We start from the raw sequence: 57671 nt of genomic DNA on the forward strand, positions 1-57671 counted from the left end.
TCACCACTTCACCCCTGGCTTCCCGTTCAGAGATCGCGGTGTCGAAGCCATCATAAACCTCTTTGGAGAGGAGACCTTTCAACGTCTTCCGATCGCCATCCGCGAAGGCCATGACAATCATCTCATATGCCATACGGACGCCATTCAGGAAGTCGCGCGGACGAAAGGAAGGATCAACCCTCAGCAGTTCCCTGAGCGCAGTGTTGAGCGGGGTATCCGGTTTGGCGACGGCATCGATATCGGCATAACGCTGCTCATCAACCTCGGAATTGCGGCCCGGCAAGGTCACGACCTTGCTGTCGTCGCCGTTCGAATTCTTCGCAGCATCACGGGAGCTATAGGGATCGAGTGGCGGCTTCTCGTTTCCTGTCCGCCGGCCGAGCACACTGCGCAGTTGCAGGAAGATCAGAACAGCGGCGACAAGGAAAAAGAGTGTTATAAAGTCGTTAGAGCCCATCTTAACCCGCAATTGCCGTTTAAATGTTTGTTGCACCTTCTCATATAGTCCGCATCCACCAATCATTCAAATAGCGAAGACGTCAGCGCAAAATACTGCAGGACCATTAAGAACTGGGAACAACATGCGTTTCTTTCTCGTGCCGCTCTTTCTTATCGTTTGGCCTCTGGCAGAAATCGCCGGCTTTGTGCTCGTGGGGCGTGCGCTCGGCCTATGGGCGACGCTCGGCCTGGTGATCGGCACAGCGGTACTTGGCGCGTTCCTGCTCCGCAGGCAGGGCATGCATATTCTAAGAGAGATTTCCACGGAAGGCCGGGAAGGCCGGGTGCCCGGCCGGACCCTCATCGACGGCGCGATGATCGTGATTGCCGGCATCCTGCTCCTCCTGCCAGGCTTCATCACCGACATTATCGGTCTGGCGCTCTTCATCCCATTCGTGCGCGGGGGCCTCTGGTCATTGATCGGCCGCCGCATCGTGGTGGTCCGCACGTCCAGCAGCACGCGCTACCGTTACGACGGCGACCGGTCCTCCCCGGGCGGTAAGAAATCAGGCCCGGTAGTCGATCTCGACGAGCAGGATTTCCATCGCAATTCGAATCCCTCCTCGCCCTGGGCCGGACCAAAAAACGAGGAACATTGAACAGGCCAGTTGGTTTGCCGGGGATTGGCAAGCCCAACAACGTTCCCATTTAGCCTTGAAACCCTCTAACCCGAAATGTTAGAGGGCCTCAACGCTCCAACGCCTCGAGGAAATCCCATGGCAGACGAAAACAACCAGGCAGCAACGCCGTCCATCAATATCCTGGCACAATACACCAAGGATCTCTCCTTCGAGAACCCCGGCGCACCCCGATCGCTCCAGGCACGCGACAAAGCCCCGAGCATCAACATCAATGTCAATGTCAACGCCAACCCGCTTTCCGAGGTCGATTTCGACGTCGTGCTGACACTGGAGGCCAAGGCCCAGGAAGACGAGAAAGTCGTCTTCGCGACGGAACTGGTCTATGGCGGCGTTTTCCGCATCAGCGGTTTCCCGCAGGAACACATGCTGCCGCTGCTGTTCATCGAATGCCCGCGGCTGCTTTTCCCCTTCGCACGCCAGATCATCGCCGACGTGACGCGTAACGGCGGTTTCCCGCCCTTGATGATCGATCCAATCGATTTCGCGCAGATGTTCACGCAGCGCATGGCCGAAGAACAGGCCCGCGCCAAGGTGCAATCGCTGAACAGCTAAACCTGATCCGTTGCAATAAAAAAGGCCGGGTCCCTGACTCGGCCTTTTTTCATTTCACTCGACAATCTGATATTTCAGCCAAAGCGCCTTCTCCTTGAGCGTTGCGACCATGGCGCCATGGGCTTCGATCTCCGCTGCTGTGATGCGGGCGGCCAAAGTCCGTGGGCGGCCGGCAACGGTCACGACCACTTCCTCGACTTCGATTACCGTCGTCGGCCTTTCCGCATCAGACAGGCCAAGCGCTGCCTGGCGGCCACCGGTCATTTCGATATAGACTTCCGCCAGGAGCTCGGAGTCGAGAAGCGCCCCGTGTTTGGTGCGGTGCGCATTGTCTATGCCGTACCGGCGGCAGAGCGCATCAAGCGAATTCGGCCCCATCGGATGTTTGCGGCGGGCCATGGCGAGCGTATCGACGACCCGGTCCATCATGACTGGCGGAAGCCCAAGCCGGTCGAACTCCGCGTTGATGAAACCCATGTCGAAGGTGGCGTTATGGGCGATCCATTTGGCACCGTCAAAAAATTCGATGATCTGATGAGCCACGTCGGCAAAACTTGGCTTATCCTTCAGGAACTCGTCAGTAATGCCATGTACGGCAAGCGCATCCGGATGGACCTTGCGGTCGCCGGGATTGATATAAAGATGCAGCGTTCTTCCGGTCGGAAAATTATTGATGAGCTCAATGCCTCCGATCTCAATCACCCGGTCGAATTTCGTTTCGAGGCCCGTGGTTTCCGTATCGAAAATGATCTCGCGCATGTCATTGGTCCGTTTCCTTGGCGCTCACCTTTGCCGCTTTCAAAGTGGCTATGATCTCGCGCACCCTTTGTCTTGCCGCGTCCAGCCCGAAGCCGGTATCGACCAGGAAATCGGCTTTCTTCCGCTTCTCCGCGTCCGGCATCTGGCGGGAGAGAATCATCGCCAATTTTTCCTCGGTCATGCCGGGACGCGCAAGCACCCTTTCGCGCTGTATCTGTGGATCGCAGGTGACGACGACGATGACATCCACACGATCCTCTCCCTTCACTTCGAAGAGCAACGGTATGTCGAGCAGCACAAGATCAGTGCCGGCTTGTCGATGACGTTCCAGGAATTCAATTTCGCGACTCCGAACCAACGGGTGAACGATCGATTCAAGGAGCGGGAATTTTTCCGGTGCGGCTGCAAGCTGGCGCGATAGCTCCTGACGGTCGATGACGCCATCCCTGACCGTGCCCGGAAAGGCCTGACCGATCGGTTTCACCGCATCGGTGCGGTAGAGATCATGGACCACGGCATCCGAATCATTCACCGGCACGCCCTCTTCCGCGAACATTTTTGCGGTCGTGGATTTTCCCATACCGATGGAGCCGGTGAGCCCGATGACGATCATCAATGTCTTTCCATGTCGGCGATGACGAGATCGCGAAGGGCCTCGTCGACCAATGGCCGACGCCCGAACCATTTTTCAAAACCAGGCACGGCCTGATGAAGCAGCATGCCAAGGCCATCGACGATCGCAAAACCCTGGTTTTCCGCCTGAGCGAGCAAGGGGGTTTTCAGCGGGACGTAAACGATATCGGTGACGACTGCATCGTCCCTCAGCGACGAGAAATCAACTTGCGGCGCCTCGCCGCCATCCATGCCTAGGGATGTCGTGTTGACGAACAAGCCAGCACCGGACATCACCTCGCTCAGCGCTTCCAGAGAGTGGGCATGCACTTTCGGGCCAAAGCGATCGGCAAGCTCCTGGGCGCGTGGAACGGTCCGGTTGACCACGTGAATTTCGCCAATACCGCGATTGCGGACAGCCTGAATGACAGCACGGCTTGCACCGCCAGCGCCGAGGATCACGGCACGGCCGATCTTATCCCAACCGGGATGACGGTCATCGAGATTGGCCGTGAAGCCATAGCCATCGGTATTCGTCGCGTTGAGCAGACCATTTTCCATCCAGAGCGTGTTCGAGGCGCCGAGTTCCTCTGCCAAAGCATCCGGTCGGTCTGCCAGTCTGAAAGCCAGTTCCTTGTGCGGAATAGTGACATTGCCGCCGCGATATCCCGAACTGCCATCCTTCAAGGCCTGAATGAATGCCAGAAAGTCCTCTTCTGAGACAGCTTCGGCTTTGTAAGTACCGGTGATGTCGAACTGCTTCAGCCAATAATTGTGGATCAGCGGCGAACGTGAATGCTTTACGGGCCAGCCGGTAACGAAGGCGTTAACCAAGAGTGTTTCACGTGAATCAGCCATCGATCGCTCCAAGTTCGCGCAGCTTGTCCAGGAGCGGCAACATGGGTAAGCCCAGGATGGTAAAATAGTCTCCGTCGATCTTCGAGAAGAGCTGGATGCCTTCGCCTTCAAGTTGATAGGCGCCGACGCTGCCGAAGACCTTTTCTCCAACGCGCATCAGATATCGATCGACAAAAGCATCGCTCAATGTCCGCACGGTCAGGTCGGCATGGGCGACATGTTCCCAGACGACATCGTTATCGCGGGCAAATGCAATGGCGCTATTCAGCCGATGGGTCTTGCCGGCAAGCGACATCAGGTTCTCCTTCGCCTCCCCGAGGGATTTCGGCTTGTGATAGACCCGGTTGCCGAGAGACATGGTCTGGTCCGATCCAATCACCAGCGCACCGGGGAAATGCTGACTCACATCCAGCGCCTTGGCCTTGGCGAGCGCCAGCGCCACCTGATCAGGGGATGCCCCTTCCAGGCCTGCTTCCATCTCCCGTTCATCGATTTCGGCGGCACGACTTTCAAATGTCAGGCCAGCATTTTCCATCAGCATCCGGCGAAAGGGGCTGGCGGAGGCAAGCACAAGGGGAACTGTCACGAGGAATCTCCCAGAAGCGGCAGGCGTTTCCGCTTAACGCAGCTTCGGGCGCAGCGCAACGATTGCGGCTGCCGTCTCCTCGATCGACCGACGCGTCACGTCTATGACTGGCCAATTGTGCCTGGCGCACAGAGCGCGGGCATATTTCAGCTCCTCGTTGATCGTTGCACGGTCGGTATAATGCCGGTGATCGAAGCCATGTGTCGCCCCAAGCTCCCGGTTTTCGCGGACCTGGCTGATGCGATCCGTTGTCGCGACGAGGCCGACGATGAGTGGATGAGTAGCTCGATAAAGGCTTTCCGGCAGGTCGGCACCAGGTACGATCGGGATATTGGCTGTCTTGATACCCCGGTTGGCAAGATAGATGCTGGTCGGTGTCTTTGACGTGCGGCTGATACCGACCAGCACGACATCCGCCTCGTCATAGTCCTCCGGCATCTGCCCGTCGTCATGATCCATGGTGAAGTTGAGCGCTTCGATACGCTTGAAATAGTCGGCATTCAGGGCGTGTTGCGCGCCCACCCGCCGGCGGGACGGTGCGCCGAGATAGGCTTGAAACGTGGCCATGATCGGCTCAAGAACATTCACGCTTGGCAGACCCATTTCACGGCAGCGCTGGTCGATGAATCCCGCCAGTTCCTGATCGACAATCGTGTAAAGGACGATGCCCGGTTCCCGATCGATGTCTTCCAACACCGCCAAAAGCTGCTTGCGGTTCCGGATCAGTGGATAGACATGCTCGATCGCAAACGACGACTGGAATTGAACCGAAGCAGCCCTGCCAGCGGAGATAAGAGTCTCGCCCGTCGAGTCAGATATCAGATGCAGATGGAAGAAGTTTTTTCTGTTCTCCACGCTAATCTTTACCCTTTGTTGACAACTCGGGAGAGACGATCCGCATCTGCCTGCCGGTCGCCCGTCGCCTGGAAAACTGCCTCGTTTTCCACATCTGCAGGTTTCGTGGACGCCAATCAAGCGAACTTGTGGGCTTTGGGGATAAAGACCTCCAAGCGGCTTTCCATCCCCAGTTTATCCACAGATGGCAACGAGGCCACACCGCGCCTATCCTTCTGGAATCTCGTCAAAAAATTGATTTCTCCCTTGAATTACAAGATTTCTCGCAGGTTCTGTTCCATCCTGATGGCGAGAGTGGCGGATCGCCGCGTCGGCTGTGATTTGACTTTAATCCTTGCTACCCACCGACTCTAAGAAATAGAAAACAAAATTAAATTCTTTTCTTTGATTTAGGGAGAACCCATTGACCGGCGAAACCCGTAAGATCGTCGCGGTGCTTGAAGGCAGGACGGTCAAGCCGCCACCGATCTGGCTGATGAGGCAGGCAGGACGCTATCTTCCGGAATACAGGGAAACGCGGTCGAAGGCCGGGAGCTTTCTCGATCTCTGTTACACCCCGGACCTGGCTGTCGAAGTGACCTTGCAGCCGATCCGGCGCTATGGCTTTGATGCGGCGATCCTCTTTTCCGACATCCTGGTTATTCCGGATGCTCTGAAGCGAAATGTTCGTTTCGTGCAGGGAGAAGGTCCACAGATGGACCCGATCGACGTTTCCGCCATCGAAAGATTGAAGAGCGACGGCGTTCTCGACCACCTGGCACCGGTGATCGAGACGGTGCGTCGATTGAGAAAGGAACTGCCGGAAGAAACCGCCCTGCTCGGCTTTTGCGGCGCGCCCTGGACGGTGGCTACCTATATGATCGCCGGCCACGGCACCCAGGACCAGGCTCCCGCCCGGCTGTTTGCCTACCGGTACCCCGACGCTTTCGAAAAACTTCTCTCTTTCCTGGCCGAGGTATCGGCAGAATATCTGATCGCTCAGATCGATGCGGGTGCGGACGCTGTGCAGATCTTCGATTCCTGGGCGGGGGTTCTCGGAGAGCGAGAGTTCCAAGCTTACGCTGCAGGGCCGGTTGCGCGTATGATCGAGATCGTTCGCAAGGAACGCCCGCAAGCCAAGATCATAGCCTTTGCCAAAGGTGCTGGTTTCAACCTGAAGACCTATCGTCAGAGGACTAAGGCGGATGCGATCGGTCTCGACTGGTCGGTGCCGCTTTCTTTCGCAGCCGAGCTGCAGAAAGACGGGCCGATTCAGGGCAATCTCGATCCGATGCGGGTGGTCGCCGGCGGAAAGCCGCTTGAGGAAGGTATCGATGCGATTCTGGACAAACTCGGAAACGGACCGCTGATCTTCAATCTCGGGCACGGCATCACACCAGAGGCCAATCCCGATCATGTGACGGCGCTGATGAGGCGCGTACGGGGAGCAAGGGTATGAATGCGTCCGAGCTGCAGAGCGGCCGGGCGGCCGGGCGGCGATCGGCAGTTCGCGCATTCGTCGCGCTTGTCGTCTTCATCGCGATCCTGGCTGCGGTCTACCTGGTGCGGCCGGATGATTTTGTCCTCTATATCAAGGCTTTCCATGTAATCGCAGTGATCTCCTGGATGGCCGGCCTTCTCTATATGCCGCGGCTTTTCATCTATCACAGCGATGCGGAACCGGGCTCAGCCCATTCGGAAACATTCAAAATGATGGAACAGCGGCTCCTGAAGATCATCATGAACCCGGCGATGATGATCACATGGGTTCTGGGCCTTTTCCTGGCCTGGGATGTTTATGGATTCCGCGGCGGTTGGCTGCATGCGAAGATCGGGCTGGTGATCCTTCTTACCCTCGTGCATGTGCTGTTTGGTCGCGCCGTCCGGAATTTCGCGGTCGACGGTCACCGTAAATCACCGCGCTATTGGCGGATGATGAACGAATTGCCAACAGTGCTGATGATCGGAATTGTCATCCTCGTGATCGTAAAACCGTTTTGATGTTCTTTTTCTCAGCAAGAATTTCTGCTTGCCCCTTGCGGCATTCCACGCGAGTCGCTATTTTCGCCCCATCTCATCTCGTGGCATGCGTGTAATTTCCCATCGTCCCTGGATCATCTTCCGCGGGAGCGAAGTTCACCGACACGCCTATATTCTCCCTAAAATTCTCACACTACGGTCCCCTCTTCATGGCTGAAATGAAGCTTCAAGAACTCAAGAGCAAATCTCCTACCGATTTGCTGACCTTTGCCGAATCCCTGGAGGTCGAGAACGCCAGCACGATGCGCAAGCAGGAGCTGATGTTCGCGATCCTCAAAGTTCTGGCGAGCCAGGACATCGAGATCATCGGCGAAGGTGTAGTCGAGGTCTTGCAGGACGGATTCGGCTTCCTGCGTTCGGCGAACGCCAATTATCTGCCTGGCCCGGACGATATCTATATCTCTCCCTCGCAGATCCGACGGTTTTCTTTGAAGACCGGCGATACGGTCGAAGGTCCGATCCGCGGGCCGAAGGAAGGCGAGCGTTATTTCGCGCTCCTGAAGGTCAATACAATCAACTTTGATGATCCGGAAAAGATCCGGCACAAGGTACATTTTGACAATCTGACCCCGCTTTATCCGAATGAGCGGTTCAAGATGGAACTCGATGTTCCAACCTCGAAGGACCTCTCGGCTCGCGTCATCGATCTTGTTGCGCCGCTTGGTAAAGGCCAACGTGGCCTTATTGTCGCGCCACCGCGTACGGGTAAGACAGTCCTTCTGCAGAATATTGCCCATTCCATCACGGCGAATCACCCGGAATGCTACCTCATCGTTCTCCTGATCGATGAACGCCCGGAGGAAGTGACCGACATGCAGCGCTCCGTGCGCGGCGAGGTGGTTTCCTCCACTTTCGACGAGCCGGCCGTTCGTCACGTACAGGTCGCCGAGATGGTGATCGAGAAAGCCAAACGCCTTGTCGAGCACGGCCGCGACGTTGTCATCCTGCTCGATTCGATCACCCGCCTCGGCCGTGCCTACAACACGGTCGTGCCGTCGTCCGGTAAGGTTCTGACGGGCGGCGTGGACGCCAACGCGCTACAGCGGCCGAAGCGGTTCTTCGGCGCCGCCCGTAACATCGAGGAAGGCGGTTCGCTGACCATCATCGCCACGGCGCTTATCGACACCGGCAGCCGCATGGACGAAGTCATCTTCGAAGAGTTCAAGGGCACCGGCAACTCGGAAATCGTGCTCGACCGCAAGGTCGCCGACAAGCGCATATTCCCGGCCATGGACATTCTGAAATCCGGTACGCGCAAGGAGGATCTGCTTGTGCCGCGCCAGGACCTCCAGAAGATTTTCGTGCTTCGCCGTATCCTTGCGCCAATGGGTACGACCGATGCCATCGAGTTCCTGATCGACAAGCTGAAGCAGACCAAGAACAATGGCGACTTCTTCGACTCGATGAACACTTGATCCTTAGCCGGATTCCCGAATTCTCAAAGCGCCCGGTTGAAACCGGGCGCTTTGAGTTTCTGGACCTGTTTGATAAAGCATCCGGATGAACCGAACCGAGGACACGATCTTTGCACTCTCCAGCGGCACCCTGCCGGCGGGCGTCGCGGTTGTGCGGTTGAGCGGTCCCAAGGCGTTCGATGCCGCGACGGCTCTGGCAGGCGATCTCCCGATTGCACGGAAGGCCGGCCTCAGAGCGATTCGGAGCCGCAACGGATCGGTTATCGACCAGGCGCTGCTTGTCTGTTTTCCGGGACCGGCTTCCTTTACCGGCGAGGATTGTGTGGAACTCCATCTGCATGGGAGCCGTGCGGTGGTATCCGCTGTCTACGAAGAGCTTTCAGCCCTTCCGAGCCTCCGTTTTGCCGAGGCCGGCGAGTTCTCACGCCGCGCGTTTGAGAATGGTAAGCTCGATTTGGTCGAGGTCGAGGGTCTCGCGGACCTCATCTCTGCTGAAACGGAGATGCAGCGGCGGCTTGCCGTCGAGCAGAGTTTTGGCGGCCAGTCCGTCCTCTATCGGAGCTGGGCGGATCGCCTGACGCGCGCACGTGCAATGATAGAGGCGGAGCTGGACTTTGCCGACGAGGATGATGTCCCGGGCTCGGTATCCGATCGTGTGTGGTTAGATATGGGCGATCTCTACGCCGAGATCGAGCAGCATCTTGGGTCCGCGAAGGCAGGTGAAATCGTCCGCGATGGATACAAAGTGGTGATCGCCGGGCCACCTAATGCAGGAAAATCAAGTCTACTCAATGCCTTAGCGAAACGAGACGTCGCGATTGTCACGGAAATTGCAGGGACGACAAGAGATATCCTCCATGTAGATATCGATCTGGAAGGCTATCTAGTCCGCTTCTTCGATACGGCTGGTCTTCGCGAGACAGGAGATCTTGTTGAACAGGAAGGCGTGCGGAGGGCGCGGATCGCAATCGAACAGGCAGACATGATCCTTGAGCTGGAGGAAATCGATTCGGTTTCGAAACATGACGCGAAACTACCCTCAACAAATCTGCTTCGGCTGGGTACAAAGCTCGACAAGCATGGCGTTTCGCCGAATTACGACCTTTGCATCTCCAGCAGGACGGGTGAAGGCTTGGAGCAATTGCGCGGGCGTATTCTGGAGGAGTTGCGCAAGGTTTGGACGGGTTCACTCGTTCCCAATCGACAACGGCAGGTCCAGTATTTGAAAGAGGCTTCCCAATCGGTCGCAGAAGCGCTAAATGGCCGGGAACTGGACATTCGAGCTGAAAGCCTTCGGGCGGCTGCATCGTCGCTCGGCAGGATCACCGGCCATGTGGATGTCGAACAGCTTCTGGATGTCATTTTTTCGCAATTCTGTATTGGCAAATGATTCACGTGAAACGTAGCGGCGACGCGGTTTCATGGAGAGATGAAAATGGACACGGTTTTCGACGTGATTGTGATCGGGGGCGGGCATGCGGGCTGTGAGGCGGCCAGTGCCGCCGCTCGCATGGGTGCGAGAACCGCGCTGATCACCCACAAAAAAGAGACGATCGGTGTCATGTCCTGCAATCCCGCTATCGGCGGTCTCGGCAAAGGGCATCTGGTCCGTGAAGTGGATGCCTTGGATGGGTTGATGGGACGGGTTGCTGACGAGGCGGGGATTCAGTTTCGGCTTCTCAACAGGAAGAAGGGACCTGCGGTCCGAGGGCCAAGGACGCAAGCGGACCGGAAACTCTATCGCCTGGCAATGCAGCGCGAGCTTTTCAGCCACCCGAATCTGACCGTGATCGAAGGGGATGCGTTTGACATCGATATTCAGAACGGTCGCGTCGCCGCGGTCGAGCTGAAGGATGGGCGTCGATTCGGATGCGGAACGGTTGTGCTGACGACTGGCACCTTTCTTCGCGGCTTGATTCACATCGGCGACCGAAAAACACCGGCAGGTCGTGTTGGGGAAGAACCCTCGCTTGGTTTGTCGGCCACCTTGTCTCGCCTCGGCCTCAAGCTTGGACGGTTAAAGACCGGTACGCCGGCACGGCTGGATGGAAGAACGATAAACTGGGCCGGCATTGGGCGGCAGGAAGCGGACGAGAATCCGGTTCCGTTTTCCTTCATGACGGATGGGATCATGACCCCGCAGATAGCATGTGGGGTTACGCGCACGACGGATGCGACCCATAAGATCATCTCGGACAATATCCATCGGTCGGCCATGTATTCCGGCCAGATCGAGGGCGTCGGGCCGCGCTATTGCCCATCCATTGAAGATAAGATCGTTCGGTTTGGCGAGCGGGACGGCCACCAGGTCTTTCTAGAGCCGGAGGGCCTGGATGATTGGACGGTTTATCCGAACGGTATCTCCACCTCGCTGCCGGCGGAAGTACAGGAGGCCTTCATACGAACCATTCCCGGACTGGAGGAGGTCTCTATTCTACAACCCGGTTATGCGATCGAATATGATCATGTGGATCCGCGGGAACTGAAGGCTTCTCTGGAAGTGAAAAAGATGTCGGGGCTTTTCCTTGCCGGCCAGATCAACGGCACGACAGGGTATGAGGAAGCAGCAGCTCAGGGCCTGGTGGCAGGCCTTAATGCAGCACGCTCAGCGGCTGGTAGGGAGCCCCATCATTTCAGCCGGGCAGACTCCTATATCGGCGTCATGATCGATGATCTGACATCGCGTGGTGTGACTGAGCCCTACCGCATGTTTACGTCGCGGGCCGAATATCGCCTCTCGCTTCGCGCGGACAATGCCGATGTCAGGCTTACGGAAAAGGGCGTTGAACTGGGATGCGTCGGCATTGCGCGCAAGAAGAAATTCAGAGCTTATCAAGAGTTGCTGAACAGCGGGCGTCAACTTCTCCGCTCCTTGAACCTGACACCTAAGGAAGCCAGCCAGCATGGTCTGAAGATGAATCAGGATGGGCAGCGCCGGACCGCGTATGAAATCCTCGCCTATCCGGATCAGTCACTCACATCACTTGTCACCATCTGGCCCAAACTCGGCGAGCTTTCACCCAAGGTGGGAGAAGCTTTGGAGATCGAGGCTTCCTATGCTGTTTATATGAACCGGCAGGCAGCCGACATTCATGCGACGCACCGGGACGAAGCACGTATCATCCCTCAAGGCTTTGATTTTTCAGCACTTCCTGGCCTTTCCAACGAGCTTAAACAGAAACTGGCGGTCGCTAATCCCGTTAATTTAGCCCAGGTTTCGAAGGTCGACGGCATGACGCCGGCGGCCCTTGCCCTCATCTTGGCGCTTCTCCGTCGGGAAGAAGCAGCAGCCAATCGCGTTAAACGAGTCTCCTGATGCTGTTGAACGGCAGGAGTGTTTCACGTGAAACGCAGGAAAGGCTGGAGCATTTTGCTCTGCTTTTCCAAAAATGGGCGAAGACGATCAATCTCGTAGCCCCCTCGACTCTGGATGAGTTCTGGAACCGCCATATTTCCGATAGCGCACAGATCTTCCAGCTCTCACCGGAGCCCCTCCGGTGGATCGACCTGGGATCGGGTGGGGGATTCCCGGGGATTGTTACAGCAATATTTTTGGCCGAGTTGCAGGATGGCTGGGTTCATCTTGTGGAAAGCAACCAAAAGAAGGCTGCCTTTCTTCGGGTTGCCTTGGCAGAAACGCATGCGCGTGGATCAGTCCACCCTGTGCGAATAGAAACGGCTCCGCGAATCATTCCGGAATGCGATCGAATCTCCGCACGGGCCCTGGCGGAGCTCGATCTCCTTCTTTTATATTCCGCCGATTGGATGATTGGGAAGAAAGCAAGGGCTTTTTTTCATAAAGGCCGGGATTATGCGGCGGAAGTCGCGAAAGCACGTGGTCGTTGGGCTTTCGATCTGGTAGAACATCGAAGTGTCGTCGAGGCGGACTCCATGATCCTCGAGATTGCCAACTTAAGGCGCAACGAACCCTAGATTTCAGGTGCGGCATGTTCGAAAAGAACCGGATTATCACCATAGCCAACCAGAAAGGTGGCGTCGGCAAGACGACAACAGCCATAAACCTAGCTACAGCGCTTGCTGCAATCGGCGAGCATGTGCTCATTGTCGATCTGGATCCGCAAGGAAATGCCAGTACGGGACTGGGTATCGAACGCAGGGATCGCAAACTATCTTCCTACGACTTGCTGATGGGTTACAACACGATTGCCGAGGCTGCTCTCGAAACGGCCGTCCCCAATCTGTCGATCGTTCCCTCGACCATGGATCTGCTGGGATTCGAGATGGAGATTTCTCAATCTCCCGATCGAGCATTCAAACTTCGCCGCGCCCTCAACACCGAAGAAGCGGCGGCTTATTCCTATATCCTCGTGGATTGCCCACCTTCGTTCAATCTGTTGACGATGAACGCGATGGCTGCTGCCCATTCGGTGCTTGTTCCGCTGCAATGCGAGTTTTTTGCGCTGGAGGGATTGAGTCAGCTTCTGGAAACTGTCGACCAGGTGCGTCGTACGGTTAATCCCTCCCTAGATATCCAGGGGATTGTGCTTACGATGTTCGACGCACGAAATAACCTTGCGCAGCAGGTTGTCAGTGATGTACGGACATATCTCGGCGAGAAGGTCTATCATACCCTTATCCCGCGTAATGTCCGCGTGTCGGAAGCGCCATCCTATGGCAAGCCGGCTATTCTGTATGATCTGAAATGCGCCGGCAGTCAGGCCTATCTTCAGTTGGCCTCGGAGGTGATTCAGCGGGAACGCAGGCGGAAGGCCGCTTGAAGGCTGTAGACTCACAGGTGAATGAGAGAATGAACGACGATCTTTCAAAGAGGCGCCTTGGCCGCGGGCTCGCGGCGCTGATCGGTGAAATGGATCAGCCGCTGCCGGTGGATAGCGCACCGCGCAGCGTCAATCCCGACCGGCTGGTTCCGATTGAGCATGTTTCTCGGAACCTGAAGAATCCGCGGCGGAATTTTGACGAGAGCGAGCTGCAGGACCTAGCGAGCTCGATACGTCAACATGGCATCGTGCAGCCGGTAGTCGTGAGGCCGACGGGGGGCGATCGATACGAGATTATTGCCGGCGAAAGACGCTGGCGCGCGGCTCAGCTTGCCGGATTGATTGAGATTCCGATCATCGTCCGGGATGTCGACGACCGGACTGCGCTAGAGCTTGCCATCGTCGAGAATGTCCAGCGGTCGGATCTCAATCCCCTCGAAGAGGCGATGGGGTATGATCAGCTCATTGCCGAGCATGGTTACACTCAGAACGATCTGGGGGAGATCATCGGCAAGAGCCGGAGCCATGTGGCGAACAGTCTGCGCCTTCTCAAGCTCCCTGAGCCGGTTCGTGAAATGCTCTCGGTAGGTAGTCTATCTGCCGGGCATGCACGTGCCCTAATCACCACGTCGGATCCGGTGACGCTTGCTCGTACGGTCGTCGCCAAAGGCATGTCCGTTCGTGATGCGGAGCGGCTGGCTCAGAACGATATCAAGGCGCAATCGGAGCCTGCATCCGTTTCGAAAGCGGAACAAAAGGATTCGGATACCCTGGCATTGGAGCGGACGCTCTCCGATTCTCTCGGGTTGGAGGTCAAGATCAACCATAAGAGCGGCGGCGGCCATGTCCGGATCAACTATCGGACGCTGGAGCAACTCGAAGAAATCTGCCGCCTTCTGGAGCGGCGATAATCCAAGAAATTCAGCGGCTTGACTGAATGGTAATAGCCATCAGCGCGTGGAAGGCGATGCTGGGCTCAAGGCTTTGTTTCTGGCGCGACGTGAGAACGGCAGCCTGAAGCCGTTCGGTTTCACGGGAAAGCGCTTGGGAATTCCAACTTCTCAGAGCTTTTTCGATGATCGGTTTACGCCTGAAGTGAATATGCCGGCCAAGCGTCATCATGACCTGAGCGACAGGCAGCTTCTTTTCTTCCATTTCGGCCTTCATCAAGTCCAGCATCTGAAACTGCTTCAGGCAGGATTGCAGAACAAGGAAAACCGGCGTCTTTGACGATAGCACTTTCTGGATGGCGCGGTGCAGGCCCGGAAGATCGCCGCTCAGGACGGCATCGACCGCCTCGTCGGAGGAAACACTGCTGGCATCTCCGATGATTTCTTCGATATGCCCTTCCTCGATCACACCCTGACCACGGCAATAGAGAGCGAGCTTGCGGATTTCATTACGAGATGCCGCCCGATCTCCGCCGAGCAGGTCCAGAAGTTTCTGGCGAGCAGCCGAACTGATCCGCAGGCCCTCGCTCGCCAGTTCGGTATCGATGAGGCCGTTGAGAGCCTTGATGTCGTCTGCATAGCAGGGGATAATGGCAATGGATTTGGCCGGCTCCGCGATTTTGCGCAGACCGCTGCCCTTCTTGAGATCGCCGGCTTCGACAATCAGAATATTGGCGGCTGCGGGACCGTCGGCAAGCACCTGCATCGCGTCCAAAAGCGGCTTTTCGTTGGCCGCGCCGCGCAGCCAGATGAGCTTGGAGCCGCCAAAAAGGCCGAGCGCGTTGACTTCGTCGAGCAACTTGCCGGGGTCGCCCTGAAGATCGGAAATATCGATCTTGAGCATGGCGAACGGATCATCCTGGGAGACGCCTGTTTTGCGGGCCAGCAATGCCGCCCTTTCGGAAACGAGGCCGCGATCCGGGCCGTAGATCACGAAAATCCTGTAGAGCTCGGCGCCCTTTTCGGCAAAGCGATCGAACTCGTGGGACTTTATTTCTGCCATGCCGTTTGCGGCTGAGGTTCGCGCGCCAGCACAATGGCGATCTCGGCGCGGATGAACTCAGCAAGCTCCCTTGCCGCGCGGTTTTCGGCATCCCGGATCGCGCGCAGCTTTGCGAAGCCTTGGCCGGAAACGTCGATGAGCGAAACGACTTCCCGTTTGCCGGATTTTAGCACCTGACCGTCGCTCACGCGGGTGAGTGTATAGACTCCCTCGACCTGGACGCGGCCGGGAAGCGGCACGCCAGTCGTGGATACATTGTCGTCGTCCTCGTCATCGATGATGCTGGAGGCCGTGCTCGTTGCTGCGAGCTTCACGTCATAGGCGGGGTGCTTGGATTCACCTGCTCCGCCGGAGGTCAAGAAGATCAGATGGTTGCGAATAACCTGGTCAATCCGGCTTTTAGGTTGCGAGAAGCTGACGGCAGCCAGACGTTCACCGGTACCGTGAGCCTCGGAATAAAGCGGGCGAACCTGGCAACCGGCAAGAACGGTAAGCATTGCAAGGCAGGACACGAGCCCAATGCGACGAAGAGAGCGGTCAAACGACAATGTTCACGATCCTCTGTGGGACGACGATGATCTTCTTCGGCGCCCGGCCATCAAGAGCCGCTTTCACCGCATCCAGCGTCAAAACCGCAGCCTCGACCGCACTTTGATCCGCGTCGCGCGCGATTGTCAATTCGGCCCGCTTCTTACCATTGATCTGGACCGGCAGTGTGACATCGTTCTCGATGACCAGTGCCTCGTCGTATTGCGGCCAGGCCGTTTCGGCAACCAGATCCTTATTACCGAGCACCGCCCAGCATTCCTCGGCAAGATGCGGCGTCATCGGCGCGACAAGCTGGATCAGGATTTCAGCAGCGTTGCGAACGGCGCCGCGATAAGCAGCATCACCTTCGCCGACTGCCACCTTGCCGAGCGGCGTGGCCAGCGTGTTCACGAGTTCATAGATGCGCGCGACAGCCTTGTTGAAGGAGAGCTTGTCGTAATCCCCCTGGACCGCCTTCAGCGTCTTGTGGGCGAGCTGGGAGATTGCCAGCGCATCACCCTCCCTGGCCGCAGCCGGATGGACCCCCGCCAGGCCTTCGGAGGCTTCGGAAATCAGTCTCCAGAGGCGTTGCGTGAAACGATGAGCACCTTCGACACCGGCCTCCGACCAGATGACGTCGCGATCCGGCGGCGAATCGGACAGCACGAAAAAGCGTGCCGTGTCGGCGCCGTAGGAGGCTATGATATCGTCCGGATCAACGACATTCTTCTTCGACTTCGACATCTTCTCGATCGAGCCGATCGTGACTTCCTCACCGGTCAACAGGAGGGTCGCGCGTCGTTTGCCATCGACTTCCTCGATGCGAATATCCGCCGGCGAAACCCACTCACCGTTCGGCCCCGAGCCGTGGCGGTAGGTTTCATGCACGACCATACCCTGGGTGAAGAGGCCTTTGAAGGGCTCCTTGACGTCCACATGGCCAGTTTCACGCATGGCGCGGGTAAAGAAGCGCGAATAGAGCAGGTGCAGGATCGCGTGTTCGATGCCGCCGATATATTGGTCGACCGGCAGCCAATGATTGGCCGCGGCCGCATCGGTCGGCCCGTTCTCCCAAGGGGCCGTGAAGCGCGTGAAATACCAGCTCGAATCGACAAAGGTGTCCATGGTATCCGTCTCGCGACGGGCGTCCTTGCCGCAATTCGGGCAGGCCACATGGCGCCATGTCGGATGTCGGTCGAGCGGGTTGCCCGGCTGATCGAAGGTGACATCATCCGGCAGCCTGACCGGCAGGTCCTTTTTCGGCACGGGCACGACGCCGCAGTCTTCGCAATGGATGACCGGGATAGGGCAGCCCCAATAGCGCTGGCGGGAAATACCCCAGTCGCGCAGGCGGAAATTCACCTTGCGTTCCGCCTGCGGCATGTTGCCCAGCAATGTATTGGACAGCTGATCGGCAACGATTCCGAAAGCTTCGTCAGTCGTCTTGCCGTCGAGGAAGCGGGAATTAATCATCACGCCGTCGTCGACATAGGCGGTATCGCCGATTGCAAAGGTTGCGGCATCGCCGTCCTTCGGCATGACGACCGGAACGACCGGCAGGCTGTATTTGCGAGCGAAATCGAGGTCGCGCTGATCGCCCGACGGGCAACCGAAGATTGCGCCGGTCCCATATTCCATCAGCACGAAATTCGCGACATAGACCGGCAGTTCCCAGGACGGATCGAGCGGATGCCTGACGCGGATGCCCGTGTCTATCCCCTTCTTCTCGGCCGTTTCCAGCGCGGCGAGCGACGTTCCATGCCGACGGCATTCTTCGGCGAAGGATTCGATGGCCGGATTCGTCGCGGCAACCGCCTTGGCAAGCGGATGGTCGGCGGCGATCGCCAGAAAGGAGGCGCCGAACAGCGTGTCGGGGCGGGTCGTATAGACGACCACCTCGCTCTCGCCGGCAGGAGCCGTGGACGAGACGATTTCCCAGCGGATGGTGAGACCTTCGGAGCGGCCGATCCAGTTCTTCTGCATCAGCCGAACCTTTTCCGGCCACTGGTCGAGCGTATCCAGCGCGTCGAGCAGGTCCTGACTGAAATCGGTGATCTTGAAGAACCACTGCACCAGCTCGCGCTGTTCCACCAGCGCGCCGGAGCGCCAGCCGCGGCCATCGATGACCTGTTCGTTGGCGAGCACAGTCTGGTCAACCGGGTCCCAGTTGACCTTGGACTGCTTGCGATAGACCAGCCCCTTCTCCATCATGTCCAGGAAGAGATGCTGCTGGCGGTGGTAATAATCGACATCGCAGGTCGCGAACTCGCGGGACCAGTCCAGCGACAGGCCCATGGCCTTCAGTTGCGCCTTCATCGACGCGATGTTCTGATAGGTCCAGGACTTCGGATGCACCTTGTTGTCGCGTGCGGCGTTTTCCGCCGGCATTCCGAAGGCGTCCCAGCCCATCGGATGCAGCACGTTGAAGCCGCGGGCGCGCTTGTAGCGGGCGACCACGTCGCCCATGGCGTAGTTGCGCACATGGCCCATGTGGATGCGGCCCGACGGATAGGGAAACATCTCAAGAACGTAATATTTCTCGCGCGGATCGTTGTTGTCGGTTTCGAAAACCTTGGCCTCGTTCCACTTCTGCTGCCAGCGTGGCTCGGCATCGCGCGGGTTGTAACGTTCAGTCGCCATTTCGATGATATTCCGGGAAAATAAGATCAAGAGTCGGGCGAGACCTTCATCATGAAACCCAGCAAGCGTCAAGTTTTCGGGGCCGGGAAGGGGGCAAGTTTCGGACGGAAGGCCTTGGCAGAGCCCTATATGAGAGTTAATCGCTCTCTTCGCAAGCAATACGGAAGGTCGGATCATGAGTGTCGAGGAACGGCTGCAGGATGTGAAAGCGCGGATCGAGAAGGCGGAGCGTCAGGCCAGGCGACCAGCCGGTTCGGTGACCCTCGTGGCCGTGTCCAAGACTTTCGATGTCGAGCATATCCGTCCGGTCATTGCCACAGGCCAGCGGGTGTTCGGTGAGAACCGGATCCAGGAAAGCCAGGGCAAATGGCCCGCCCTGAAGGCCGAGACGCGGGATATCGAGCTGCATCTGATCGGCCCGCTGCAATCCAACAAGGCCGCCGATGCTGTCGCATTGTTCGATGTGATCGAGACTGTCGACCGGGAAAAGATCGCCCGGGTACTCGCTGAGGAGATGAAAAAGCAGAATCGGACGCCCCGCCTCTATGTTCAGGTGAATACGGGGCTGGAGCCGCAAAAGGCTGGTATCGAGCCAAAAGAGACCTCGCGTTTCGTGGAGTTCTGCCGAAAAGAGCTCGGCCTTTCGATCGAAGGGCTGATGTGCATTCCGCCGGCGGAAGAGAATCCCGGGCCGCATTTCGCCCTCCTCGCCAGGCTCGCCCGGGAAAGTGGCGTCGAGAAGCTTTCGATGGGCATGTCCGGTGATTTTGAGACCGCCATCGAATTCGGAGCGACCAGCGTTCGGGTCGGCTCGGCGATCTTCGGCGCGCGAGAATAGATTTTTGTCAAGTCCCTAGCGCTTTCGTCGGGGTTTCCCCCACTCCTCCCGCACCCTAGATTGGCTGATCTAGGCTAGCTTATTGCGGGAGGTGCAGATGCAAAGCCGTTATCTCAAGGTCTACGAGGCTTGGCAGAAGGATCCGGAAAATTTCTGGCGCGAAGCTGCTGCTGCGATCGACTGGTTCAAAGAGCCGGAGGCGATCTTCGTCAAGGACCAGGGCGTCTATGGACGATGGTACCCCGGCGGCGAGACGAACACCTGTTATAACTGCCTCGACCGACACGTCGCTGCCGGCCAAGGTAAAGTCCCGGCCTTTATCTACGACAGTGCCATGACGGGCGCCAGGGAGACTTTCAGCTATGCCGAGGTGCTGTCGGAGGTCCAGGCGATCGCCGCCGTGCTGCGTAACCATGGCGTCGAAAAAGGCGACCGGGTCATCATCTACATGCCGATGATACCCGAAGCGGTATTTTCCATGCTGGCCTGCGCGCGGCTCGGAGCGATCCATTCGGTTGTGTTCGGCGGGTTCGCGGCCCATGAGCTGGCTGCTCGGCTCGACGATTCCAAGGCCAAGGTGGTGATCAGCGCAAGCTGCGGTCTGGAGCCCGGGCGGGTGGTGGCCTACAAGCCGCTTCTCGATCAGGCGGTGGATATGGCGAAAACAAAGCCCGACTATTGCCTGATCCTGCAGCGCGACCAGTTGCATGCGCCGCTGCGTTATGAACACGGCGACCGGGATTTCGCCGAGGCCATCGAGGCGGAAAAAGTCAACGGCACGCAAGTGCCCTGCGTACCGGTCAAGGCGACCGATCCGCTCTATATCCTCTACACGTCGGGAACCACCGGTCAGCCGAAGGGCGTTGTGCGCGACAATGGCGGACACATGGCGGCACTCCGCTGGAGCATGGAGAATATCTACGGCCTGAAGCCTGGCGATGTCTTCTGGACGGCCTCGGACATCGGTTGGGTGGTCGGCCATTCCTACATCGTCTACGGGCCGCTACTGGCGGGCACGACGAGCGTACTGTTCGAAGGAAAACCGGTCGGCACGCCCGATGCCGGCACATTCTGGCGCGTAATCAATGAGCATAGAGTGAAAGTCCTCTTCACGGCGCCGACGGCATTCCGCGCGATCCGCCGTGAAGATCCGGAAGGGGAGTATATCGCAAAGTACGACATTTCCAGCCTGCAGGCGCTGTTCCTTGCGGGGGAGCGCGCCGATCCGGAAACACTGAAATGGGCAGAACAGCAGCTCGGAATCCCTGTGATCGATCATTGGTGGCAGACGGAAACGGGCTGGGCGATTGCCGCAAACACGGCCGGTCTTGGCCTCATGCCGGTCAAGCACGGCTCGCCCACCCGACCGATGCCGGGTTATGCGCTCGACGTTCTGGACGATGCCGGACATCCGGTGCCGCCCGGCACGCTCGGCAATATCGCCGTCAAGCTTCCTTTGCCGCCTGGCTGCCTCGTCAGCTTCTGGGAGGCCGATGATCGCTTCCGCAAGGCGTGCCTGGAAGAGTTTCCGGGCTACTACAAGACTGCCGATGCAGGCATGATCGACCAGGATGGCTATGTCTTCGTCATGGCCCGGACCGACGATGTCATCAACTGCGCCGGGCACAGGCTTTCGACGGGTTCGATGGAAGAGGTCTGCGCCATGCATCCGGATGTCGCCGAGTGTGCCGTTATCGGCGTTGCCGACCAGCTGAAGGGACAGGTGCCCTGCGGTTTCGTGGTATTGAAGCACAACATCACGCGCGACCATGCGATGATCAAAAAAGAGGTCGTGGAACTGGTTCGGAACGAAATAGGCCCGGTTGCGGCCTTCAAGACGGTGATGGTCGTTGACCGGTTGCCCAAGACGCGATCCGGCAAGATCCTGCGCGGCACGATGCAGAAAATCGCCGACGGGATGCCGTGGAAAATGCCGGCAACGATCGACGATCCGGCGATCCTCGCCGAGATCACCGCGATCCTGAAGGCAAACGGCTATGCGCATGAGGGAGGCGGCCTGAAACAGACCGCCTGAGATCCGAATCGACAAGCCCCGGAAGCGTTCCGGGGCTTGTCGTGTCTGTCGCCGGGAATTTGACAGTCCGCTCAGAAGCGATCGTCTTCTTCATCCTCTTCGCGGCGGTTGGATTTCAGCGAACTAAGCTTTGCGAAAACCGCATCCGCATCGATTTCCTTTTCTTCCTCGCGCTCACTGCGATAACCGAAGTCGAGATTCTCGGTTTCGGACGCAGGCTGCAAAGATGCACCGAGTTCGGCGGCGGTCGGCCCTTGGAAGCCTTTTCCACTTCCAGGTCGAGATCAATCTGGCTGCAGAGGCCGAGGGTGACCGGATCCATCGGTGCCAGGTTGGCCGAGTTCCAGTGGGTGCGCTCACGGATCTGTTCGATGGTCGACTTGGTGGTACCGACGAGGCGGGAAATCTGGGCATCCTTGAGTTCCGGGTGATTGCGGACCAGCCAGAGGATTGCGTTCGGACGATCCTGGCGTTTGGAGACCGGCGTATAGCGCGGGCCACGGCGCTTCGATTCCGGCACGCGTACCTTGGGCTCGGAAAGCTTCAGCTTGTAGTTCACATCCGCCTCTCCCCGGGCGATCTCGTCGCGGGAAAGCTGCCCGGTGGCGATCGGATCGAGGCCCTTGATGCCCTGCGCCGCTTCGCCATCGGCAATTGCTTTCACTTCGAGCGGGTGCAGCTTGCAGAACTGGGCGATCTGGTCGAAGGAAAGGGCCGTGTTGTCGACCAGCCAGACCGCAGTCGCTTTCGGCATAAGCAATTGTTGAGCCATAGGTATAGTTCCTCTGTCCGTCCGCGCCGGTGTCGCGGGCCGTGGGTATCAACCACAATTTCCGGGAATTCATGTGGCTCTATAACCGGAATGGGTCAGAATTGCAAATCTCAAACAAAATGACCATTCGTCTAATTGTCCGGGTTGCTCCACCTGTTATGAATGCGGCACAAATCGCTAAAGTCTGACCTTGGCTTCGGCATTTCGAATGGGAGGTATTCATGTCCGAAAAAATTTATCCGGTGCTCAAGCCCGTTAAAGCGCGCGCTTTGATCGACAAGGAAAAATACGAAAAGTGGTATGAGGAGAGCATCGAAGATCCGGACAAGTTCTGGGGCAAGCACGGTCGGCGCATCGACTGGTTCAAGCCTTACACCAAGGTCAAGAACACGTCGTTCAAGGGCAAGGTTTCGATCAAGTGGTTCGAGGATGGGCTCACCAACGTCTCCTACAACTGCATCGACCGCCACCTGAAGACGCATGGGGAGCGCACTGCGCTGATCTGGGAAGGCGACAACCCCTATATCGACAAGAAGATCACCTATAACCAGCTTTACGATCAGGTCTGCCGGCTGGCCAACGTGCTGAAGAAGCACGGCGTCAAGAAGGGCGACCGGGTTACCATCTACATGCCGATGATCCCGGAAGCGGCCTATGCGATGCTCGCCTGCGCCCGCATAGGGGCGGTCCATTCGGTGGTCTTCGGCGGCTTTTCGCCTGAAGCACTGGCCGGCCGCATCGTCGACTGCGAGTCCACCTTCGTCATCACCTGCGACGAGGGCGTGCGCGGCGGCAAGCCGGTGCCGCTCAAGGAAAATACCGATACCGCCATCCATATCGCTGCCCGGCAGTATGTGACGGTCGACAAGGTGCTCGTCGTGCGTCGTACTGGCGGCAAGACGAACTGGGCGCCCGGCCGCGACCTCTGGTATCACCAGGAAATCGCCAGCGTGAAGCCACATTGCGAGCCGGTGAAGATGAAGGCCGAAGACCCGCTCTTCATCCTTTACACGTCGGGTTCCACCGGCAAGCCCAAGGGCGTGCTGCACACGACCGGTGGTTATCTCGTCTACGCGGCAATGACCCACGAATATGTTTTCGATTATCACGACGGCGACATCTACTGGTGCACGGCGGATGTCGGCTGGGTGACCGGCCATTCCTACATCGTCTACGGTCCGCTTGCGAACTGCGCCACGTCACTGATGTTCGAGGGCGTGCCGAATTTCCCGGACCAGGGCCGCTTCTGGGAAATCGTCGACAAGCACAAGGTCAACATCTTCTACACGGCGCCGACGGCGATCCGTTCGCTGATGGGCGCCGGCGACGAATTCGTGAAACGCTCCTCGCGTTCCAGCCTGCGCCTGCTCGGCACGGTCGGCGAGCCGATCAACCCGGAAGCCTGGGAATGGTATTACAACGTCGTCGGCGACGGGCGCTGCCCGGTCGTCGATACCTGGTGGCAGACGGAAACCGGCGGCCACATGATCACGCCGCTGCCCGGCGCGACCGACATGAAACCGGGTTCGGCCACCAAACCCTTCTTCGGTATCAAGCCGCAGCTTGTCGACAACGAGGGCAATGTTCTGGAAGGTGCTGCCGACGGCAATCTCTGCATCACCGATAGCTGGCCGGGCCAGATGCGCACGGTCTATGGCGATCACGACCGCTTCGTGCAGACCTATTTCTCCACCTACAAGGGGAAATATTTCACCGGTGACGGCTGCCGCCGCGACGAGGACGGCTATTACTGGATCACCGGCCGCGTCGACGACGTGCTGAACGTCTCCGGCCATCGCCTCGGTACGGCGGAAGTCGAATCGGCGCTCGTTTCGCATCATCTGGTGTCGGAAGCCGCAGTCGTTGGCTATCCGCACAATATCAAGGGCCAGGGCATTTATTGCTACGTGACGCTGATGGCCGGCAACGACGGCACGGATGCGCTGCGGCAGGAACTTGCCAAGCATGTTCGCCAGGAAATCGGTCCGATCGCGACGCCGGACAAGATCCAGTTCTCGCCCGGTCTGCCAAAGACCCGCTCCGGCAAGATCATGCGCCGCATCCTGCGCAAGATCGCCGAGGACGATTTCGGCTCGCTCGGCGATACATCGACGCTCGCCGATCCGGCCGTCGTGGACGACCTGATCGCCAACCGCCAGAACAAGGCGGGCTGATCACAGGAAGGCCGCCTGGATCTCCGGGCGGCCTTTCAGCATCCGATGCGGGATCGGATTTCCTCGACTTGTTCCCGCGTATGGCAGATGTTTTCGCAGGGAATGCCGTCTTTGTCCGCATCGGCCCGGCGATATCCTTCGCACCAGATCTCGACCGCTTCCTCACAACTGTCGACCTGCTTGCAGCTCTTTCGCGAACTCTGGGCATAGGTTGTCGAGGCTGCAAGAGCGGTCAGGATACAGATCAAGATTGTCGGCCGTTTCATACTTATCCCCCGCAGGAAGGGTAAGTTTGCGCGCCACCTAATTCAAGCAACTGCTTAAATCTCAAGGTTGAATCAATTCGTCTCGCAAACCTGTCGCGGCTTGCGTCCGCCGTCGTAGCTCTGCGCCAGACCGGCGAGGAGCAGATTGTCGGCGACGCTCCGGCCATCGGAAAGCGTGACGTCGGCGACGATGCGGCCGAAATATTTGTCCCCTGAAATGCGGGTGAGCTGAATTTGACGTGATGCGCCTGCGAGCATTTGCAGCGCATGCTGAGCATCAAGGCCAATTCGGCGGAGCTTGGCGCATTTGGAACGGAGCTCCGGCGTATCGATGCCGCGGATGCGGACATAGACTTCCATCTTCTGCTGTGGCCAAGGCTGCGCTTCGACAAGCAGGGTATCGCCATCGATCACGCGCAGAATTTCGGCGGCGACCGGTCCCGAAATCTCGTCGCGTGCCGAGGCTTCGGTGGTGAGCACCGCGGAGAAACCAGCGAGAATCAGAAGTCTCTTGATCATGAAAGGAATAAATTCCGATCCATGACTCAAGTCAATAGGAATATTTACTTATCCATAAAGCGAGGTGTCGCCAAAACACAGCTGACACCCTCCTGCGTTCCGCCCTAGAAATCGATTGCGCGGCCGTTGATCTCCCAGTCGCCGAAGCGGGCGGGGTCCGCGCCGCCGCGGCCGCCGATTTCCTTCGGCATCTCCGCATTGGCGGCAGCTTGCCGGCGTTCTTCGGCTTCCTTCAGGGCGCGTTGCGCCGCGGGCGATAGCGGTTTCCCTGCAGCGCTCTCTTCCGGTGTCTTGTCGATGTTGTCGTTGTCTGGATCTTGCATCTTTTCCATCACTGGATGGTTTATTGAAAACTGTGGTTGAATTGACCACATGATAGGACGTTCGCCGGCATGGTAAAACCCCTCGTAATACCGGCAACTGGAGAGATGACGATGAACATGATACGCACCGCCATGCTTCTGGCCTTCATGACGGCCCTGTTCATGGGGGTCGGGTTCCTGATCGGCGGGCAGAGCGGCATGATGATCGCCCTGCTGATCGCTGCCGGCATGAACGTGTTTTCCTACTGGAATTCCGACAAGCTCGTGCTTTCGGCCTATCACGCCAAGGAAGTCGATGCGCGCACCGCGCCGGAATTCTACACCATGATCCGCGATCTTGCGGCCAATGCCGGCCTGCCGATGCCAAAGGTCTATATCTACGACAATCCGCAGCCGAACGCTTTTGCGACCGGCCGTAACCCGCAGAATGCCGCCGTTGCCGCATCGACCGGGCTGCTGCAGCGCCTGACGCATGAAGAGGTCGCCGGTGTGATGGCGCACGAGCTCGCGCATATCCAGAACCGCGATACGCTGACCATGACGATCACCGCGACACTTGCCGGCGCAATCTCCATGCTCGGCAACTTCGCCTTCTTCTTCGGCGGCAATCGCGACAACAACAACCCGCTCGGATTCATCGGCGTGCTGGTGGCGATGATCGTCGCACCGCTTGCGGCGATGCTCGTGCAGATGGCAATCAGCCGCACGCGCGAATATTCGGCCGACCGGCGCGGCGCGGAAATCTCCGGCAACCCGCTCTGGCTGGCCTCGGCGCTCGCCAAGATCGCCAATGCGGCACATGTGATCCCGAACTATGAAGCCGAGCGCAATCCGGCGACAGCTCATATGTTCATCATCAATCCGCTCTCGGGCGAGCGCATGGACAATCTGTTCTCGACGCACCCGAATACGGAAAACCGTATCGCCGCCCTGCAGCAGATGGCGGGCGAGTTCCGCCAGGCCACCTCGACGGCCGGGTTCGGGACTGATAGACCGCAGCGCACCGCGCGCTCCGTCCCGAATACCGGCTCAAATTCCGGCTGGGGCCGCGGCTCGGACGAACCGCGCAAAGGTCCCTGGTCTTGAACGACAAGAAGAAAAAAAAGAAACCTTCCAAACCACCGGGATACCGCAGAGAAACGGCCCCCACTGCTGGAGGCGAAAGCCTTCCGAAGCCCGGATTGGAGGTTCGAGCCACGGCCGCCAAACTGCTGGCGGCCGTCGTCGATAAAAAGATTTCGCTCGATGGCATGCTCGATCCGGTCCATGGCAATCCCGCCTATAGGGCGCTCAATGACGCCGACCGGGCACTGACGCGGGCGATCCTGACCTCTGCGCTCCGCCATCTGCCCCGCATAGAAGCGGCGATCGCTTCCCTAATCGATAATCCCCTGCCGGAAGGCGCGCGTGCGCTTCATCACGTGCTCGTCGCGGCCGCCGCGCAGATCCTGTATCTCGATGTTCCCTCGCATGCGGCGGTCGACCTCGCCGTCGAGCAGGCCAATCGCGATCCCCGTAACCGCCGTTTCGCCAAGCTGGTGAATGCGGTTCTGCGCCGGATGGTGCGGGAGAGGGAGGAGATGCTCTCGAAGACCGCCGCGGTTTCGCCGGTGCCACCCTGGTTCCGCGAGCGGCTCGTCGCCGCCTATGGCGAGGCAGAGGCCGAGCGCATCGCGGAGGCGCAACTCGTGCCTGCGGCCATCGACCTGACGGTGAAATCCGATCCCAAAGCTTGGGCGGAAAAACTCGGCGGCAAGGTCCTGCCGACCGGCAGCGTCCGGCTGGCCGCTTTTCAGGGGGCGGTGTCCGCGCTCGAAGGGTTCGAAGAGGGAGCGTGGTGGGTGCAGGATGCGGCGGCGAGCATTCCCGCCAGACTGTTCGGCGATCTCAAGGGGAAAAAGGTGGCCGATCTCTGTGCGGCGCCGGGCGGCAAGACGGCGCAGCTCATTCTTGCCGGCGCCCACGTGATGGCGGTCGAGCAGTCCGCCAACCGGCTTGTCCGGCTTGAGGAAAACCTGAAGCGACTCGGGCTCCAGGCCGATCTGGTGGGTGGCGATCTGTTCGATTTTCGCCCGGAGGAACCGCTGGACGGCGTGCTGCTCGATGCCCCCTGTTCCTCCACCGGCACGACGCGCCGGCATCCGGACGTGCTCTGGACCAAGGGGCCGGAGGATATCGCCAAGCTCGCTGCATTGCAGGAAAGGATGTTGCGCCACGCCGTCACGCTGGTGAAGCCGGGCGGCATGATCGTCTTCTCCAACTGCTCTCTCGATCCGTCTGAGGGAGAGGAACTGGTTGCGCGCGTGCTCGGGGATCATCCGGACCTGCAGCGTTTGCCCGTAGATCCCAGGGACTGGCCAGGGCTTGGAGAAGCAATCTCGCCACTCGGAGAATTCCGCACCACGCCGGCCATGCTGCCAGGCGACGAAAATTTTGCGGGCGGCATGGACGGGTTCTTCGCGAGTGTGCTTCAGCGTCGGTAAGGCTTTATTCACCATACGGCGCGCATTCTTTCGAATGATCTAAAGTGATTCCCGCCGACAGGCGGAGACCGGATTCCTGCGGAGTGTTCCAGATTGACGATGCGGCTCGCGGATCGCCGGAGGCTTTTCTCCTACGGCATTCGGGAAATCTGGCGCCGCCTTTGCCGGCGGTCGGCCGGAATTCGTCTGGCTGTGACATCTTCTGCCCTTCAGGTGCCGGACAGGCTGATTGTCGCGCCGACGGATCTGAGGGCCCTCGATTCTTTCGTGGCGGAAGAAATCCTGGAAGATCGTTTCCCGCTGGCCGGGAGAATTCTCGAAACATTTGGTGAGTCGCCCTTTTCCATCGAGCTTCCGTCCCGCGCCTTTGCCGAGCGGCTCCATTCCTTTGCCTGGCTCAGGCATATCCGTACCAACAAGACGGAAGCAACCTGCGCCCATGCACGGCAGATGGTGTCAGACTGGATCGCATTGCATGGCCGGCGTCCGAAAGGCATTGCCTGGGAGGCGAATGTCGCAGCAGAACGGGTGATCGCCTGGCTCTCTCATTCAACCGTGGTGCTGCAGGGAGCGGAGGCGGGATTCTATCGGCGCTTCATGAGAAGCCTTGCCTACCAGGTCGGATACCTGAGGAAGATAGCCGGCTGCCTGCCGGAAGGGGAGACGCGGCTTAGGCTCCGGATCGCGCTTGCGATGGCTTCGGTTTCGATGCCGGCGCGCGCCGCCCATATCCGTCGCGAGGGCATCCGGCTTGACCGCGAACTGGAGCGGCAGATCATGGCGGATGGTGGTCACATATCGCGCAATCCCCGCGCGGTCCTCAATCTCCTGATCGATCTCCTGCCTCTTCGCCAGACTTATATCAACCTCGGCCACGATCTACCGCAGAAACTCATTCCGACGATCGACCGCATGTATCCGGCGCTTCGGTTCTTCCGGCATCAGGACGGTGACCTTGCGCTGTTCAACGGAGCGAGTTCGACGCCAGCGAGCGAGCTGATGTCGGTCCTGAGATATGACGAGACCGCAGGCAAGCCATTCAAGGCCCTGCCGCACATGAACTATCACCGGCTTTCGGTGGAAGGGACCACGCTGATCGTTGATACAGGGCATTCGCTTTCCGCCGAACTTTCGCGCAGTGCGCATGCCGGCTGTCTTTCCTTCGAGATGTCAGCCGGTCGGCACCGCTTCATCGTTAACTGCGGAGCACCAAAATATGCCAGCCGCAGCTACCGGCAGGTCGCCCGGTCGACGGCTGCCCATTCGACCGTGACACTCAACGAGACCTCGTCCAGCCGCATCGTCCGCTCCAGGTTTGCCGGGCCGATCCTGCTCGGCGGCGTATCGGAGGTGGAGGTCGAGCGGTGGGACGATATGCATGGCAACGACTGGCTGCGCGCTCGCCACAATGGCTATGTGCGCGAGTTCGGCTATTTTCACGAACGTGAGATCGGTCTCAACGTCAAGGGCGACAAGATCAAGGGCCATGACCGGTTGTTCCTGCCGGAAGACAAAGGACCCGAAACCGGGCCATTCGCGGCTGCGGCGCGTTTTCATATCCATCCGGCTATCGTGCTTTCCCGGCGCGATGAGGAAAGCGTCGTCATGCGGGCGCCGGATGGCGAGACCTGGATTTTTGCCGCCCCCGGTCTCGATGTGCTGATAGAGGAGGATATCTTCTTTGCAGATGTCTCCGGCGTCAGGCCGAGTCAGCAGCTCGTCATCGAATTTTCGCCACCGGAGACATCGGAAATCCGCTGGATGCTGAGGCGCGGAGATTAACGCGCAGCGCGGTTCAATCTCTTGTTATTCTACCTGTCGTTATGCCGAAACCGGCCCGCACTTCCGGGGGAGATGGATTAGGCGTTTCCTCAGGAGCGAAGCTATGCTAACCGGCGGCCATCTTTTGATGGCGCCGGGTTCAGCGGCGCATTTTGAGGAGAGACCGATGGCTGTCGTTTCCAAGAAAATCCCTGCTCCCGACCGCGTGAAAATCCGGACCGCGCTGCTTTCTGTCTCCGACAAGACAGGCATTGTCGAACTTGCCCAGGCGCTGGTCGCCCAGGGTGTGAAACTCCTGTCGACGGGCGGGACGCACAAGGCGATTGCGGCCGCCGGCCTGCCGGTCACGGACGTCTCGGAGGTCACGGGTTTCCCGGAAATCATGGACGGCCGGGTAAAGACCCTGCATCCGAACGTGCATGGCGGATTGCTGGCCATCCGTGACGATCAGGAGCATGTGGCAGCAATGAAGGAACACGGCATCGAAGGCATCGATCTCGCCGTCATCAACCTCTATCCATTTGAGGAAGTGCGCGCCGCCGGCGGCGACTATCCGACAACGGTCGAAAACATCGATATCGGCGGGCCGGCGATGATCCGTGCTTCCGCCAAGAACCATGCCTATGTAACGATTGTCGTCGATCCGTCCGACTATCCGGCAGTGATCGAGGCGCTGCGCACCAGCGACGGCCAGACGGCCTACGCTTTCCGCCAGAAGCTGGCGGCCAAGGCCTATGCCCGTACGGCTGCCTATGACACGGCAATCTCCAACTGGTTTGCCGAGGCGCTCGACATTGAAATGCCGCGCTACCGGACAATCGGCGGCGTTCTGAAGGAAGAAATGCGCTATGGCGAAAACCCGCACCAGAGCGCCGGCTTCTACGTGACCGGCGAGAACCGCCCAGGCGTCGCGACCGCCAAGCTCCTGCAGGGCAAGCAGCTTTCCTATAACAATATCAACGATACCGACGGCGCCTTCGAATTGATCGCGGAGTTCTCGCAGGGCAAAGGTCCCGCATGTGCGATCATCAAGCACGCCAACCCCTGCGGCGTTGCGACCGGCCCGACGCTGAAGGATGCCTATCTCCGCGCCCTCGCCTGCGATTCCACATCTGCCTTCGGCGGCATCATTGCACTCAACCAACTCCTCGACGGCGAGACGGCCGAAGAAATCGTGAAGCTCTTCACGGAAGTCATCATTGCGCCGGAAGTCTCGGAAGAGGCGAAAGCGGTGATTGCCAAGAAGCCTAACCTCCGCTTGCTGGTGACCGGCGGCCTGCCGGACCCGCGTTCGCGGGGTATCACGGCCAAGACCGTTTCCGGCGGCCTCCTCGTCCAGACCCGGGACAACGGCATGATCGAGGACATCGACCTGCGCGTTGTCACCAAGCGCGCGCCGACGCCAACCGAACTGGAAGACATGAAGTTCGCCTACAAGGTGGCAAAGCACGTGAAGTCAAACGCCATCGTCTATGCGAAGGACGGCCAGACAGCCGGTATCGGCGCCGGCCAGATGAGCCGGGTCGATTCCGCCCGCATCGCCGCCATCAAGGCGGAAGAGGCGGCCAAGGCCATGGGATGGGCCGAGCCGATGACCAAGGGATCGGCTGTCGCGTCCGAAGCTTTCTTCCCTTTTGCAGACGGGCTGCTGTCGGCGATCGCGGCTGGTGCTACGGCCGTCATCCAGCCAGGCGGCTCGATGCGGGACGAGGAGGTGATCGCCGCCGCCGACGAGCACAATGTCACGATGGTCTTCACCGGCATGCGGCATTTCCGGCACTAGGACCGAAGCTATTGAGCCGGAGTCTGCTTCGGCTTATCGGCGGGATAGGGTGTGATCAGCAGGAGCGCCAGGCCGGCCAGCAAGAAGATCATCAGCGTCGACATGCCGAGCCGGGCAGAGCCACTGGCATAGGTCACTATCGAGAAGAAGAGCGTTGCCATGAAGCTCGTGGCGCGGCCGGAAAGCGCGTAGATGCCGAAATAACGGCCAGCTTCGGATAGGCTGACGCTGCGCGCCAGATAGGATCGCGATGAAGCCTGGACCGGGCCGAAGGCGAGGCCGATCAGCAGCCCGAAGAGAATATAGGCTTTTTCTGCGGCCGTGCCGAACAGACCGCCGCTGTCTTCCATCGAGAGCGGGAGAAGGCCGAAGAAGACGAAGCCCGGGCCTGTGGAAATGATGCCGAGTGTTGCGACAAGCAGCAGTATCAGGCTGATGATCACGACGACCTTGGATCCGAGGAATCGATCGAACCAACCGGCCGCGATGCAACCGAAGATCGCCACGACGTTCAGGATGATGCCAAAGATGCCGATCTCGATCGTTGCCCAACCAAACATGCCGGCCGCAAACGTCCCGCCGAGAATGAGCAGGCCATTGACGCCATCCTGATACAGCATGCGCGCGACCAGGAATTTCGTGATGCCGGTCCGCCTTTTCAGTTCCCGCAAGGTGCCGCCGAGTTCGCGCAGGCCCGAGCGGACGGCCTTGCCGAGCGGTGCGCCCCTTCCCGCATCCGGTGTGAAGAGGAACATCGGCAGGATGAAGAGGAAATACCAGAGGGCCGATATGGGGCCGGTGATGCGGGCGTCTTCGCCAAGATGCGGGTCGAGGCCGAAGAGCGGCGGCAGGCCGATCAGCGTCACGCCGGTTTCCGGATTGGCGGCGAGCAGTGCGACGACCGCCATCAGCACGATCATGCCGCCAAGATAGCCGAGACCCCAGGCAATGTTGGAAACCTTGCCGATTTCGTCCTTGGAAACCAGGCGCGGCATCATGGAATCGTTGAAGACGGTCGAGAATTCCGCGGCGATCGAAGCGAAGATCATGAAGAAGATCGGCCAGATGATCGGCGAGCCGGGAGCTGCGAACCAGAGCAGGGCGACCGAGGTGATCTTGATGGCGGCGAAGACGGCGATCCATGGCTTGCGGGGACCGGACTGGTCGGCGATCGAGCCCAGGACCGGTGAGAGGATGGCGATGACGATCGAGGAGATCGTCGCCATGTTGCTCCAGGCGGCCTGCGCTGAAACCGGATCACTGGTCAGGCGCGACACGAAATAGGGGCCAAAGACGAAGGTGGTGACAACCGTGAAGAACGGCTGCGCCGCCCAGTCAAAGAGCATCCAGCCCCAGATACCGCGCCGTTGCGTTTTCACCGGCGCATTATCCATGTGAGAAACGGCCATCTTTTCCCCCACGTCAGCCACCTCTCAGCACCCGCGCTACGCCACCGGGCCATGCGCAAGATCGCTGAGCAGGCCCGCCGCAACCATGATCTTGGGAAGCGTCAGATCGCTGCTTTCGCTTAATGCCACCAGTTCGGCGCCGATGCGGTTCACGTGCATGCGATCATTGCTCACCCAGGCTTCCAGCGGCTTCTTTTCCTTCGGATAGGCGGCCAGCGCGGCGATGACGATATCGCGTCGGGCCGCAGCGATCTGCTGCAGGCTGCGGGAAAGCGCCAGGCTTTCATAGTGGTCCGACGTGCCGATCCGGCTGCCGGCCGCGAGGAGCCGGTTGACACGGAAGGTTTCGGTTGCCGAAAAATAGCTTTCGGTGGCGCGCGCCATGGTCTCGCCCGTCCGGTCGGCGATCAGCATGATCTCGGGCACTAGGACAAGGATCGAAAGCAGCGTGACCTCCCGGGCGAGCGAAGCGGGAACGCCCTGGGCTTCAAGCTCAGAGGCACGAGCGGCCATTTCAACGGCGCCAGCGCCGTTGATCGAGGAGCGCAATCCTTTGATCGCAGCCTTGAGCCGACTCATCGCCCCATCCATGTCGCCCGTACCGACCTGTGTCTGAAGGATGAGCCGCGTGGCTTCCGCGAAGATTTCACTGATCCGGGCGTAAAGATCGTTCTGCGTCTGGCCGGCAATCTTTCCGTCCAGCGCGTCGATCTCGGCCCAGAGCTTCGGCAGGTCGAAACCGTCCCGCGCCAAGAAGGCAGCTTTCACGATATTCGCGGCCGTGGCCCCGGTCATGTCGCTCATCTGCTGTATGAAGCCTGGCCCGCCGCGGTTGATCGCTTCGTTGCCGAGCACGGTGGCGATGATCTCGCGATGCAGGCGGTGGTTTGCGATATCAGCCGCATGAGGCTTCTGCATTCTGGCCGGGAAATAGGCCTGCAGCACCGCGGAGAAATAGGGATCATCCGGAAGGCTGCTTTCGACCAGCGCATCGAAAAGCATGATCTTCGCGTAGGAGAGCAGCACGCCGATTTCCGGCCTGGTGAGCGGCCGACCGGACAGATACCGTTCCGCGAGTTCGGCATCGTCCGGCAGGGTTTCCACCTTGCGGTTCAGGTGATCCCGGGCCTCCAACACGGACATGAGGCGGGACAATTCCTCCCGGTTGGCGAGGCCCTTCCGTTCCGCCAGCGAGATCGCCAGCGGCTGGAGATAGTTGTTGCGAAGGACGAGGCCGGCCACTTCGTCGGTCATCGAGGCCAGGAGGCGGTTGCGCTTGTCGCGCGTCAGGCGTCCATCCTGCATGGCCGAATTCAACGCAATCTTGATGTTGACCTCGACGTCGGAGCAGTTGACGCCGGCGGAGTTGTCGATCGCATCGGAATTGCAGCGGCCGCCGGCAAGCGAATAGGCAATGCGACCCTTCTGGGTCATGCCGAGATTGGCACCCTCGCCGATCACTTTGGCGCGCACTTCGTCGGCCGCTATACGAATCGGATCGTTGGCGCGGTCGCCCACTTCGGCATCGGTCTCGAACGCCGCCTTGATGTAGGTGCCGATGCCGCCGAACCAGAGCAGGTCGGCCGGGCTTTTCAGGATCGCCATCATGATTTCGAAGGGCGTTGCGGCCGTCTTGTCGATGCCGATTGCCGCTGCGGCTTCCTTAGTCAGCTTTACCAACTTTTCCGAACGGGAAATGATCATCGCGCCTTCGGAGAGCGCCTTGCGGTCGTAATCCTGCCAGCTCGAGCGCGGCAGCGCGAACAGGCGTTCCCGCTCGGCGAACGACTTTTCGGTATCCGGATCGGGATCGATGAAGATGTCGCGGTGATCGAAGGCGGCAACGAGCCTGATCTTACGCGACAGCAGCATGCCGTTGCCGAAGACATCGCCCGACATGTCGCCGACGCCGACGACGGTGAACGGCGTCGTCTGGATGTCGATGTCCCTCTCCCGGAAATGCCGTTTCACGGCCTCCCAGGCACCGCGGGCGGTGATGCCCATCTTCTTGTGATCGTAGCCTGCGGAACCGCCGGAGGCGAAGGCGTCGTCCAGCCAGAAGCCGGCTTCCTGCGCTAGAGCATTGGCCGTGTCGGAGAAGGTCGCCGTGCCCTTGTCGGCCGCCACGACGAAATAGGGATCGTCGCCATCGATGCGGATCGTGTTTTCCGGGCCGGCCACGTCTGCACCGGTGATGTTGTCGGTGATCGAGAGGAGCGTGCGGATGAAGGTCTTGTAGGCCTCTTTCCCCGCATTGAAAATTTCCTCACGCGAGCCGCCTGCAGGCAGCGCCTTCGGGAAAAAGCCGCCTTTCGCGCCGACCGGCACGATGACGGCGTTCTTGACCTGCTGCGCCTTCACGAGGCCGAGAATTTCGGTGCGATAGTCCTCGCCGCGGTCGGACCATCGGATGCCGCCGCGCGCCACCTTGCCGAAGCGCAGGTGCACGCCCTCCACTTCCGTTCCGTAGACGAAGATTTCCCGGAAGGGGCGCGGTTCCGGCAGGCCGTCGAGCAGTTTCGGATCGAGCTTGAAGGCCAGCATCCTCTTTGGCGAGCCGTCGATCTCACGCTGGAAGTAGTTGGTGCGCAGCGTCGCATCGACCGCATTGACATACCGGCGGAATGTCCGGTCCTCGTCCAGGTTGGGCACGCTGGAAAGCGCCTCCTCGATCTCCGCATGGATATCCGCGAGCTTCTTGGCGCGGGTCTTCTCGGCAATTTTCGGATCGAAGCCGTCGCGGAAAAGGCGGAAGATGGCGGCAGCGATCGCCGGATATCTGGTGAGCGTATCGGCGATATAGGTCTGCGAGTAGACGATGCCGGCCTGACGCAGATATCTGGCGTAGGCGCGCAAGACCGTGACTTCGCGGGCTGAAAGACCGGCGAGCAGGACGAGCCGATTGAAGCCATCGTTATCGATCAGGCCGCCGAAGGCGGACAGGAATGCCTCCTCGAGCAGCGGCCCCTCGCGGGAAAGATCGACCGCGCGGGCGTTATTGAGCTGCAATTCCATGTCGTGCAGCACGACGAGCTTGCTTTCCGGCCCGACATGGATTTCGAACGTCTGCTCGCTGACCACATGGAATCCGAGGTTTTCCAGCAAAGGCACTCGGCGGGAGAGCGACAAGTGCTGATCCTTGTGGAAGATCTTCAGGGAGACGGTGTTTGCGACCTCGTCCGGGCGGCGGTAGAAGGCGATGCGGATCGTCTCGCCGGCAGCGCATGCTGCGATATCGGGCAGGTCGGCAAAGGTTTCCTCGGGCGTAAAGGTCTCCTGGAAGGCCTGAGTGACGGAAAGGCGCGGGCCTTCCTTTGCCAGCATGGCGAAACGTTCTTCCCAGGGCGTGGCAATCAGGCGGATCGCCTCTTCCAGCTTCACCTGGGCGATTCGTGGCGTCTTGCCGCCGCGCCGGCCGATGATGACATGGACGCGCGCGACCCCGCCCTCCGGGAAGGCCGGATAATAGGCGGAGACGTGGCCGTCATAGACACTGGCGAGGTAATCGCTCACCTTCTCGCGGACCAGCGAGTTGTAGTCCTCGCGTGGCACATAGACGATCACCGAGACGAAACGGTCGAAATGATCGATGCGCGGCAGTATCCGGACACGGGGGCGCTCGCTCAGTTCCATGATCTGCTCGCAAAACCTCGCAAGCAGGTCCGGATCGATCTGGAAAAGGTCGTCGCGGGGATAGGATTCCAGCGTGTTTTCCAGCATGCGGCCGGAATGGCTGTCGGGGTCGAAGCCGAAATGCTCCTCGATCCGGGCCGCCTTGGCGCGCAGAAGCGGGATTTCGCGAACGGAGTGAGTGTAGGCAGTCGCCGTGAAAAGACCGACGATGCGCAATTCGCCGACGACCTCGCCTTTTTCATCGAAGCGCTTGACGCCGACATAGTCCATATAGGCTCGTCGGTGGACGACCGATTTCACATTCGCCTTGGTGACGATGAGGAAATCCGGTCCGTCGAGGAATTCCAGGATTTCCGGCGTTGTCATCACCGCGTCCTTGCCCTGGCGCAGCACGAGAACGTCCGGATCGGAAAGGATGCCCAAGCCGCGGCCCTTGCCGCGTTCGAGCTTCGCTTCCGGGCCCTTGCCAGAATAGACGTATTCACGCATGCCGAGGAAGGTGAAATTGTCGTCGCGTAGCCAGTCAAGGAAGGCGAGCGCCTCCTCCCGATCAGATTTTTTACGGCTCGCGGAATTGTTGAGCTGCTTTGCTGCCCCCTCCAGCACCTCCAACATGGAGGCCCAATCGGTGATCGCCAGATGCACTTGGTCGAGGATGTGGCGGATACGCTCGGTGAGCGCCGTCGCCTGCTCCCGGTTCAGCGGCGCAATGTGGATCTGGATGAGGCTCACATGATGAGCCGGATTCCCGGGCTGCTCGGTGGAACGCAGAACCGGTTCTTTTCCCGGCTCCAAATTGAGGATCGGGTGGACCGCCATGAAGAGGTCACGATGGGTCGCGGTCACCTCGCCCATGATCGAATCGAAGAGGAAGGGCATGTTCCGGTCAACGACGGTCAGCACCGAAACCGGCACGCCGTTCGGCTCAACGCCGGATAAGGTCTCCACCGTGATATCCGCCCGGATCCGCGTCCAGGCCTGCAACCGTTCGGCCGCATGTCTCGCCGAGCGGGCCAGCATTTCGGGCGTATAGTTCTCAAGATCGTCATTGCTGGCCCGGCCAAATAGTATGAACGGATCGAGATGCGGTCCCTTGCTTTCAGCGGCGATTTTGCGTGCGCTTTCGATCTGCTTTTCCCGCTTCGGATTCTGCCTGGCGGCCATGCCCCTCTCCCCTTTTCCGTTCAAAGATCGAATAAATTCATCTCATGTCATCATGCGGCAACGTGGCCGATCCATGTCAGTGCGCAACAGACCTTCTATTCTTCCGTGAAGCCTTGTTGACATAACCGGCCGAAGAAACCATCAACAGGGCCTCGAAGCGGGAAATCAGACCCATGGATACCAGCAATGCCGTCATCGTCATCTCCAGCCATGTCGTGCGGGGCTCGGTCGGCAACAGAGCCGCTGTCTTCGCATTGGAAATCCTCGGGTTTCCCGTTTGGGCCATGCCGACCATCGTCCTTCCCTGGCATCCGGGTCACGGGCCTTCCACGCGGCTGACCTTTCCCGAATCAGACTTCGACAAGGCTATAGGCGATCTCATCCGCGCGCCATGGCTCGGCGAGGTGAAGGCGGTGCTGACCGGCTATTTCGGCAATGCGGCCCAGCCGCGCTCGGTTGCGCGGCTCATCCGCGCGCTGAAGGAGAGAAATCCCGACCTTCTCTATGTCTGCGATCCAGTCATGGGTGATCTCGGCGGACTCTATATCCCGCAGCCGACAGCGGAAGCGATCCGCGACGAGCTCATCCCGCTCGCGACAATCGCGACCCCGAACCGCTATGAGCTGGCCTGGCTTTCCGGTGCGCCGCTCGAAACCAACAACGCGATCATGGACGCGGCAGTCGCGCTCGGGCCGCCTCGCATCCTGGTGACGTCGGCCGTGCCGATGATGGCGGGCGGGACGGGAAACCTCTATCTCACCGGAAAACACGCACTGCTTGCCGAGCACCGGCTGATCGACAATCCGCCGAACGGTCTCGGTGATCTCATGAGCGCACTTTTCTTGGGGCGAATCCTTGCAGGTATGGATGAGGAAAAAGCGCTGCAGCTTGCCACCGCCAGCGTTTTCGAGATTCTCGCTCGCACGGCCAAGCGCGGCGGCGACGAGCTGACGCTCGAAACGGATGCGTCGAGCCTTTCCGCGCCCATGGCCATGGTGCAAATGCGCCGGCTCGTGCATCCGTTGCAACGGGTGAAGCGATAAGCGGCCCGTCTCGCAATTGCAGAATGGCCGTTGATCTTCGGCGAGCGGCACGATAATCCTTGGTACATGACGGACTTTCCAGACAGACTTCTGGCGGGCTATCGCAACTTCATGAACGGGCGCTATAGCGACGAACGCGATCGCTACCGGGCATTGGCGGAGACCGGGCAGAAACCTCACACCCTTGTCATCGCCTGTTGCGATTCACGTTCTGCTCCGGAGACCATCTTCGACTGTGGTCCCGGCGAGCTCTTCGTCGTGCGCAATGTCGCCAACATGGTGCCGCCCTACGAGCCGGATAGCCAGTTTCATGCCACTTCGGCCGCGCTGGAATATGCGGTTCAAGTCCTGAAGATCCGCAATATCGTTGTCATGGGCCATGGCCGTTGCGGCGGCATTCAGGCGGCGCTGGATCCCTCCACGGAACCGCTGTCGCCGGGCGATTTCATCGGCAGATGGATGAGCCTCGTGCGGCCCGCGGCTGAACAGATCCAGAATAACGCGTTCATGACGCCGGCCGAACGCCAGACGGCGCTGGAACGGGTCTCCATCCGTAATTCCATCGCCAATCTGCAGACATTTCCTTTCGTGAAGAATCGCGGAGAAGAAGGCGGACTCAGCATTCATGGTGCCTGGTTCGATATTTCCACCGGGGAACTCTGGGTGATGAACAGTAAGGGCGATTTTGTCCGCCCCGATCTCGACGAACCGCCGATCGAGGCCGAGCAAGCCTCGGCCTGAATCTCAGCGGGAACTCGTCTGCAGGCCGTCGATCTGGCCGCCGATATGGGCGATCGCCCGCTGATAGACCGAGGCGGCATTCCAGCCCTGGATGGCGGCGAAATTCGGTTCCCCCGGTTGGTATCCGGCACCGGCCCTCCAGCCATGACCGCGCAGGAAGTTGGCGGTCGAGGCAAGCGCGTCGGCGCGCGAGCGGACCATGTCGATATGGCCGTCGCCGTCACCGTCGGTGCCGTAACGGACGACGTTCAACGGCAGGAACTGGGTCTGCCCGATTTCTCCATGAGCGGCGCCGCGGGCAGAAATGCTCAGATCGCCGCGGGCGACGAGTTGGAGAGCGGCATAAAGCTGCTCAGTAAAATAGGCAGAGCGGCGGCAGTCATAGGCGAGCGTGGCGACCGCCGACAGCGTGTGCTGGTTGCCCATGAAGCTGCCAAAACCCGTTTCCATGCCCCAGATGGCGATCAGCGGACCGGCGGGCACGCCGTAACGGCGTTCGATCGAAGCGAAGAGTGAGGCATTGCCGGACCTCATGCTCTTGCCGCGGGAGATGATGGTCGCGCCACCACGCTTGCGCATGAATTCATCGAAGGAGAGCTTGAAGCTCTTCTGACCGCGGTCGGCGCGGATCGTTTCGCGATTGTAGGAGATGTTGGCGAACGCCCTTTCGACGACGGACGGGTTGACGCCGCTTGAGGGGGCAACCCGCTTGAAGTCTTCAACCCAGCGGGCAAAACCAGAGGAATCGTTGCCGCATTGAGGTGCGGCCAAGGCTGGAGTGACGCTCAGAAAACCAGTTGCGATCAGTCCTGCCAGTATAATCTTCTTCATTGCGGTTAGCCCGTCGTGAGCCGGAGCGCTCGGCTGCAAGCGCCCGGGAATATGTTATCGGCCTTATGGCGGTGGTTGCAAATATTAGCAACTCACCCGCTCATGAATAGTTCGTGAAGTGTCTCGAATACGAGAAACTCCCGCCATATCTGGCAGGAGTTTCTATCGGAATATGCTTAATAAAGCTATCACCAATCAGGCGGCGGCCTTGCGAGGCTTGATCAGGCCACGATTGACGAGCAACTCGGCGATCTGCACGGCATTCAGCGCGGCACCCTTGCGCAGGTTGTCGGAAACGACCCAGATGTTGAGACCGTTTTCAACTGTTGCATCTTCGCGGATGCGGGAAATGTAGGTCGCATCCTCGCCAGCGCATTCGTAAGGCGTGACATAGCCGCCGTTCTCGCGCTTGTCCACGACCAGGCAACCCGGGGCCTCACGCAGGATATCGCGGGCCTGGTCGGCGGTGATCTCGTTCTCGAATTCGATATTGACCGATTCCGAATGACCGATGAAGACCGGAACCCGCACGGCGGTGCAGGTCACCTTGATCTTCGGGTCGAGCATCTTCTTGGTTTCGGCAAGAACCTTCCACTCTTCCTTCGTATATCCGTCCTCCATGAACACATCGATATGCGGAATGACGTTGAAGGCAATGCGCTTGGTGAACTTCTTCGCCTCGATCGGGTCGGCAACGAAGACGGCGCGGGTCTGGGTGAAAAGTTCGTCCATGCCTTCCTTGCCGGCGCCGGAGACGGACTGATAGGTCGAGACGACGACGCGCTTGATCTTGGCGAAGTCATGCAGCGGCTTCAGCGCCACGACGAGTTGGGCGGTCGAGCAGTTGGGGTTGGCGATAATGTTCTTCTTGGAAAAGCCGCTTATTGCATCCGGGTTTACTTCCGGCACGATCAACGGCACTTCGGAGTCGTAGCGCCAGGCGGACGAGTTATCGATGACGATGCAGCCCTGCGCGCCGATCTTCGGCGACCACTTCTTGGAGACGTCGCCGCCAGCCGACATCAGGCAGATGTCGGTATCGGAGAAATCGTAATTCTCGAGATTGGAGACCTTCAGCGTCTTGTCACCAAAGGAAACTTCCGTGCCCTGCGAGCGGGCTGAAGCCAGCGCTACGACTTCACCGGCTGGAAAGCCGCGTTCCGCGAGGATGGACAGCATCTCCCTGCCGACATTGCCGGTTGCACCGGCGACTGCGATCTTGAAACCCATTTTGTGCTCTCTTTCTGTCTCTCCTCGATCCGGTGAGGGGGAAGCCGCAGACGCATCCGCGGATTTCCTTGTCCCCGGCCTTGCCGGGGAGAGAGCGGCGGGCCTGAGACGTCAGACGGTTTTCGTCGTCGTTTTGGCCTTGGTTTTGGAGAAAGCGGAAAAACATACCCGCTGCGCGGCTTCATCGTCCGGCAGTGCACAGTGAGCGATGTTGAATTCGCAGGCACGCATATGGTTGTTTTCCCGTTCGCGAAGCTGTTTAGAAGATTTTCGGGATGAGTCAAGCAAGCGTTTTGCCCAAGCTGCTTTTCGTCTATCCCGCTGTTTCTTCCATTTCTCGTTTCGGCGGGACACCGCGCGGCGGGAAGGGGGCGCTCTTCCAATCCGGACGCGTCAGCAGAGGGATCGGTCGGCGCAAAATCGGCCAGCCGTCGGGCTCCTGCCGGAAAAGCAATCCATGACGGGCAAAGACGATCGCCATCGTCACCGAGAACCACGCGCCGAAGGAAAGGCCGGCGATCACGTCGCTTGGGTAATGAGCACCAACGATGACACGGGAGAATCCAAGCCAAAGGCCCATGATCAGGAAGAGCAGGCGGTAGGGCGGTGCCAACAAGGCCATGGCCATCAGGAATGCGCCGACCGTCGTGGCATGGCCGGACGGAAAGCTTTCGAACCGGGCGCCGGAAAAGGGATTTAAGCCGTAGGCAGTCCACTCTTCATAAAGACCAGGCCGCGCACGTCCGATGATGCGCTTCACCAGGTTGACGAGGAGCCCCGAACCGGCGACCGAGACGAAAACATAAAACGCCATATGGCTGACGAGAATGGCCCGGAAACGTGCCTTCAGGGTTGGCGCCAGCCGGATGACGGCGAGGGCTTCGAAGAACAGGAGGGCACTTGCAAAGAGGATCCAACCGGATTTGCCTAAGTCCGTGATGGTCCGGCCGATTGGCCGCAAGATATTGGGCGTATGGGCCGCATAGAAGCCAACCGGGGCATCGAGCAGGAAGAAGGCAATCAGAACCAGATTGACTGCAATGAGCACATAAGGCCACCAGCGGGGCAACGGCGGGCTTGAACGATAGCGATAACGGCGATGTCTCAGCTTTTTGATTGTCCGCTTCATTAACCTCTATCCGTGGACAGGTTCATTCCTGTTTTCTCGCAGGTGCCCGATATGGGGTGCAGAAAGGGTAAAGACCAGTCGTTGAGGCCGGTCCCTTCCACCTCAGGATGGAAGGGACCGGCAAATGGATCAAGCAGAGAGGTTCGCGAATTCCTTGAGAATTGCATCGCCCATTTCGGACGTGCCGACTTTCTGGCAGCCTTCGGCCATGATATCGCCAGTACGGATGCCCTGGTCGAGTACGTTTGCGATCGCCTTTTCCAGATTATCGGCTTCCTTCACCATATTGAAGGAGTAGCGCAGGCACATGGCGAAGGAGGCGATCATGGCGATCGGATTGGCGATGCCCTTGCCGGCGATGTCGGGCGCGGAGCCATGCACCGGCTCGTAGAGAGCCTTGCGCTTGCCGGTTTTAGCGTCCGGCGCGCCGAGCGAGGCGGAAGGCAGCATGCCGAGCGAACCGGTCAGCATGGCGGCGACGTCGGAGAGCATGTCGCCGAAGAGGTTGTCGGTAACGATCACGTCGAACTGTTTCGGCTGGCGCACGAGCTGCATGCCGCCGGCATCGGCCAGCATGTGCTCGAGCTTCACGTCCGGATAGGAGCGCTTGTGCGTCTCGGTAACGACCTGGTTCCAGAGCACGCCGGACTTCATGACGTTGCGCTTTTCCATGGAGCACACGGCGTTTTTCCGGGTGCGTGCGAGTTCGAAGGCGACGCTGGCGATGCGCTCGATCTCGTAGGTATCGTAGACCTGCGTATCGATGCCGCGCTTCTGGCCGTTACCGAGGTCGATGATCTCCTTCGGCTCGCCGAAATAGACACCGCCGGTGAGCTCGCGGACGATCAGGATGTCGAGACCTTCCACCAGTTCCGGTTTCAGCGAGGAGGCAGAGGCGAGCGCCGGATAGCAGATTGCAGGACGCAGGTTGGCGAAGAGTTCCAGATCCTTGCGCAGGCGCAGCAGGCCTGCTTCCGGGCGCACTTCATAAGGAACGTGATCCCATTTCGGTCCGCCGACGGCGCCGAAAAGCACCGCGTCCGCCTTCATAGCCTTAGCCATATCCTCTTCGGAGATCGCGGCGCCATAGGCATCGTAGGCGCAGCCGCCGACCAGGCCTTCGTCGAGCACGAAATCGGCTTTCATGGCGCTGTTCATATAGCCGATGATCTTGCGGACTTCGCCCATGGCCTCGGGGCCGATGCCGTCGCCGGGAAGGAGGAAGAGGTTCTTTGCCATAATCAGATGGTGTCCTTGCGGGTTTCGCAGGCTCGTTCGTCCTCCCGCGCGTGGCTTTTTGCCTGCGCCTGGCTAAACCTCGTCCGAGCCTGCCGAAGGACGAGGTCGGAAAAGGGGTTACGAACTGCCGGCCCCGATGCGGGCCGTCACCTCGATTTCGATCTTCATTTCCGGTGTCGTGAGGCCGCAGACGACCATGGTTGCGGCCGGGCGGATTTCGGAAAAAGTCGCGCCAAGCACTTCGACCACGGCATCGTAATCGGCCATGTCTGTGAGATAATACCGCACCCGCACGATATCCCGCAGGCCGCTGCCGGCCTCTTTCAGAGCCTTTTCGATCGTGCCGAGCGCGTTTCGCGTCTGGTCCGAAACGTCATCCGGCATTTCCATCTTCGCATAGTCGTAGCCGGTGGTGCCGGAAACATAGACCATGTCGCGGTCCACGACTGCGCGCGAATAGCCGATCCGCGCTTCGAAGGGCGATCCGGAGGAAATCCATTTGACCATCGGGTGCGTTCCGGAAATCAGAGCCAGGGGCGCGCGGCGCGGTTCCTGTTCTCGAAACTGCTGATCGCCGCGTCGCTCTTCAGCGTCGAAGCGATGTCGTCGAGGCCTTCGAGCATGATGTGACGGCGGCCGGGATCGATATCGAAATGGATCGCACCGCCATCCGGGCCGGTGATCTCCTGCGCTTCCAGGTCGACCGAGAGAACCGCATTCGAACCGCGCTCGGCGTCGTCCATAAGCTTTTCCAGGTCTTCCGGGCTGACGACGATCGGCAGGATGCCGTTCTTGAAACAGTTATTGTAGAATATGTCGGCAAAGCTCGTCGAAATCACGCAGCGGATGCCGAAATCGAGAAGCGCCCAAGGGGCATGCTCGCGGGATGAGCCGCAGCCGAAATTGTCGCCGGCGACCAGGATCTTGGCATTCCTGTAGGCGGGCTTGTTGAGCACGAAATCTGCGTTTTCGGTGCCGTCTTCGTTGTAACGGGCTTCCGCGAAAAGACCCTTACCGAGGCCGGTGCGCTTAATCGTCTTGAGGTAATCCTTCGGAATGATCATGTCCGTGTCGATATTGACGACCGGAAGCGGCGCTGCGACGCCGGTGAGCTTGGTGAACTTTTCCATGATCTGCCTCCACGTGGGACTACATCTGCGGAAGCTGCCATAAAGCAAATCTGCGTGGATTTGAAGGCCTGTTTGCCTTCAACCGGTACGCCAATGAGGCTGAGAACGGTCTATTTATGGCTTTCAGGGATCAAAGGTCGATGATCGTGCCGCGGCCGTCATTCCAGACGCGCATTTCGCGCTTGCTGGCCTTCGCGCGTACCGGAACCGGCTTCAGCCGCGCCGAAAGCGCCCGTCCAAGGGAAAGAACCGCGAGGATGCCGACAAAGGCTACGGTCAGAGAAGCTGTCAGAAGCGCTGCCATGGCAAGCACGGCAATTGCCGATACGATGACAAAGAATGCGCGGATGTTTTGCATGGTCCAAACCTTTCTTATCGAAGAATGTGGGCCCTTCCGCCCTTTCTTGCAAGAGGTCTTGCACGGAACGGTATTGCCGCAGACTTAAAAGATTGGCACAAAGTCGTGATGACCGCCTTGACTGACATCAATTCTGCTCCCGCTCGTCTTCGCCGCTCTGTCCTGAGCGTGCCGGCCGGTAATGCAAGGGCATTGGAAAAGGTACATGGTCTCGATTGCGATGCGGTGATCTTCGATCTGGAAGATTCCGTGGCGCCGGAGAAGAAGATCGAGGCTCGCGACAATCTGCGCCGATTGTTCAGGGAAGGGCCGCTGCGAAACCGGGAAACTATCATCCGCATCAACCCTCTCGAAACCGAGTTCGGCAGAGCCGACATGGATCTCGTGGTCGAGATATCGCCAGAAGTGGTGCTGGTTCCCAAGGTGGAGCGGGTTTCTGAGGTGCAAGCGATCGCGGATATCCTGTCCGAGACCGGTGCCCCGGACGAGCTTGCCATATGGGCGATGATCGAGACGCCGAAAGGTGTTCTGAACGCGGCGGCGATTGCCGGGGCGGATGAGCGGCTCCGATGTTTCGTCGTCGGCCTCAACGACCTGCGCAAGGGAACCGGTGTCCTGTCGCAGCCTGGCCGTGCCTACCTCGTGCCCTGGTTGATGCAGGTGGTGCTTGCCGGACGGGCTTATGGCATCGACGTGATCGACAGCGTCTTCAACGATTTCAAGGATGCGGAAGCTTTCGATGCGGAATGTGCCCAAGGTTGTGCCATGGGTTTTTCCGGCAAGATGCTGATCCATCCGGCCCAGATCGAACCTGCTAACCGGCATTTCGGTCCCGACCCGCGGGCCGTGGAAGAGGCTGAAGCGGTGATTGCCGCTTTTGCCCGGCCGGAATCCCAACATCTCAACGTCATCAATCTGAACGGCAAAATGGTCGAGCGCCTCCATCTGGCGGAGGCTGAAAAGCTTGTCGCCAGGACGCGGATCATTGCCGAACGAAAGAAACTTTCATGAAACTCTATCGCTTCCTCACCGGTCCTGACGACTCTTCTTTTTGTCACAAGGTGACAGCTGCGCTGAACAAGGGCTGGGAGCTTCATGGTTCCCCGACCTATGCCTTCAATGCCACGACCGGCGAGATGCAGTGCGGCCAGGCGGTCATCAAGACCGTTCATGGCAAGGATTATGATCCGGACATGAAACTTGGCGAGCAATAAAAGCTCTGTCGATTGACCTTAACGCTGGGCGGCGTCTTCGGCGCTGGCCTCGATGCGTTCCATGTCGTCGTCGCTCAAGCCGAAGTGATGACCGATTTCGTGGATCAGCACATGGGTGATGATATCGCCCAGCGTCTCATCGTTTTCGGCCCAGTAATCAAGGATCGGCCGGCGATAGAGCCGGATGCGGTTCGGCAGTTCGCCCGTTTCCATGTTGAAGCGCTCGGAAATGCCGCGACCTTCGAACAGACCGAGCAGGTCGAAGGGTGTTTCGAGCGCCATATCCTCGAACACCTCATCGTCCGGAAAATCCTCGATCTCGATGATCAGGTTGGTGGTAAGGGCCCGGAATTCCTCTGGCAAGTGACCATAGGCCTCGATCGCCAGCGACTCGAACGAGTTGATCGTCGGCGCGTGGCGATCCCGCCAATCGTCGGTCTGGTCGATACGGGCCATGAGTTCTCCTTCTGATCAGGCCCATATAGTGCCTTCGACGATATTTTTCGAGAGAAGAATCATTGGCCTACCGCCAGAGGAAAAGATTCCTGCCATTTGGTTGTTGACTCTTTCGAAGGCCTCTGGAATCCATAAGAACATAAAGTGAACATTCATGATGGGAGCTGACGCCATGGCCGAGAACGCCACGGCGCGGGAAACGCTTTTTGCCCTGCGCGAACAAATCGCCAGAATGGAGGGAAAACCCTTGCCCAGCCTGGCTGCGGCGAAGCAGGCAGATGCTGCCACGGATCCTGAAGCGCAAAAATCCAGGAACAATCAACCCCGCCTGCCATTCGGCATAGCGCCTCTGGACGCTGCTTTGGATGGTGGCCTGCCATTTGACGGCCTCACGGAAATTCGTTCGATGGTGATGCTGGATGCGGGCGCGGCGAGCGGATTTGTACTTGCGCTTGCCGCTTATCTCAAGGCCATGGAAACAAGCGAGGCACCGGTTTTATGGGTCGGTGACGTCGTTTCCAGGCAGGAGGCCGGCGCTCCTTATGCTGTTGGCCTCAGGCAATTCGGGCTGGACCCTCACGAGATTCTTTATGCGTCGCCGCGCAGGCTGGATGATGCACTATGGCTTGCAGAAACTGCGGTGGCGAGCGGTGTCCTGTCCGCCACCATTCTCGAAATACGGGGCAACCCGAGGCATTTCGGCCTTACCGAAAGCCGGAGGCTTGGCCTGCGGGCGAAAGCAGCGGGACGGCCACTTTTCCTATTGCGGCATGCGGGCGAAGAAGAAGCGAGCAGTGCTTTTTTCCGCTTCCTTGTCAAACCGGCGCGAGCCTCCGGGCGACGCCTTCCGGATGGATCCATGCTTGGCGGCAGCATCGGCCATCCCGTTTTCCAACTGACCCTGGAGAAGAGCCGCAATCCGGCTCCGCTCTCCTTCTTTCTGGAGTGGAATTCCCGTGACCGTCAATTTTCGCTCGACCGTGAAACAGGAGAAACTTCCTCTTTCCGTAACCCGTCAACGCATCTTGGCGCTGGTCTTCCCGCATCTGCCGACCGACAGGATCGCTCGCCAGTTCTGGGGCCTGTCGTGGCGAACGAGAGGGCGTCCTGACCATCCGCCGATCCTCTGTGCCGGGCGGCGTGACAATGCCATGCGGCTTACTGCACTCGATGAAGTTTCCGAACGGCTCGGTTTGAAACGAGGACAGGGCCTCGCGGAAGCGCGCGCCATGTTTCCGAAGATTGACGTGATGGATGAGGATGAGGAAGCCGACCAGGTGCTGCTCGAAGCCATCGCCGACTGGTGCGACCGTTATACTCCACTCGTGGCACTTGATGGCCGCGAGGGCCTCCTTCTGGACATTACCGGTTGTGCGCATCTCTTCGGGGGTGAAGAGGCCTTGTTAAGGGATATTCTTAAACGGCTTTTTCATATGGGGTTCGATGTCAAAGGAGCGATTTCTTCGTCCCCCGGTCTCTCCTGGGCGGCCTGTCGTTTCGGACGCGGTGGCGTAATTGATGACGAAACGATGAAAGAGGTGCTGGCCCCATTGCCGGTCAATGCCTTGCGCATAGACGACGCCATGATCGTCTCACTGCATAAGCTCGGGCTGAAACGGGTCGGTGATCTTTTTCCCATGCCGCGTGCGCCGCTTGCCCGCCGTTTCGGCACGCAATTGCTTCTTCGGCTGGATCAGGCGCTTGGGGCGAATGAGGAAGCGATTTCTCCCCGACGGCCTGTCGCGGCTCTTTCTGCCGAGCGGCGGCTCGCCGAACCGATTCAGGCGGAGGAACATATCCTGCAGCTGACTGGGCAGATCGCGACGTCTCTTCGACCGGGACTGGAAGTTCGCGGAATTGGCGGGCGAGTTTTCGAGCTGGTGCTTTTCCGCATCGATGGCCGGGTGTTCCGCATAGCTGCCGGGGCTTCGCAGCCGCTACGCGATCCGGAACGTATCTCGACCCTGTTTTCCGAGCGTCTGAACGCCGTACACGACGATCTCGATGCGGGCTTCGGTTTCGAACTCCTGCGCCTCAATGTGCTGCAGCACGACACTTTTGGGGCCGCGCAAGGCGATTTCATCGGCGACGGAGAGAGTGAGATCTCACTTGCGGATTTTGTCGATCGAGTTTCGGCGCGTTTGGGGGCGGATTGTCTACAGTTTGCGGAACTGCGGCAAAGCCATATGCCGGAACGGGCGAGAGTTTTTGTGCCGGCGATGACGGCGGGAAGCGCGCAGAAGAAAGGGGATGAAGATTTAGCCTTCGCGCCCAGATCTGATCGGCCATTGCGCCTTTTCCACCATCCGGAGCCGATAGATGCTTTTGCCGCAACGGTACCGGATGGCCCGCCCCAGCGGTTTCGCTGGCGCCGGATCGTTCATCGGGTCGTTCGGGCCGAAGGTCCTGAACGGATTTCGCCGGAATGGTGGATAGATCCTAAGGAGGCGGAGGAACGTGATTATTTTCGCCTGGAAAGCGATGCAGGTCGACGTTTCTGGATTTTTCGCGAAGGCCATTACGACGGAAAAACAGCGCCAAGCTGGCGCGTCCATGGGATTTTCGCATGAAGAATGCCCCCGTTTTTTTCGAGATCGGCGCCAAGACCAACTTCTCCTTCCTGGAGGGGGCTGCACGCCCTGAAGAAATGGTGTTGACAGCAAGCCTTCTTGGCCTTTCCGGCCTTGGCATTGCCGACCGGAATTCGGTCGCCGGTGTGGTGCGGGCGCATAACCAGGTCCGGGACATGAAGGAGACGTACAAGCGTCAGCAGGAGCAGGGGAAAAAGAAGGACGAGGAGGACGCGGTGTGGCCTTGTGCCTTTTACCCGGGAGCGCGTCTCGTCTTTTCGGACCACACGCCGGACGTTCTGGCCTATCCGAGGAATCGGAAGGGCTGGGCCAACCTATGCCGCCTGCTGAGCCGGGGGAACCTTAGGACGGAAAAGGGTTCCTGCATCCTGGAGGAATGGGATTTTCTGGAATGGTGCGACGAGATGATGCTTGCTGTCGTGCCGGATTTCACCCGGGCGGAAGATGCTCAGTACCTAGCGGAGCTGAGTAAGCAGCTGAGCTCTTATCGGGAGAAATTCGAAAAGAATATCTATCTCGCCTTGTCGCCGACCTATGACGGGCGCGATGCGTTTGTTTTCACCACCTTTGCGCAGATCGCTTCGCAATGTCACTTGCCGTTAATCGCAACCAACCTGCCTCTTTACAGTCTCCCCTATCGGCGCTCACTATCGGATGTCGTGACGGCCATCCGCGAGCATGTGACGGTCCAGGAAGCCGGCTTTCGTCTTGCCCCTAATGGAGAGCGGCACCTCAAACATTCCGCTGAGATGGCGCGGCTTTTCGCCAAATATCCGGATGCGATCGCCAACACTCAGAGGTTTTTTAAGCAACTGCAATTCTCGCTGGATGAGCTCAGCCATAATTATCCGGACGAGAGCGTACCGGGCGAGACGGTATCGGAAACCCTGGAGCGGCTGACCTGGGAAGGGGCCAGACGCCGATATCCGGATAAAATTCCGGACAAGGTAACGGATCAGATCAGATACGAACTCGGTCTCATCAAGGAGATGCAATACGAGCCTTACTTCCTGACGGTGCGCCATATTGTCTGGCATGCCCGGTATGAGTTGAAAATCCTGTGCCAGGGGCGGGGATCGGCCGCCAATTCCACCGTCTGCTTTTGTCTCGGTATCACCGAGGTCGATCCGACATTCACGACCCTGCTTTTCGAACGGTTCATTTCGACGGAGCGGAATGAACCGCCGGATATCGATGTCGACTTCGAGCATGGGCGGCGGGAAGAGGTCATCCAGTACATTTATAAGCATTATGGCTTTCGTCACGCGGGTCTCACGGCGGCGGTTACGAGCTATCGGACGCGTATGGCCGGCCGCGAAGTGGCCAAGGCTTTCGGGCTTTCGGAAGACGTCCAGACCGCACTTTCCAGCCTGGTCTGGGGCTGGTCGGAGGACGGGCTTTCGGAGCGGGATGTGAAGGCGGCCGGACTCGACGTGAAAGACCTCACGACGCAGAAAGTTCTGGCTCATGCGAAGGAGCTTCTAGGTTTTCCGCGGCATCTCACCCAGCATGTCGGCGGTTTTCTGATCACGCGCGACCGGCTCGACGAGGTCGTCCCGATCATGAGGACGGCCATGCCGGGGCGCTATATGGTGGAATGGGACAAGGATGATCTCGACACATTGAAGCTCCTGAAGATCGATGTGCTCGCCCTCGGCATGCTGACCTGTCTCAAGAAGGCATTCGACCTCATGCGGGTTCATTACCAGGTTGATGAAACCCTGGCGGGGTTGCAGCAGAAGCCTGAGGACGCCGTCTATGATATGATCTGCCGGGCCGATACGGTCGGCGTTTTCCAGATCGAGAGCCGGGCGCAGATGAGCATGCTGCCGCGGCTCAGACCCCGGAAATTCTATGATCTCGTCGTGGAGGTGGCGATCGTCCGGCCAGGCCCCATTCAGGGGAACATGGTCCACCCGTATTTGAAGCGGCGAGAGGATGAGCGAAACGGCCGGCCGGTAGAATATCCGAGCCCCGCGCTTAAAGAGGTTCTGAAAAGGACCCTCGGCGTACCGCTCTTTCAGGAGCAAGCGATGCAGATCGCTATCACGGCCGCGCGCTTCCCTGCCGAAAAAGCCGACAAGTTGCGTCGCTCGATGGCAACATTCAAGCGATCGGGACGAGTGGAGGAATTCAGGCGAGACTTCATCAATGGCATGCTGGAAAACGAGTATTCAAAAGAATTCGCGGAAAGCTGCTTTAGTCAGATCCAGGGATTTGCGGAATACGGTTTTCCGGAGAGCCATGCCGCTTCCTTCGCCCTGCTTGTCTACGTCTCGTCCTGGATCAAGGCTTACTATCCGGATGTCTTCTGCGCGGCGATGCTGAATTCGCAGCCCATGGGGTTCTATGCGCCGGCGCAGCTGATCCGTGATGCGCGGGAGCACGGCATCCAGACCCTTCCTGTCGATGTGAATAAATCCGAATGGGATTGCACTCTGGAAGAGGCCGTCTTTGACAGGAACGCGATCGACAAGCGTCATGAGTCCATGCGCGATGTCATCAAGACAAGATATGCCGTGCGACTAGGTTTTCGTCAGGTCAAGGGCCTGTCCGAAGATGACATGATCAAGAAATTCACCGCCAGTCGAGGAGGCGGCTACACATCTGTTCATGATCTCTGGCTTCGGTCCGGGCTCGATAAGTCGGCTATCGAACGGCTTGCGGACGCCGATGCTTTCACCTCTCTTGGGCTTACGCGCCGTGAGGCCCTCTGGGCCGTGCGGGGACTTGATGTGAAAAATACGACCGAGAGGTTATCTCTGTTCGATGTGGCAGGCTGTGCGGATCTCAGGCCTGAACCGAAGATCAGAATTCCGACAATGCTGCCGGGCGAGGAGGTGATCGAAGACTATCGGTACCTTTCCCTGTCACTGAAGGCGCATCCGGTCTCCTTCCTTCGTGAAGAATTCAGAACAATGGGAATCGCCCGAAGTGTCGATCTTCTGGACGTTCCGAACGGGCGAAAAGTCACGATCGGTGGGATCGTGCTGGTGCGGCAACGTCCGGGTTCTGCCAGTGGCGTGATCTTCATGACATTGGAAGACGAGACCGGTGTCGCCAATGCGATCGTCTGGCCTAAAACTTTCGAGCGTTTCCGATCGGTCGTCATGGGCGCGCGGCTCGTGAAAATCCGGGGGAAGCTGCAAAGCGAGAGCGGCGTTATTCATACGGTGGTCGAACACATAGAGGACATCACTCCCATGCTTGGCCTTCTGCAGAAGGAGGCGCGCCGGCCCGAGATATCATCGTCCCGATCAGATGAGGTATTGCAGTCCAGCGGCAATCATCGCCGGAAAAGGCGATCCAACGGTATGGAGGAGGAGAGACGTCAGAAAACGGCTGCTGCCGCACCGCCGCTCTATTCGACCGAACCGGGTAGCGTCATGCCCAAGGGACGGAACTTTCACTGAGTGTAGCAAAAGGCTTCGTGAGAAACTGTTTTGCGCTTCAGTTTGCGTTCGTTGGCCGATATTCCCGCGTAGCGGCCAAGCGTCGATGAAACGATGCTTCTGATTTCAGTCCGCTACTTCTCGAAAGGTCGGCAGAAAGAAGGCCGCATCGCATTTTTGATTCACGTCATGGAATGGCCGGCTTCTTTAAGAAATAACGCAGATACCCGATTTTTTCTTGACATCGGATGTCCGCTTTCGCAAAAAGAGGATGTTACAGGTCATGTTTCGCAGGTCGACCGAGAAATGCTGGTTTGCAGTTGCAATTACATCACCGACAGGGAAATCAGGGACGTTATCATCGAGCTCCTTAACGAAGACTGTTGGCAGCTGATCGTTCCGGCCAAAGTGTACCACGCCATGGATAAGCGCGGCCGTTGCTGCGGCTGCTTCCCGAATGTTGTCGACCTCATCATCCGTACAACCGAGGAATATCACGCCGAGCACCACTCGACGGAAGCCGAGGTCGTTGTATATATGTCCCGCTTGAAACAATTCCATGAAGAGAACAGGAGAGCGGACATTGAAAGGCGACTCAAAGGTCATCGAGCGGCTTAACGAGGCACTTTTTCTCGAACTTGGTGCCGTCAACCAATATTGGCTGCATTACCGCCTTCTCGAAGATTGGGGCTATACAAAGCTTGCGAAGAAGGAGCGGGCGGAGTCCATCGAAGAGATGCACCATGCCGATAAGCTGATCGCGCGCATCATCTTCCTTGAAGGCCATCCCAATCTCCAGACAGTGGCGCCGCTACGGATCGGCCAGAATGTCAAGGAAGTTCTTGAAGCCGACCTTGCGGGTGAATATGACGCCCGCACGGCTTACAAAGCCTCTCGCGATATCTGTCATGACGCCGGTGACTATGTTTCGATGAAACTCTTCGAAGAGCTTCTGGCCGATGAGGAAGGCCATATCGACTTCCTTGAAACCCAGCTCGATCTGCTGGCGAAGATCGGCGAGGAGCGTTACGGTCTGCTCAACGCGGAATCTGCCAACGAGGCCGAATAAACCGGCATCATCGATAAAAGGCCCGGTGCGTTTGTGCAGCGGGTCTGTTCCGACGGCAATGAACGCGTCGCGGCGCCGGTCGATCAGGTTTCCGTCGGTTCGATATTGCGAAACGCTGGCAAGTAACCGTCTTGGCTAACGGACTCCGGCACCATCCTTGAACGATGCCGAAGGGCTTCCTGTGCGGCTTTAAGTGGGAGCCATATCCGCCAGGCCCCGGGCTTCGAGAAGAAAGCTGTGGGGGAGCTGGACGCTTTTATGGAGCAACCTATCAGTCCTGCCGTCTTCGCTGTGCATCGAAAGCAGCAACCCAAGGTAAGATTCAGGCCGCAGCTTTGGCCAGATGCGCAAACTCCGCGACGACCTGATCATAAACGGCGCGCTTGAACGGTACGATCAAGCCGGGCAGATCGGTCATCGGCTTCCATTCCCACGCGTCGAATTCCGGTTCATGGCCGCCTGGCGGCGGGTTGATGGCAATTTCACTTTCGTCGCCGTCGAAGCGGAAGGCGAACCAGCGCTGCGTCTGGCCGCGATATTTGCCCTTCAATCCGATACCTATGAGATGCGGTGGCAAGTCATAGTTGATCCAGTCGCGCGCCTCTGCGAGTAGCTTGACGGTCCGGATACCAGTTTCCTCGTAAAGCTCGCGATAAGCTGCAGGAAGCGGATCCTCGCCCCTGTCGATGCCGCCCTGTGGCATTTGCCAAAGCTGCGGCGAACCGTCGTATTCGCTGTTGCCTTCGCTGACGCGTCGTCCGGCCCAGACAAGGCCATCGCGATTCAGCACCATGATGCCGACGCAGGGTCGGTAAGGCAGATCTTCGGCGAGAACCAGGCGTTTGTCCTTCTTGCTCATGCACGACTCCGATCCATCATGGCTCGACGCTTTCGCCTGCGAGTGCTGAAACCCCGACGATCTCGATCCCGCGTTGCGATGCCTTCTCGCTCCACTGCCTTATCGCATCAATGCTTTCATCGAAAGCGGAAGCGACGCCTACAGCCGTGCCCCTGCGGCCGGCGATGCGCTCCAACTCGTCCAACTTCTTGAGAATTGCGTCCACCTGCAGCTGGCCGTCAAGGGTCAGATCGCCGAAAGCGTGCGGCAGTTCGACCGCCTTGGCGATAACCGCCGTCTTGGACTGGGCAGACGTGCCGTCGTCGAGAAACAGCAGGCCGCGTTGCGAAACATCGCGCAGGATCGGCTCCAGCGCATCCGCATCGGCAAGATAACGGCCACCAAGATAGTTCATGATGCCCGTGTAGTTCGTGATCCTGCCCATGGCTTCATGCAGCCGGTTGAGATTTTCTTTTACGGAAGTCCTGGTCAGCAATGTGTCAGGACCTGGATCGTTTGCCGGATAGTCGAATGGCTCCAGCGGCACCTGTACCAGGATTTCGTGGCCGCTGCGGCGAGCCTCCTGCATCCAGCGCTGGAGGCTGTTGCCGCTCGCAGCGAAGGCAAAGGTTATCGTCGGTGGAAGTTCTCTGATCGCCCTCTGCGTGCCCGTCTGGCTGAGGCCAAGCCCGCCCACGACGATCGCGATCCGGGTTCCACGTGCACCAGACCATGGCCGAGCATACTGGTCCATCGGCCGCAATCCGTCCGGGCCGGTGATCGGCAACCGGCCATAGGGCGAGTCTTCGAGCAGTGCTTCATTGGGCTGGGCGGCCATGCGTGGGTCTTGGCCAATTCTTTGGGCTTCGATGAGGACCGGGCCGCCATTGTCGCGGGATCGCGGCGTGTATTTTGTCACGACCATGCCGTCGTCCGTCAGCGTCCGCTCGATATTCGCACCGGAAGTTGGATTGGAGCGAGGCATGCCCGCAGGTTGCTGCCCAGCGGAGTTCTGATCGTTCCTTCCGAGAGACTGAGCCTGGTCAGGTTCGGATGCCGGCGGATCATTGGACGCGACCTGTCTCAGAGCGTCATCACCTCGCATCGCATAAATCGAAAGGCCAAGAATGCCTGCGACGGCGAGGGAGGCGAGAACGGCCGCGGAAGAAAATCTTCTAACCCGTCGCCGTGCGGCCGGCCGGCTTTGTCCCAGCGGTGCGTGGAGATCGCTGCCCAATTTCGGTCCTGTATCGTGCCTGCAGATAAACAGAACCGGCCAGCGAGGCGTCTTGACAACGCGCTACGCTGGCCGGTCCGCGGCTCTTTACTTCTTGATAGCGGCCGCAGCCTTATCCGGATTCGCAGGGAAGGACGGATCAGTCTTCACGCCATGGAGCAGGTCCAGTGCATAGTTGAGCTGGATGTCGTCCTTGGCTTCCGGCGGCACATACGCGACGGAGCCCGAACCTTCCTCCGTCTCGGCGGCGCCCGGAATATGGCCCCGCAGGCTGGACTCACCTTCGGCGCGGACCTTGCCCTGCAGTTCCGGCGGCAGTGGCTGCTCAACCTTGATGTCCGGGTTGATGCCAGTGCCCTGGATCGATTTACCCGAGGGCGTGTAATAGAGAGCGGTGGTCAGACGCAGCGCGCCGGCGTCGCCGAGCGGGATGATCGTCTGGACCGAACCCTTGCCGAAGGAGCGCGTACCGAGAACGGTTGCACGCTTCAGATCCTGCAATGCGCCGGCGACGATTTCCGAGGCGGAAGCCGAGCCACCATTGACGAGTACGATCACTGGCTTTCCGTCCGTCAGATCACCCGGGCCGGCATTGAAGCGGCGGGTTTCGTCTGCATTGCGGCCGCGTGTGGAAACAACCTCGCCGCGTTCCAGAAAGGCGTCGGAAACGTTGATCGCCTGGTCGAGAAGACCGCCGGGATTAAGGCGCAGGTCGAGGACGTAGCCCTTCAGCTTATCGGCCGGTACATCCGCCTTGATCTTTTTGATCGCCTTTTCCAGGTCGTCGTAGGTCTTTTCAGTGAAGGAAATAACGCGGACGTAACCGACGTCACCGTTCTCAACGCGGGATTTTACGGCGCGGACCGCGATGATATCGCGCACGACGGTGATATCGAGCGGCTTGTCGGCGCCTTGACGAATGATCGTCAGCTTGATCGGCGTGTTGACCGCACCGCGCATCTTTTCAACGGCATCTTCAAGCTTCAGGCCGCGTACCGGCTGGCCGTCGATCTCCGAAATGAAGTCACCGGCCAGTATGCCGGCACGCGAGGCGGGCGTATCGTCGATGGGCGCGATGACCTTGACGAGTTCGTTCTCCATCGTCACCTCGATGCCGAGGCCGCCGAACTCGCCGCGCGTCTGTGTGCGCATATCTTCGGCATCTCTGGCATTCATGAAGCTCGAATGGGGGTCCAGCGAGGTCAACATGCCGTTGATGGCATTTTCTACCAGCTTTTCCTCGTCCGGCGGCGTCACGTACTGAGCACGGACCCGCTCGAACACATCGCCGAAGATCGACAATTCCTTGTAGGTCGAAGGACCGGCGGCCTGCGCAG

The 57671-nt window shown here is 59.1% G+C and carries 51 protein-coding genes and 1 pseudogene (2 of these 52 cut by a window edge); 26 read left to right on the plus strand and 26 right to left on the minus strand.

Annotated elements, in window-relative coordinates:
* A protein-coding gene (locus ABK249_RS24970; protein ID WP_037154000.1) for a Tim44/TimA family putative adaptor protein crosses the window boundary here: on the minus strand, positions 1 to 457 show its 5' portion. It extends 242 nt beyond the left edge of the window; the window shows 457 of its 699 coding nt (coding positions 1-457); its start codon is at positions 455 to 457; its stop codon lies beyond the left edge, outside the window.
* Between the two features lie 124 nt (positions 458 to 581).
* Here ABK249_RS24970 and ABK249_RS24975 point away from each other — a divergent pair, with 124 nt between their 5' ends.
* Together ABK249_RS24975 and secB are read left to right on the plus strand one after the other, a co-directional pair.
* Positions 582 to 1097 carry an FxsA family protein gene (locus ABK249_RS24975; protein WP_037154003.1) on the plus strand — a complete coding sequence of 172 codons (516 nt, stop codon included), beginning with the start codon at positions 582 to 584 and terminating at the stop codon, positions 1095 to 1097.
* Positions 1098 to 1214: 117 nt separating this feature from the next.
* Positions 1215 to 1691, plus strand: a complete 477-nt coding sequence (gene secB / locus ABK249_RS24980) for a protein-export chaperone SecB (protein WP_037154006.1) — start codon at positions 1215 to 1217, stop codon at positions 1689 to 1691.
* Positions 1692 to 1745: 54 nt separating this feature from the next.
* Here the strand turns inward: secB and dnaQ are convergent, their stop codons facing one another.
* Genes dnaQ through ABK249_RS25005 form a run of 5 tightly spaced genes read right to left on the minus strand, consistent with a single transcriptional unit; the run spans position 1746 to position 5361 of the window.
* On the minus strand, positions 1746 to 2450 hold the full coding sequence (gene dnaQ / locus ABK249_RS24985) for a DNA polymerase III subunit epsilon (RefSeq protein WP_037154009.1): 705 nt from the start codon (positions 2448 to 2450) through the stop codon (positions 1746 to 1748).
* Position 2451: 1 nt separating this feature from the next.
* Positions 2452 to 3063 carry a dephospho-CoA kinase gene (coaE, locus tag ABK249_RS24990; protein ID WP_037154011.1) on the minus strand — a complete coding sequence of 204 codons (612 nt, stop codon included), beginning with the start codon at positions 3061 to 3063 and terminating at the stop codon, positions 2452 to 2454.
* A complete protein-coding gene (locus tag ABK249_RS24995) occupies positions 3063 to 3920 on the minus strand; it encodes a shikimate dehydrogenase (RefSeq protein WP_348864332.1) in 858 nt (285 codons plus the stop codon). The genes coaE and ABK249_RS24995 overlap by 1 nt, the downstream gene beginning before the upstream one ends.
* On the minus strand, positions 3913 to 4506 hold the full coding sequence (locus ABK249_RS25000; protein WP_037154017.1) for a Maf-like protein: 594 nt from the start codon (positions 4504 to 4506) through the stop codon (positions 3913 to 3915). The genes ABK249_RS24995 and ABK249_RS25000 overlap by 8 nt, the downstream gene beginning before the upstream one ends.
* Positions 4507 to 4539: 33 nt before the next feature.
* Positions 4540 to 5361, minus strand: a complete 822-nt coding sequence (locus ABK249_RS25005) for a pyruvate, water dikinase regulatory protein (protein ID WP_227704628.1) — start codon at positions 5359 to 5361, stop codon at positions 4540 to 4542.
* A gap of 475 nt (positions 5362 to 5836) precedes the next feature.
* On the opposite strand from ABK249_RS25005, the gene hemE reads away from it, so the two are divergent.
* The 8 genes from hemE to ABK249_RS25045 all read left to right on the plus strand — a co-directional run bounded on the left by hemE (position 5837) and on the right by ABK249_RS25045 (position 14445).
* A complete protein-coding gene (hemE, locus tag ABK249_RS25010; RefSeq protein ID WP_415926481.1) occupies positions 5837 to 6799 on the plus strand; it encodes a uroporphyrinogen decarboxylase in 963 nt (320 codons plus the stop codon).
* Complete coding sequence (hemJ, locus tag ABK249_RS25015; protein ID WP_037154025.1) at positions 6796 to 7341, plus strand: protoporphyrinogen oxidase HemJ; 546 nt, start codon at positions 6796 to 6798, stop codon at positions 7339 to 7341. Before hemE ends, hemJ begins: the two co-directional genes overlap by 4 nt.
* A 188-nt stretch (positions 7342 to 7529) precedes the next feature.
* Complete coding sequence (gene rho, locus ABK249_RS25020) at positions 7530 to 8795, plus strand: transcription termination factor Rho (RefSeq protein ID WP_152601182.1); 1266 nt, start codon at positions 7530 to 7532, stop codon at positions 8793 to 8795.
* 85 nt (positions 8796 to 8880) lie between these two features.
* Positions 8881 to 10185: a tRNA uridine-5-carboxymethylaminomethyl(34) synthesis GTPase MnmE gene (gene mnmE, locus ABK249_RS25025; RefSeq protein ID WP_152601183.1), complete on the plus strand. Its 1305-nt coding sequence runs from the start codon at positions 8881 to 8883 to the stop codon at positions 10183 to 10185.
* A 45-nt stretch (positions 10186 to 10230) separates the two neighbouring features.
* On the plus strand, positions 10231 to 12111 hold the full coding sequence (gene mnmG / locus ABK249_RS25030; protein WP_348864334.1) for a tRNA uridine-5-carboxymethylaminomethyl(34) synthesis enzyme MnmG: 1881 nt from the start codon (positions 10231 to 10233) through the stop codon (positions 12109 to 12111).
* A complete protein-coding gene (gene rsmG, locus ABK249_RS25035) occupies positions 12111 to 12728 on the plus strand; it encodes a 16S rRNA (guanine(527)-N(7))-methyltransferase RsmG (protein WP_348864335.1) in 618 nt (205 codons plus the stop codon). Before mnmG ends, rsmG begins: the two co-directional genes overlap by 1 nt.
* Positions 12729 to 12742: 14 nt before the next feature.
* A complete protein-coding gene (locus tag ABK249_RS25040) occupies positions 12743 to 13534 on the plus strand; it encodes a ParA family protein (protein WP_037154040.1) in 792 nt (263 codons plus the stop codon).
* 29 nt (positions 13535 to 13563) lie between these two features.
* Positions 13564 to 14445: a ParB/RepB/Spo0J family partition protein gene (locus ABK249_RS25045; protein WP_227704624.1), complete on the plus strand. Its 882-nt coding sequence runs from the start codon at positions 13564 to 13566 to the stop codon at positions 14443 to 14445.
* Between the two features lie 10 nt (positions 14446 to 14455).
* On the opposite strand, the gene holA is transcribed toward ABK249_RS25045, so the two are convergent.
* The 3 genes from holA to leuS are packed head-to-tail and all read right to left on the minus strand — an operon-like array spanning position 14456 to position 18655.
* Complete coding sequence (gene holA, locus ABK249_RS25050; protein WP_348864336.1) at positions 14456 to 15487, minus strand: DNA polymerase III subunit delta; 1032 nt, start codon at positions 15485 to 15487, stop codon at positions 14456 to 14458.
* Complete coding sequence (locus tag ABK249_RS25055; protein ID WP_052182996.1) at positions 15475 to 15984, minus strand: hypothetical protein; 510 nt, start codon at positions 15982 to 15984, stop codon at positions 15475 to 15477. The genes holA and ABK249_RS25055 overlap by 13 nt, the downstream gene beginning before the upstream one ends.
* Positions 15985 to 16024: 40 nt before the next feature.
* Positions 16025 to 18655, minus strand: coding sequence for a leucine--tRNA ligase (leuS, locus tag ABK249_RS25060; RefSeq protein WP_348864337.1), 2631 nt, complete (start codon positions 18653 to 18655; stop codon positions 16025 to 16027).
* 175 nt (positions 18656 to 18830) lie between these two features.
* On the opposite strand from leuS, the gene ABK249_RS25065 reads away from it, so the two are divergent.
* Both ABK249_RS25065 and ABK249_RS25070 read left to right on the plus strand, forming a co-directional pair.
* Positions 18831 to 19493 (plus strand): YggS family pyridoxal phosphate-dependent enzyme, encoded by a 663-nt coding sequence (locus ABK249_RS25065; protein WP_348864338.1) that lies wholly within the window; start codon positions 18831 to 18833, stop codon positions 19491 to 19493.
* A 97-nt stretch (positions 19494 to 19590) separates the two neighbouring features.
* Positions 19591 to 21528, plus strand: coding sequence for a propionyl-CoA synthetase (locus ABK249_RS25070; RefSeq protein ID WP_348864339.1), 1938 nt, complete (start codon positions 19591 to 19593; stop codon positions 21526 to 21528).
* A gap of 71 nt (positions 21529 to 21599) precedes the next feature.
* On the opposite strand, the pseudogene ABK249_RS25075 reads toward ABK249_RS25070, so the two are convergent.
* Positions 21600 to 22300: pseudogene (locus tag ABK249_RS25075) on the minus strand (DUF1013 domain-containing protein).
* A 221-nt stretch (positions 22301 to 22521) separates the two neighbouring features.
* Between ABK249_RS25075 and acs the strand changes: the two are divergent.
* Positions 22522 to 24474, plus strand: coding sequence for an acetate--CoA ligase (acs, locus tag ABK249_RS25080; protein WP_037154057.1), 1953 nt, complete (start codon positions 22522 to 22524; stop codon positions 24472 to 24474).
* Positions 24475 to 24509: 35 nt separating this feature from the next.
* Here acs and ABK249_RS25085 read toward each other — a convergent pair whose 3' ends face one another.
* From ABK249_RS25085 to ABK249_RS25095, 3 genes are all read right to left on the minus strand, one after another.
* Positions 24510 to 24740, minus strand: a complete 231-nt coding sequence (locus ABK249_RS25085; RefSeq protein ID WP_037154060.1) for an excalibur calcium-binding domain-containing protein — start codon at positions 24738 to 24740, stop codon at positions 24510 to 24512.
* Between the two features lie 72 nt (positions 24741 to 24812).
* Entirely contained in the window at positions 24813 to 25259 is a 447-nt protein-coding gene (locus ABK249_RS25090; RefSeq protein ID WP_037154062.1) for a thermonuclease family protein, read from the minus strand.
* 104 nt (positions 25260 to 25363) lie between these two features.
* Positions 25364 to 25582 (minus strand): DUF1674 domain-containing protein, encoded by a 219-nt coding sequence (locus ABK249_RS25095; RefSeq protein ID WP_348864340.1) that lies wholly within the window; start codon positions 25580 to 25582, stop codon positions 25364 to 25366.
* 111 nt (positions 25583 to 25693) lie between these two features.
* Between ABK249_RS25095 and htpX the strand changes: the two genes are divergently transcribed.
* The 4 genes from htpX to purH all read left to right on the plus strand — a co-directional run bounded on the left by htpX (position 25694) and on the right by purH (position 31630).
* A complete protein-coding gene (htpX, locus tag ABK249_RS25100; protein WP_037154067.1) occupies positions 25694 to 26668 on the plus strand; it encodes a zinc metalloprotease HtpX in 975 nt (324 codons plus the stop codon).
* Positions 26669 to 26763: 95 nt separating this feature from the next.
* A complete protein-coding gene (locus ABK249_RS25105; RefSeq protein ID WP_227704618.1) occupies positions 26764 to 28065 on the plus strand; it encodes an RsmB/NOP family class I SAM-dependent RNA methyltransferase in 1302 nt (433 codons plus the stop codon).
* Between the two features lie 99 nt (positions 28066 to 28164).
* Complete coding sequence (locus tag ABK249_RS25110; protein WP_348864361.1) at positions 28165 to 29847, plus strand: heparinase II/III family protein; 1683 nt, start codon at positions 28165 to 28167, stop codon at positions 29845 to 29847.
* Positions 29848 to 30013: 166 nt separating this feature from the next.
* On the plus strand, positions 30014 to 31630 hold the full coding sequence (gene purH, locus ABK249_RS25115) for a bifunctional phosphoribosylaminoimidazolecarboxamide formyltransferase/IMP cyclohydrolase (protein ID WP_037154366.1): 1617 nt from the start codon (positions 30014 to 30016) through the stop codon (positions 31628 to 31630).
* Positions 31631 to 31638: 8 nt separating this feature from the next.
* Here purH and ABK249_RS25120 read toward each other — a convergent pair whose 3' ends face one another.
* Complete coding sequence (locus tag ABK249_RS25120; RefSeq protein ID WP_227704616.1) at positions 31639 to 33039, minus strand: MFS transporter; 1401 nt, start codon at positions 33037 to 33039, stop codon at positions 31639 to 31641.
* A gap of 36 nt (positions 33040 to 33075) precedes the next feature.
* Positions 33076 to 37836 carry an NAD-glutamate dehydrogenase gene (locus ABK249_RS25125; RefSeq protein WP_348864341.1) on the minus strand — a complete coding sequence of 1587 codons (4761 nt, stop codon included), beginning with the start codon at positions 37834 to 37836 and terminating at the stop codon, positions 33076 to 33078.
* Positions 37837 to 38009: 173 nt separating this feature from the next.
* Between ABK249_RS25125 and pdxY the strand changes: the two genes are divergently transcribed.
* Both pdxY and ABK249_RS25135 read left to right on the plus strand, forming a co-directional pair.
* Positions 38010 to 38879, plus strand: coding sequence for a pyridoxal kinase PdxY (gene pdxY / locus ABK249_RS25130; RefSeq protein ID WP_348864342.1), 870 nt, complete (start codon positions 38010 to 38012; stop codon positions 38877 to 38879).
* 66 nt (positions 38880 to 38945) lie between these two features.
* Positions 38946 to 39620: a carbonic anhydrase gene (locus tag ABK249_RS25135; protein WP_348864344.1), complete on the plus strand. Its 675-nt coding sequence runs from the start codon at positions 38946 to 38948 to the stop codon at positions 39618 to 39620.
* A 3-nt stretch (positions 39621 to 39623) separates the two neighbouring features.
* Here ABK249_RS25135 and ABK249_RS25140 read toward each other — a convergent pair whose 3' ends face one another.
* From ABK249_RS25140 to ABK249_RS25170, 7 genes are all read right to left on the minus strand, one after another.
* Positions 39624 to 40451: a lytic murein transglycosylase gene (locus ABK249_RS25140; RefSeq protein WP_037154080.1), complete on the minus strand. Its 828-nt coding sequence runs from the start codon at positions 40449 to 40451 to the stop codon at positions 39624 to 39626.
* A 195-nt stretch (positions 40452 to 40646) separates the two neighbouring features.
* Complete coding sequence (locus ABK249_RS25145; protein WP_037154082.1) at positions 40647 to 41681, minus strand: aspartate-semialdehyde dehydrogenase; 1035 nt, start codon at positions 41679 to 41681, stop codon at positions 40647 to 40649.
* Between the two features lie 313 nt (positions 41682 to 41994).
* Positions 41995 to 42810, minus strand: a complete 816-nt coding sequence (locus tag ABK249_RS25150) for a lipid A 1-phosphatase LpxE (RefSeq protein WP_348864346.1) — start codon at positions 42808 to 42810, stop codon at positions 41995 to 41997.
* A gap of 129 nt (positions 42811 to 42939) precedes the next feature.
* Complete coding sequence (leuB, locus tag ABK249_RS25155) at positions 42940 to 44052, minus strand: 3-isopropylmalate dehydrogenase (protein WP_348864362.1); 1113 nt, start codon at positions 44050 to 44052, stop codon at positions 42940 to 42942.
* 114 nt (positions 44053 to 44166) lie between these two features.
* Positions 44167 to 44556, minus strand: coding sequence for a RidA family protein (locus tag ABK249_RS25160; protein WP_037154086.1), 390 nt, complete (start codon positions 44554 to 44556; stop codon positions 44167 to 44169).
* Positions 44557 to 44573: 17 nt separating this feature from the next.
* Positions 44574 to 45179 (minus strand): 3-isopropylmalate dehydratase small subunit, encoded by a 606-nt coding sequence (gene leuD, locus ABK249_RS25165; RefSeq protein WP_348864347.1) that lies wholly within the window; start codon positions 45177 to 45179, stop codon positions 44574 to 44576.
* A gap of 130 nt (positions 45180 to 45309) precedes the next feature.
* Positions 45310 to 45537, minus strand: a complete 228-nt coding sequence (locus ABK249_RS25170) for a hypothetical protein (RefSeq protein WP_037154090.1) — start codon at positions 45535 to 45537, stop codon at positions 45310 to 45312.
* Positions 45538 to 45645: 108 nt separating this feature from the next.
* On the opposite strand from ABK249_RS25170, the gene ABK249_RS25175 reads away from it, so the two are divergent.
* Both ABK249_RS25175 and ABK249_RS25180 read left to right on the plus strand, forming a co-directional pair.
* Positions 45646 to 46548 carry an HpcH/HpaI aldolase/citrate lyase family protein gene (locus tag ABK249_RS25175; RefSeq protein WP_348864348.1) on the plus strand — a complete coding sequence of 301 codons (903 nt, stop codon included), beginning with the start codon at positions 45646 to 45648 and terminating at the stop codon, positions 46546 to 46548.
* Complete coding sequence (locus ABK249_RS25180; protein WP_037154091.1) at positions 46545 to 46751, plus strand: DUF1737 domain-containing protein; 207 nt, start codon at positions 46545 to 46547, stop codon at positions 46749 to 46751. The genes ABK249_RS25175 and ABK249_RS25180 overlap by 4 nt, the downstream gene beginning before the upstream one ends.
* An 18-nt stretch (positions 46752 to 46769) precedes the next feature.
* Here ABK249_RS25180 and ABK249_RS25185 read toward each other — a convergent pair whose 3' ends face one another.
* On the minus strand, positions 46770 to 47207 hold the full coding sequence (locus tag ABK249_RS25185) for a metallopeptidase family protein (protein ID WP_037154095.1): 438 nt from the start codon (positions 47205 to 47207) through the stop codon (positions 46770 to 46772).
* Positions 47208 to 47379: 172 nt separating this feature from the next.
* Between ABK249_RS25185 and ABK249_RS25190 the strand changes: the two genes are divergently transcribed.
* The 5 genes from ABK249_RS25190 to bfr all read left to right on the plus strand — a co-directional run bounded on the left by ABK249_RS25190 (position 47380) and on the right by bfr (position 54259).
* Positions 47380 to 48318: an ImuA family protein gene (locus ABK249_RS25190; protein WP_348864349.1), complete on the plus strand. Its 939-nt coding sequence runs from the start codon at positions 47380 to 47382 to the stop codon at positions 48316 to 48318.
* Positions 48319 to 48358: 40 nt separating this feature from the next.
* Positions 48359 to 49777 carry a Y-family DNA polymerase gene (locus ABK249_RS25195; RefSeq protein ID WP_415926482.1) on the plus strand — a complete coding sequence of 473 codons (1419 nt, stop codon included), beginning with the start codon at positions 48359 to 48361 and terminating at the stop codon, positions 49775 to 49777.
* A complete protein-coding gene (locus ABK249_RS25200; protein WP_348864350.1) occupies positions 49774 to 53211 on the plus strand; it encodes an error-prone DNA polymerase in 3438 nt (1145 codons plus the stop codon). The genes ABK249_RS25195 and ABK249_RS25200 overlap by 4 nt, the downstream gene beginning before the upstream one ends.
* A gap of 168 nt (positions 53212 to 53379) precedes the next feature.
* Positions 53380 to 53808, plus strand: coding sequence for a (2Fe-2S)-binding protein (locus tag ABK249_RS25205; protein ID WP_415926483.1), 429 nt, complete (start codon positions 53380 to 53382; stop codon positions 53806 to 53808).
* On the plus strand, positions 53774 to 54259 hold the full coding sequence (gene bfr / locus ABK249_RS25210) for a bacterioferritin (RefSeq protein WP_037154105.1): 486 nt from the start codon (positions 53774 to 53776) through the stop codon (positions 54257 to 54259). The genes ABK249_RS25205 and bfr overlap by 35 nt, the downstream gene beginning before the upstream one ends.
* Positions 54260 to 54581: 322 nt before the next feature.
* On the opposite strand, the gene ABK249_RS25215 is transcribed toward bfr, so the two are convergent.
* The 3 genes from ABK249_RS25215 to ABK249_RS25225 all read right to left on the minus strand — a co-directional run.
* The gene (locus ABK249_RS25215) at positions 54582 to 55118 is read right to left on the minus strand and encodes an RNA pyrophosphohydrolase (RefSeq protein ID WP_037154109.1); all 537 of its coding nucleotides are present in this window, start codon (positions 55116 to 55118) and stop codon (positions 54582 to 54584) included.
* A 16-nt stretch (positions 55119 to 55134) separates the two neighbouring features.
* The gene (locus ABK249_RS25220; protein ID WP_415926478.1) at positions 55135 to 56334 is read right to left on the minus strand and encodes a divergent polysaccharide deacetylase family protein; all 1200 of its coding nucleotides are present in this window, start codon (positions 56332 to 56334) and stop codon (positions 55135 to 55137) included.
* Positions 56335 to 56421: 87 nt separating this feature from the next.
* Positions 56422 to 57671 carry the 3' portion of a S41 family peptidase gene (locus ABK249_RS25225; protein WP_037154114.1) on the minus strand. It continues 82 nt past the right edge of the window, so only the last 1250 of its 1332 coding nucleotides appear in the window; its start codon lies beyond the right edge, outside the window; the stop codon is at positions 56422 to 56424.

This window comes from Neorhizobium phenanthreniclasticum, from assembly GCF_040066075.1.
Lineage (GTDB): Bacteria > Pseudomonadota > Alphaproteobacteria > Rhizobiales > Rhizobiaceae > Neorhizobium > Neorhizobium petrolearium.

Bases quoted from the DNA above. Each gene is read 5' to 3' on its own strand.
- rho (WP_152601182.1), top strand. From the start codon at position 7,530: ATGGCTGAAATGAAGCTTCAAGAACTCAAGAGCAAATCTCCTACCGAT.
- ABK249_RS25140 (WP_037154080.1), bottom strand. From the start codon at position 40,451: ATGAAGAAGATTATACTGGCAGGACTGATCGCAACTGGTTTTCTGAGC.
- ABK249_RS25110 (WP_348864361.1), top strand. From the start codon at position 28,165: ATGCGGCTCGCGGATCGCCGGAGGCTTTTCTCCTACGGCATTCGGGAA.
- ABK249_RS25170 (WP_037154090.1), bottom strand. From the start codon at position 45,537: ATGCAAAACATCCGCGCATTCTTTGTCATCGTATCGGCAATTGCCGTG.
- ABK249_RS25055 (WP_052182996.1), bottom strand. From the start codon at position 15,984: ATGCTTACCGTTCTTGCCGGTTGCCAGGTTCGCCCGCTTTATTCCGAG.
- ABK249_RS25095 (WP_348864340.1), bottom strand. From the start codon at position 25,582: ATGCAAGATCCAGACAACGACAACATCGACAAGACACCGGAAGAGAGC.
- purH (WP_037154366.1), top strand. From the start codon at position 30,014: ATGGCTGTCGTTTCCAAGAAAATCCCTGCTCCCGACCGCGTGAAAATC.
- leuD (WP_348864347.1), bottom strand. From the start codon at position 45,179: ATGGAAAAGTTCACCAAGCTCACCGGCGTCGCAGCGCCGCTTCCGGTC.
- ABK249_RS24995 (WP_348864332.1), bottom strand. From the start codon at position 3,920: ATGGCTGATTCACGTGAAACACTCTTGGTTAACGCCTTCGTTACCGGC.
- ABK249_RS25040 (WP_037154040.1), top strand. From the start codon at position 12,743: ATGTTCGAAAAGAACCGGATTATCACCATAGCCAACCAGAAAGGTGGC.
- acs (WP_037154057.1), top strand. From the start codon at position 22,522: ATGTCCGAAAAAATTTATCCGGTGCTCAAGCCCGTTAAAGCGCGCGCT.
- ABK249_RS25085 (WP_037154060.1), bottom strand. From the start codon at position 24,740: ATGAAACGGCCGACAATCTTGATCTGTATCCTGACCGCTCTTGCAGCC.
- mnmE (WP_152601183.1), top strand. From the start codon at position 8,881: ATGAACCGAACCGAGGACACGATCTTTGCACTCTCCAGCGGCACCCTG.
- ABK249_RS25135 (WP_348864344.1), top strand. From the start codon at position 38,946: ATGACGGACTTTCCAGACAGACTTCTGGCGGGCTATCGCAACTTCATG.
- ABK249_RS25185 (WP_037154095.1), bottom strand. From the start codon at position 47,207: ATGGCCCGTATCGACCAGACCGACGATTGGCGGGATCGCCACGCGCCG.
- ABK249_RS25160 (WP_037154086.1), bottom strand. From the start codon at position 44,556: ATGGTCAAATGGATTTCCTCCGGATCGCCCTTCGAAGCGCGGATCGGC.
- ABK249_RS24975 (WP_037154003.1), top strand. From the start codon at position 582: ATGCGTTTCTTTCTCGTGCCGCTCTTTCTTATCGTTTGGCCTCTGGCA.
- pdxY (WP_348864342.1), top strand. From the start codon at position 38,010: ATGGATACCAGCAATGCCGTCATCGTCATCTCCAGCCATGTCGTGCGG.
- ABK249_RS25065 (WP_348864338.1), top strand. From the start codon at position 18,831: ATGAGTGTCGAGGAACGGCTGCAGGATGTGAAAGCGCGGATCGAGAAG.
- htpX (WP_037154067.1), top strand. From the start codon at position 25,694: ATGAACATGATACGCACCGCCATGCTTCTGGCCTTCATGACGGCCCTG.
- ABK249_RS25120 (WP_227704616.1), bottom strand. From the start codon at position 33,039: ATGGCCGTTTCTCACATGGATAATGCGCCGGTGAAAACGCAACGGCGC.
- ABK249_RS25195 (WP_415926482.1), top strand. From the start codon at position 48,359: ATGCGGCTTACTGCACTCGATGAAGTTTCCGAACGGCTCGGTTTGAAA.
- mnmG (WP_348864334.1), top strand. From the start codon at position 10,231: ATGGACACGGTTTTCGACGTGATTGTGATCGGGGGCGGGCATGCGGGC.
- ABK249_RS25145 (WP_037154082.1), bottom strand. From the start codon at position 41,681: ATGGGTTTCAAGATCGCAGTCGCCGGTGCAACCGGCAATGTCGGCAGG.
- ABK249_RS25045 (WP_227704624.1), top strand. From the start codon at position 13,564: ATGAACGACGATCTTTCAAAGAGGCGCCTTGGCCGCGGGCTCGCGGCG.
- ABK249_RS25205 (WP_415926483.1), top strand. From the start codon at position 53,380: ATGGAATGGCCGGCTTCTTTAAGAAATAACGCAGATACCCGATTTTTT.
- ABK249_RS25215 (WP_037154109.1), bottom strand. From the start codon at position 55,118: ATGAGCAAGAAGGACAAACGCCTGGTTCTCGCCGAAGATCTGCCTTAC.
- dnaQ (WP_037154009.1), bottom strand. From the start codon at position 2,450: ATGCGCGAGATCATTTTCGATACGGAAACCACGGGCCTCGAAACGAAA.
- holA (WP_348864336.1), bottom strand. From the start codon at position 15,487: ATGGCAGAAATAAAGTCCCACGAGTTCGATCGCTTTGCCGAAAAGGGC.
- secB (WP_037154006.1), top strand. From the start codon at position 1,215: ATGGCAGACGAAAACAACCAGGCAGCAACGCCGTCCATCAATATCCTG.
- ABK249_RS25090 (WP_037154062.1), bottom strand. From the start codon at position 25,259: ATGATCAAGAGACTTCTGATTCTCGCTGGTTTCTCCGCGGTGCTCACC.
- hemJ (WP_037154025.1), top strand. From the start codon at position 6,796: ATGAATGCGTCCGAGCTGCAGAGCGGCCGGGCGGCCGGGCGGCGATCG.
- ABK249_RS25175 (WP_348864348.1), top strand. From the start codon at position 45,646: ATGACCGCCTTGACTGACATCAATTCTGCTCCCGCTCGTCTTCGCCGC.
- ABK249_RS25190 (WP_348864349.1), top strand. From the start codon at position 47,380: ATGGCCGAGAACGCCACGGCGCGGGAAACGCTTTTTGCCCTGCGCGAA.
- ABK249_RS25125 (WP_348864341.1), bottom strand. From the start codon at position 37,836: ATGGCCGCCAGGCAGAATCCGAAGCGGGAAAAGCAGATCGAAAGCGCA.
- leuS (WP_348864337.1), bottom strand. From the start codon at position 18,655: ATGGCGACTGAACGTTACAACCCGCGCGATGCCGAGCCACGCTGGCAG.
- rsmG (WP_348864335.1), top strand. From the start codon at position 12,111: ATGCTGTTGAACGGCAGGAGTGTTTCACGTGAAACGCAGGAAAGGCTG.
- coaE (WP_037154011.1), bottom strand. From the start codon at position 3,063: ATGATCGTCATCGGGCTCACCGGCTCCATCGGTATGGGAAAATCCACG.
- ABK249_RS25070 (WP_348864339.1), top strand. From the start codon at position 19,591: ATGCAAAGCCGTTATCTCAAGGTCTACGAGGCTTGGCAGAAGGATCCG.
- ABK249_RS25200 (WP_348864350.1), top strand. From the start codon at position 49,774: ATGAAGAATGCCCCCGTTTTTTTCGAGATCGGCGCCAAGACCAACTTC.
- ABK249_RS25150 (WP_348864346.1), bottom strand. From the start codon at position 42,810: ATGAAGCGGACAATCAAAAAGCTGAGACATCGCCGTTATCGCTATCGT.
- hemE (WP_415926481.1), top strand. From the start codon at position 5,837: ATGAGGCAGGCAGGACGCTATCTTCCGGAATACAGGGAAACGCGGTCG.
- ABK249_RS25180 (WP_037154091.1), top strand. From the start codon at position 46,545: ATGAAACTCTATCGCTTCCTCACCGGTCCTGACGACTCTTCTTTTTGT.